The following is a 57,671-nucleotide window of genomic DNA, read 5'->3' as shown; positions in this document are numbered from 1 at the left end:
AAATCAAAGATTTATGTGTGCTTTTCGCGCGAATTACATTCAAATTAAACACAGATCATGTACATTTTAACAGAAGAACTCATATTTCCGCCTGTCACAGCAGCTTCTCCAGAAGGATTTTTGGCTATTGGTGGCGATTTGTCTCCTGAACGATTATTACTTGCGTATGAAAGTGGAATTTTCCCTTGGTTTAGTGACGATGAACCGATTGTTTGGTGGTCGCCAGATCCAAGAATGGTATTGTTTCCTGAAGATTTGAAAGTTTCTAAAAGCATGAAGCAACTCTTGCGAAAAAATGCATTTAAAGTCACGTACAATCAAGCATTTTCAGAAGTTATTGACGTATGCGCAAAAATTTACAGACCTGGACAAGAAGATACTTGGATTACCGAAGATATGAAAGCCGCATACATCAAACTACATGAATTGGGACATGCAATTTCAGTAGAAGTTTGGCAACACGAAGAACTCGTTGGCGGATTGTACGGAATTGATTTAGGACACATATTTTGTGGTGAAAGCATGTTTAGTAAAGTCAGTAATGCTAGTAAATACGGCTTTATTCACTTGGTTAGAAAATTACAAGAAAACGGTTGTCAACTTATCGATTGTCAGCTGTACACAGATCATTTGGCAAGTTTGGGAGCATATGAAATTCCACGTGAAGTGTTTTTGTCGTACTTAAGATTGAAAGATTAAAAGATTGAAGAATTCAAAAATCTAACAGCATTAGCGATCTTGCTTCTAAAAGTGAAACGATCTATTTTTTTATATTTTCAAAATCACAGAAGTCAACACAAACAAAATTTCACGAGTATCATTGTTATAATCTTCAAAACGATATTCCAAACCTGTTTGAAACTTTAAATTCTTTGTCCATTGCCAACCAATTTGTGTGGTAAATCGTTGATCAATTTGTGGTAGTTCTGCTTTTGCAACACTTAATAATGATTCAAAATTAGTGACTAAATACGGTTCGCCAACATCTAGTTTATCTCCTTGCAACGGGAAATCAATTGTAAATCTATAGCGAAAGCGATGTACTGTATTTTCGGTTGTAATGCGCTGTTCTGAACGAATCCGATGTCCAAAACGAATCACATTCGGTCGATATGCATAATTGTATTGTTGCGTCAACCGAAGTTCATTACTACTATCTTCAAAATTTTCGCGAAAGCGATACATAATTCCAGCGCTCAAGCTATGATTAGAATTCAAACTATAGGTGGAAAAATGTACAAATTGCAATTGACGCGTTGTAAACTCAAATTCCTCATCACGGTAGATGTAGTTTCTTGAAACCGTTGAAAAATTTATTTTATAAGAACCATTCACTTTATGATTTACAGCGAATGAAGGTTCAAAAAAAGTGATAAAATCGTTTTGTGCTGAAGCTGAATACGAGCAGAGAACTATCGCGAAAGCTATACAAAATCTAATATAAAATGTGATCATACGAGCTTCGAATTATAGTTCTTACTAGGTTAAATTCGCCATCTTTCGTAAATGTTATTTCAATAAAATAACGCTTTTTCCCTTCTCTGACTTCAGCAATAATTTCATAAGAAAAATCACTTTCGGTATCATTTGAAAAAGCATTTTTGAACACTTTTTGTGGACTGGTATTTGTAGGTGTATATTGTCGCTGAATTTTTTTGAAACGAAAAGAAGCATACCTATTGTACATGTGCTTTTTTATCAGTTCAAGCGTTTTTGGTTTGATGTTTTTTGCTTTGATAGTAACTTCAATATCTTCCAAAATACCTTTTTCACTAAATTCTATACTATACCGAGTTCCTTTGTGTTTTAGCTTGGTTTCGTAACTTATTTTGACACTATCTTGTTCTTTATAATATTTTACTTTTCTAACTTTTTTAGGCAGATATTGTTCTAACAATTCAATGGCATTTTTTGGAAAATTGACTTTCTTAATGCGGTCTTCCTTTTCCTGTTTAAACGAATTCTGCGCATTGCAAAATACCGAACAACTCAACAATAATAGTATAACTAGTGATCTCATAATTTCTGAACTTCTTTATAACGAAAACAACTAACCGTATGATCGTTTACCATTCCTGTGGCTTGCATATGCGCGTACATTACGGTAGAACCTACAAATTTAAATCCTCTTTTTTTCAAATCTTTACTCAATGCATCTGATAATTCCGTAGTTGCAGGAACATCTTGTCTTTTTGTAAATGCATTTTGAATTTGTTTTCCATCGGTAAACTTCCAGATATAGTCTGAAAACGAACCAAATTCCTCTTGTATTTTCATAAACGCTTGTGCGTTGGTAATGGTCGCTTTTATTTTTAGTTTATTTCGAATTATGCCAGCATCTTGCAATAAACTTTCATACTTTGCTGCTCCGTAATTGGCAATTTTTTTATAATCGAAATTATCAAACGCTTTTCTAAAGTTTTCGCGCTTTCGCAGAATGGTAATCCAACTCAAACCAGCTTGAAACGTCTCTAAAATTAGAAACTCAAACAAAGTATCATCATCACGAACGGGAACGCCCCATTCTTCATCGTGATACGCCACATACAAAGGATCATTTCCACACCAAGTACATCTTTTTTTATCTAAAAACTCCATTTAAAAGTGATTTCATGACAAACATCATCATTTGTCTTTGATTCGTTTTGTAAATTTACAATCCTAAAGACTAAGAACAAAACTATCAAAATTTACTTTCGTAAGTTTTTTAGAAAACTACGACTGAATTTGAGTAAAAACCATAGAAATGACAACAACAGATACACATATAAAAACGATCATTGACGAAAGCTTACAAAAAGCAATTTCATATTTTGAATATAGAGTTTTAGTAGAAAATTTAGTTGCCGAAGGAAAATCTACAGGCGCATTACAAACAGAAGCTTTAGCTAATTATTCTATGTTGAATAACAAACGGATGAAGCGTTTGGATAAAACAACAAAATTGACGCCAGAAGCTATTGCGCAGATTGAATCGTACACAGGAAATGTAACTTGGTTGGTGTTGACGGAAAGTTGGTGTGGCGATGCGGCACAAACGATGCCAGTCATCAATAAAGTTGCTGAGTTGAGTGATAATATTACACTAAAAGTTGTAATGCGCGATGAAAATGAAGCGTTGATGAACGAGTTTTTAACCAATGGCGGAAAATCAATTCCGAAATTAATTGCTATTGATAATGCTTCGGGAAATGTACTAGGCGATTGGGGACCAAGACCTTCAGAAGCCACAAAATTGGTAAACGATTACAAAGCTGCATATGGAAAATTGACGCCAGAATTTAAGCAAGATTTACAAGTTTGGTATAATAAAGATAAAGGACAAAATACCGTAGCCGATTTGTTGAAGCTGGTGTAGGTTTGATTAAAAAATTCAAAAATTGAAGGATGAAAGTATTGAAAGATATTTTGATCCTTTTTTTGTTTATACGGCATACTGAACTTGATTCAGCAGAAAAATGACTCAATTCTCAATACTAATAACTCAATACTATCGACTCACTCTCAAACTTTCGCCAAATACATCAGGTGTGATGGCATTTTTCACATCAAAATCGCCAATTTTGGTTCTTCGTAATGCTGAAAGATGCGCGCCAGAATTGAGGGCTTTTCCAAAATCGTGTGCCAATGAACGAATATAAGTTCCTTTGCTACACACGACTCTAAAATCAATTTCAGGAAGAGCAATTCTAGTAATTTCAAACTCGTTAATGGTAATTTTTCGTGATGGAACCTCTACTTTTTCGCCTTCGCGCGCCAATTTGTATAAACGTTTTCCATCTTTTTTTAATGCTGAAAATACAGGTGGAACTTGATCAATTTCGCCTAAAAACTGTTGAGTAGCTTCCTGAATCTGTTCATTTGTAATATGATCTGTTGGGAATGTTTCGTTAATGTCACTTTCCAAATCATAAGAAGCTGTAGTGCCACCAACCGTAATTGTTCCAGTGTATTCTTTAACTTGACCTTGATAACCAGCAATTTTTTTCGTGTCTTTTCCAACACAAATAACCAATAATCCTGTTGCGAGCGGATCTAATGTTCCAGCATGTCCAACTTTTAATTTTCGTAATTTAAAGTACGATTTTAGCGCCAGTTTTATCTTATTTACCGCTTGAAACGAAGACCATTTCAAAGGTTTGTCAATCAGTAAAGTTTGTCCAGCTTGGTATTCTTCGAGCGTTTTCATTAAAAATAAGTTTGATATCCTACATATCCAATTGCAATGAGTCCAACAATTAAGCAGTAGATGGAGAAGTAACTAAGTTTGCTTTTCTTTACCAAATTGATCATCCAAGTACAGGCAAACAATCCGGCAACAAATGCAGCTATAAATCCAGCAGAAAGTGGAATAATCTGAGAACTTTCTAGCGAAAGCTCTCCACTAAAAATATCTTTTCCAATTTTTCCAAAAATCAACGGAACAACCATTAAGAACGAAAAACGAGCTGCTTTTGTTTTGTCATTCCCAAGCAATACAGACGTTGAAATTGTAGCTCCTGAACGTGAAATTCCAGGAAGCATGGCTATTGCTTGCGCAATTCCAATAACGATTGCATTTTTATAACTAACGTCTTTTTTAGTGTTTTTCGCTTTATCGGCTAAATACAATAATATGGCAGTTACGATGAGCATACAACCTACTAATAGGATATTTCCTTTGAATAAGGCTTCCAGTTGATCTTCAAATAAAACACCAACCAAGGCAGCAGGAATCATAGAAATAATGATTTTCAAAGCAAATTTGAAATCATCATTCCATTGAAATTGGAATATTCCTTTGAGTAATTCTAAAATATCTTTTCTGAAAATTACAATCGTACTTAATGCAGTTGCAAAGTGTACAACGACTGTAAATAGTAAATCTTCTTTGAGTTCGACACCTAAAATGGCTTTTCCTAATTCGATATGTCCACTTGAAGAAACAGGTAAAAACTCTGTCAATCCTTGAATAATTCCAAGGATAATCGCATTAATTACATCCATGAATTAGGAATTCGGATTCAACAATATGGCATATACTTCAATGGCAAAGCCTGCAATGACTAGCATTGGAGCTACATGAATTCGTTGTGCATTGAAAACGGCTTCATTGAATACGTTTGGATCGTCGCTTCCGCCACCAGACATTAAGATAAAACCTAAAGCAATAACTGCCATACCAATCAGCATGAACAGGTAATTTTTCTTTCCAAAAACAAAAGTTGATTTTGGTTGCGGCGTATGTTGTGGCGTAGATTTTTTGCTACTTTCTGACTTCTTTTTTTTCATGTACGTTCTAATTTACAATTCCCATTTAAAACTACAGAAAGTGAAAAAGGTGTTTTTAAAACTCGCTGTAGACAATGGCAGTTCCTTTTTCCATTCGGGAAATATGTGGAACTATCCCATCAGGACTCACTAAAGTCCATCGGTTTGGGCAGTACAAAGTAACGGTTTTATTTAAAACTTTTGAACTTAATTGCGCTAAATTTAAGCCTTTCTCTAAACCACGGTTGATATAGTAATAATGACTATCGTTTTCTAATCGAATTTGGATATCGTTAGAAGTTCCTTCTGCAATAGAAACTATTTTTCCTGAGATCAATACGCAATCATCCGAATCTACCTCAGTTACTGGTTTAAAAGAATATGCTAAAAATACAACAAGTGCTATGCCTAAAAATATAAATGTGAGTCGTTTCATCGTTTATAGTTTTTAAAAAATTAAACTGGATTTTTTTATCACGTAAATATTTTCATCATAAATTTCGGGTTTGGATTTGTTGATATAAAGATAACTCAATAAGTTCCTAAATATTTTACAAGGAAAGGTTAAAAGCTGTTAATGTTTTGAATGGTAAAAAGTTATATATATGTTTCAGCTTAAGTAGTTTTTACTTATGATTGTCCAAAATAATGGCTAATACCACTCAAAATACTTTGTACCGCGTATGAAGCTAAAATTAAGCCCATTATTTTACTAATAACGGTAATTCCATAACTTCCGATTTTCTTTTGAACGGAATTTGCCACAAGTAATATTAGACACGTAATGCCAATAACAACCAACACTAAAACGGTGGTCACTGCTTGTTGTTGAATGCTATACGTATGATTATCCGTCATCAATACAACAGCCATAATGGCTCCAGGCGAAGCGATCGACGGAATTGCCACAGGAAAAATAGTCACATGTTTATAATCGGTAATTTGATTTTTCTCACGTTCAGGTTTTCCATCACCAAAAATCATGGTCAATGCGAAAAGAAATAAAATAACACCACCAGAAATTTGAAATGCATCCAGCGAAACTGACATGCCTTCTAAAATTAATTGTCCAATGAGGATAAAAAACAACAGAATTATAAAAGCAATTCCCGAAGCGCGGATGGCAATTTTTCGTTTGTGAATATCGTCAAACTCCTTTGTTGCTTCCAAATACACAGGAACTGAACCAATAGGATCAATTACAGCAATCAGAAAAAACAAGGTAGTAAGAATTGCAGTCATGTGTTGTTTTTAAAAAAAATTAAGAGTTCGTTCGTTGACTTCGAATTGTCAAAATCATGGCAAAAATTAGCAAAATACTCGATACGTTTCGAAACCAAAATCCACGATCATATACTTCAGAGATACTAATATTGACAATAATTAAAATAACACTGGCAACAATTAGTAGAATTGGGAGAATAGTTTTTTTCATCTTAATAATACAATTGATCTGTTCGTAAATTCAAGAAACGTTGTGTCGCAAAAAAGCTGCTAATCCATGTTATCAACACACCAATTATAAAGATTCCTGCAAACACAGAACCAATTAAAACCTTATCATTGGCAAGTTGCAATTGTGGCAAGGATTTATTTACATAATACAATACGCCAGCCATTCCTGCCAACGCTAAAATTGCTGCAATAATCCCCATTTTTACACTATTCCAAATAAAAGGTTTCCGAATAAAACTCTTCGTGGCACCAACCATTTGCATGGTTTTTATGGTAAAACGTTTTGCATATACAGACAAACGAATAGAACTATTAATCAACAACGCGGCAACAAGTGCAAAGAAAATACACGTGATCAAAATTCCGAGTCCGACTCTTTTAATATTTGCGTTCAACTTAGAAACCAACGGTTTGTCAAACGACACTTCTTCTACAAAATTTTTCTCAGCAATCTCAGCGGCAATCGTTTCTAACTGTTCAGCCGAAACAAACTTTGCATTCATATACACATCTAAGGAATTTAATAATGGATTTTCGCCCAAATACTTTACAAAATCTTCGCCGATATCTTCGGTCAAATTTGCAGCAGCCGTTTCTTTCGACACAAAATCAGCAGACTTTGTATATTCGGCCAACGCCAATGTTTTTTGCAATTGCTTAATTTCAACCTCTTTGGCGCTATCTTTCAAATACACAGTCAAAGCGATTTTTTCCTTATAATAATCGGCTACTTTTTTAGTATTTAATACCAACAAACCTAGTATTCCTAACAAAAAAAGTACAAGCGTTGTGCTCAATACCACGGAGAAATACGAAGAAATCAATCGGTTTTTTTGATACTTTTCAAAAGAAGAACTCATAAATAGTGCGTTAGAGATGTAAAACTATAAATTATTAATTATAAATGTTGAATTTTAGATGTAAAATCAGGTATTTGAGATCAGGTATTGGGTTTTAGGGAATAGGCATTCGTGTTTTACAAGTTAATTTGGAGTCTTTAAAACCCAAAATCTATTCACCTTTCTTTTTCTCTTTCTTCTTTTCCTCCAAATATTCTTCCATAGATTTCATATTGCCACTTACAATATCTTTGACATCTTTTTGAAGCTTTTTGTAATCGATGTCTTCTTTGTAAGTATATTGATAGAGCGTTCCGCTGAATTCGTCTTTGCCAGTTTCCATTCGTTTCGTCAATACATAATCAAATTTTTTGGTGTCACCATGAAACATTAGTACATGCAATCGGTACAATTGATCTTTATCCGAACCGTCAGGATTTGTACTATAAACATAATACACAACCTTTGTGAAACTTGAAGAAAAACGATTTTCAGGAAGCTCTGCAAACCATTCGTAACCCCAAACATTTTTGTCGCCAATTTTAAAGAAATCGAAATTAAAATATTCGTCCAAACCTTCTGGAAGCAAACTATCTTTTTTCGCTTTATACATTTTCGCTTTCCATTTTTTACCTTCTTCAAAATTACCCAAGCCAAAATGTGAAACAGTAATATTTTTCATCATAAAATATTCACGCTTGGCAAATTGTTCATCAAACATAAATCGCCCTTTGCGAATTGCTTCAAGTGCTTTTAAGCCGTATTTTAGGGAAATATCAAATTTTTCATTATTACGCGCATTCTGTTCAATATGACTAGCGGTCAAAGTATTATACCAAATAGCATGTTCATATAAAGTATCATTTTTAGGAACGCTTTCTTGAAGTTCTTTAAATTTTACATACGCCGAATCAATCTGATTATTCTGAGCAAAATATAACCCTTTTTCGTAAATTCTTATGCAGTCGCTTTGACTCATTCCGAAACTAGGAATCGAAAGTATAATGGTTAAAATGATTTTTTTCATAACAGAATAATTGGTGGATATGTTCAAAAATATGTCTTTTATGCTCGTAAAAAATTAACAATGAGTAAACGTAATTGTATAATGAGTTAACTTGCAGAAGCTATTAGTATTGTGTTCATTTTACTTCTTTGATAAAATTCAATATATTTTGCATGATGTAGGTATCTAATTTATAAGGATCATCAAAAATGATATATATGTTTTTGTACAATGCTTCATATTCCTCAGTTTTTTTGAATTCCTTGAACTGAGCAGCTTTAAATTGTTGAAATTCAAAATAATTCATTGTGTGTTTTTTAACTAAATGACCTTTAAAAATCTCTAAAAATTCAAAAATGTGATCCTCTTTTTCATCTTCAAAAGAACCTTTACGATCATCAATTCGTAACAAACCTGAAAACCAATCACACCTTTTAGAATGCGGAAAATTCTCTTTCAAAATAGACACGAAATCAAATGTTCCGCCACGACTGAACGCTTCTAAATTCTGAATATATAAAAAGTCGTCTTTAATGCTAAAAGTTGCTTTATAACCTCTGTGCAAAGCGGTAACTCCTGACGATTTATTCTTTATTGCTGTACTTTTGTCTATACGCGAATCAAGAATATACGTATTGATTCTATATTCTTGATCCTCAAAAATTAACGTATCACGTATTTGTCTTGTCATTATTTAAATTTAAACATGGAATTGATCTCTTAAGAACTAGCAACGAATTTACAAAAAAACAAAATCAGGGATTAGGTTTTAGGAATTAGATGTTAGTAGTTTCATATATCAATTCAAGCGCAGTCGAGAATACTTTGATAACAAATCCACAAAAAAACAAAAATTAAGTAACAAAGCGACTTTACACAGAAAACAGAAAAACAAATAACCAAATCCACAAAAAAACCACTAAATTTGCGCTTCTTTAAAAATGATCACGATGAAGTACAATTTCAACGAAATTGAAGCCAAATGGCAAAAATATTGGAAAGAAAACGGAACATTTCACGCAGAAAACGATTCCGAAAAACCAAAATATTATGTGTTAGATATGTTTCCTTATCCGTCAGGAGCAGGATTACACGTTGGACATCCATTAGGTTACATTGCTTCAGATATCTATGCGCGTTACAAACGCCATCAAGGTTTCAACGTATTGCATCCACAAGGATATGATAGTTTCGGATTGCCTGCGGAGCAATATGCCATTCAAACAGGTCAGCATCCCGCAATTACTACAAAAACGAACATTGCGCGCTATCGTGAGCAACTCGATAAAATTGGATTTTCATTCGATTGGAGTAGAGAAGTACGCACGTCTGATCCTGCATATTACAAATGGACACAATGGATTTTCATCGAACTATTCAATTCTTGGTACAATGTAGAAACAGACAAAGCAGCACATATTGATACGCTTGTCGCGAAATTTGAAACAGAAGGAAACGCCAATGTAAACGCAGTTTGTGATGATGACATTGCTATTTTCGCTGCCGCAGATTGGACGCAGTACGACGCGAAGACCAAACAAGAAATACTACTAAAATATAGATTGACATACCTTGCCGAAACGGAAGTAAACTGGTGTCCAGCATTAGGAACAGTTTTGGCAAATGACGAAATCGTAAACGGCGTTTCAGAACGTGGAGGACATCCTGTTGTGCGTAAAAAAATGACCCAATGGAGCATGCGAATCTCTGCGTATGCACAGCGTTTACTAGACGGTTTGAATACCATTGATTGGCCGCAACCATTAAAAGATTCACAAACCAACTGGATTGGTCGCTCGCAAGGTGCGATGGTGACATTTAAAGTTGATGGACATGACGCAAACATTGATGTGTTTACCACACGACCAGACACAATTTATGGTGTAAGTTTTATGACTTTGGCACCAGAACATGATTTGGTTCAAAAAATTACAACTGCTGATCAAAAAGAAGCTGTTGAAGCCTACAGAGATGCAACTTCCAAACGTAGCGAACGTGAACGTATGGCAGATGTAAAAACCATTTCTGGAGTATTTACAGGTGCATATGCATTGCATCCGTTTACAGGTGAAAAAGTGCAAATCTGGATTGGCGATTACGTACTCGCAAGCTACGGAACAGGTGCTGTGATGGCAGTTCCATGTGGCGATCAACGTGATTATGACTTTGCAAAACATTTCGGATTAGACATTCCAAACATTTTTGAAGGTGTTGACATTTCGGAAGAAGCCTACGGAGAAAAAGAAGGTGTAAAAATTGCAAACTCTGATTTTCTAAACGGTTTAACATACAAAAAAGCAATGAAAACCGTGATTTACGAATTAGAAAAACGCGGTTTTGGTAAAGGAAAAATAAACTATCGTTTGCGTGATGCCGTATTCTCGCGTCAGCGTTATTGGGGCGAACCATTTCCAGTATACTACGTAAATGGAATGCCACAAATGATTGATGTAAAGCATTTGCCAATTGCATTGCCAGAAGTTGAAAAATACTTACCAACAGAAACAGGCGAACCACCATTAGGAAATGCTGAGGTTTGGGCGTGGGACACCAATACAAATACAGTTGTTGACAACAAACACTGTCATTCCGAACTTGATGCGGAATCCACAGACAACGGAATCTACCCACTAGAACTCAACACCATGCCAGGTTGGGCAGGAAGTTCTTGGTATTTCTTCCGTTACATGGAAAAAGCCTTGCGCGATGAACACTTTGCAAGTCAAGAAGCCTTAGACTATTGGGAAAATGTAGATTTATACATTGGTGGAAGCGAACATGCCACAGGACACTTATTATATGCACGTTTTTGGACAAAATTCTTAAAAGACAGAGGTTTTGTCGGTGTAGAAGAACCGTTTAAAAAACTCATCAATCAAGGAATGATTTTGGGAACGAGTGCTTTTGTTTTCAGAATAGATGGAACTAATAAATTTATTTCAAAAAACATATTAGACACTATTAATGAAAAGGTAAATAATGGAGAAAACCTTTCTGAACAAGAACATAGTTTGTTTGAAAATTGGACTCCAATTTCAGGTAAATCGTTACCTGTTCAATCAATTCACGCTGATGTTGCTTTGGTAAGTTCAGCAGATACTTTAGATATTGAAGGTTTCAAAAATTGGCGATCTGATTTTAAAGACGCTGAATTTATCTGTGAAGAAGACGGCACATTTAAAGTTGCTCGCGAAGTCGAAAAAATGTCAAAGTCGAAATATAATGTTGTAAATCCTGATGAAATCTGTGAAGCGTATGGCGCCGATAGTTTACGTTTGTTTGAAATGTTCCTTGGGCCATTAGAACAAGCAAAACCGTGGAATACCGCAGGAATTACAGGTGTATTTAGCTTTTTAAAGAAATTATGGAAACTGTACATTGCAGATGAAGGTCCAAGAGTTACTGAAACTGAACCGACAAAAGACAACTTAAAAACATTACACAAAACCATCAAAAAAGTGCAGTATGACATTGAAAACTTCTCGTTCAATACGTCGGTAAGTACCTTTATGATTTGTGTAAACGAATTGAGCGTGCAAAAATGTACAAGCAGAGAAATATTAGAACCGTTAACGATCTTAATTTCGCCATATGCACCGCACATAGCAGAAGAATTATGGTTTCGTTTAGGAAATGAAGGTTCAATTGCAACCGCGAAGTTTCCAGTGTTTGAAGAAAGACATTTGGTAGAAAGTTCAAAAGAATATCCAGTATCTTTCAATGGAAAAATGCGCTTCAAAAAAGAATTGCCATTAGACTTGTCAAAAGAAGAAATTGAAAAAATTATCTTGGAAGATGAACGAACAGAAGCACAACTAAACGGTAAAACTCCGAAAAAAGTAATTGTAGTTCCAGGAAAAATTATTAATATCGTAGGATAAGAAGTTTCTAAGTTAGTATATTGAGCTTTATCGAGATACAATCAAAACATAGGAAACATAAAAACTAAAATTTGGTATGAAAATAGCTAATGAATAGCTAGTTTAATTTTATATCATCATAAAAAAGTAACAAATGAAAAAATTCCTCTTTATAATCGCAATGCTTTGTGTAAGTGTCGGAATGGCACAAAAAAAGCAAGTAAAAGAACGTGCAGGAAAAGTATCTGAAGACAAGGAATTTCCAACGCAATATTCATTTCCTAAAGAATATATAGGAACATATGCAGGAAATCTAAACATTGCTGATGCTTCTGGCGTATTGCAAAATGTACCGATGGAGTTGTCAATCAAACCAACGGAAGATCCAAAAAAGTTTGATTATACGTTATCCTATATTGTTGCAAAGAAAAAAGACGAACGAAAATATACGCTCATCGTAGTCGACCACGAAAAAGGAATCTTCGACTTGGATGAAAATAACGGCGTTGTATTACGTGCAAATTATATGCGACAAACCTTGTTTAGCACATTTGAAGTCAACAACAGAATCCTAAACAGTAGTGTAGAATTTAAAAATGACGGACGTATATTTTTTACCATTATCGTTACCGAAAAAGCAGATCCTAGAAAAACAGGAGGCGAAAAACTTTCTGTGACAAGTTACAATGTTGTTGTCATACAGAAAGCAGCGTTGCGCAAAGTAGAGCGCGATTAGAAACAACTGACAAAACTTCATATAATTATAAACCTCGCTCATTTGGCGAGGTTTTTGTATTTTAGGATACATAAAAAATAGAATATATATGTTTTCAAGTGGATATATGCTTTTAGTGGGCGCAATAATGTTAGCAAGTATGTTTGTGAGTAACAAACTCAAAAGCAAATTTGCGTACTATTCAAAACTTCAATTACGAAATGGAATGAGTGGTGCCGAAATAGCCGAAAAAATGCTGGCAGATCATGGAATTAGAGATGTAAAGGTAATTTCTACACCAGGAATGTTAACAGACCATTACAATCCTGTGAAAAAAACAGTAAATCTCAGTGAAGGTGTCTTTAACCAACGAAATGCCGCAGCTGCAGCTGTAGCGGCACACGAAGTTGGACATGCTGTACAACATGCAAAAGGCTATCAATGGTTGCAAATGCGATCAAAATTAGTGCCTTTGGTAAGTATTGCTTCTAAATTTTCGCAATGGGTAATTTTTGGTGGAATTGCACTCATGGCTAGTCAAGGAGCTGGTTTAGGACAAAATATCTTAATCGTAGGATTGATTATGTTTGCCACAGGAACCTTATTTAGTTTTGTGACACTTCCGGTGGAATACGACGCAAGTAACAGAGCATTGCGCTGGTTACAACAAAAAAATATAGTATCGAGAGAAGAATTTGCAGGCGCGCAAGATGCACTCAAATGGGCAGCGAGAACATACGTAGTTGCGGCACTCGGATCGTTAGCCACATTGCTATACTTTATGAGATATTTGAAAAAATGATAAATTACGAGTAAATAAAGTCTTAAAAAAGCACGACATTGATCGTGTTTTTTTAGGTCTTAAGTATTTTTAGAATTAATGATTAAAATAAAATAATTAATGTTTATCGTTAATTATTCAAAAAAATATATATTTGAAAAAAGATTTGATGAAGCATAAATTACCTTTCTTAATCAGTATTAGTTGTTTCCTGCTGTATAAATTGTTGCAGTATAGTACAGGAAATAGATACATAGCATTATTGGTATTTCTAATTCCAATAACGGTGCTACTAATCAATATGATTCTTAGAAAAAAATTACGCTATAAATCATGGTTTTTATCAAAACACAGCTTTTTTCTAGAAAAAAAAAGTTCAACATTTACTTCAGCGATCTCAAAAGAATTACTATTTCAAAAACTACAAGAGGTAACAAAATCATCTTCATTTCGGTTGGTAGATTCAAATTCTAAATCATCTGAATTGTTACTTACTACTGCTGCAAATTTCTGGACTTGGGGCGAAAATTTATACATAGAAATCAAAGAAGGCGAAAAAGAAACTTCTCTTGTAAACGTAACCGCAGTCACTATTTATGGAAGTTATTCATGGAATAGAAATCATAAAAATTACCAACATTTTTACGAATCGTTTCAACAATCATTAACCATATAAATATACGGAATGGCTATTGTTGTTAACTTAGATGTAATGCTTGCAAAGCGAAAAATGCAACTCAAAGAACTCTCTGAAACGGTTGGTATTTCTGTTGTAAATTTATCCATCCTCAAACAAAGTAAAGGGAAAGCAATTCGTTTTTCTACGCTAAATGCAATCTGCGTGGCGTTGCATTGTCAGCCAGGAGACCTTCTCGAATTTGTGCCAGATGAAACACAAAAACGATTATGAGTTGGGTATTTGGCACGATATTAATACTGGTTTTTATCTTTATATATACAAATTATACGAAGAAAAAAAGAAAAGAAAAGCTAACAAAACACTTGCTTGAAAATTGGGGAAAACCCAAAAAACAGGAAAGTTTTAATTTCAACTTGATTGAAAGGTTCTTTGTCAATAATACAGACCAAGAAGGTGTTTTTCATGTCATTTCTGAGAAAATACAAAGAGATTTAGACCTTGATGAACTCTTTACATATATTGACAGAACTTGCTCTAAAATTGGGCAACAATACTTGTATTACAAGCTTAGAACGATTTCATCAATAGCAAAATTGGTAAAGTTTAACTCGCTCGTTGAGGTGTTTAGAAAAGATGTAGCTCTGCGAATAAAAAGTCAACTATTGCTCAGTGAATTACGATTTCACAGCGCATACGATTTAGAAAACTTACTAAATGGTTTGCAAGTACAAAAATCAAGATTAGTTTGGCTTGCACATTGTTTAAATGTAGGAACGTTGTTATTTTTCGGTTTAGGATTTTACAATCCGATGTTCTTCTTATGCATTGCGCCCATTTATATAGTCAATATGTATTTGCATATAACCAATAAAAGATATGTAAACTATTATTTAAGTGGTGTAAAGCAACTCTCAAAGGCACTTCGAATCACAAAAAAGCTAGCTACATTCAAAGACATAAAAGAACAGTATAAAGAGTTTTCTTTCATTAAAAAGATTGATGCAATACAACTAAAAACAGAATTTTTAGGTTTTGAAACCAATTTATTATCGAATGAATATTTCTTTGCCATTTGGATGGTAATTGAATCGTTTAAAGTATTTTTAAATGTAGAATTTTTAGTATTCAATAGTTTTATAAGTGGCATCACGGAAGAAAAGAAAAGTATAAAAGCCATGTTTGTTCGTATTGGAGAAATTGATGCGGCATTGTCTACGGCTTCCCTAAAATCGGATGAATTACAAACGTGTACGCCTGAATTTGTAGCTACAAAAACGATGGAAGTGTCTGAAATAGTGCATCCATTGGTAAATGATTGTGTTGCAAATGAACTAGCTATACAGGATAAAAGTATCTTGATTACAGGTTCGAATATGTCAGGAAAAACAACTTTTATTCGCACGATTGCTATCAATAGTATATTGGCGCAAACACTATATTTATGCTTTGCAAAAACCTATAAAGCGCCATTTTTAAAAATATATTCTTCCATTCGTATTGCAGACAATGTTCTCGAAAACAAAAGTTACTACTTGGAAGAAGTTGAAACGATGAAAACATTACTCGATGCTTCCACTGATAAAGCACCATGCTTATTTATTTTAGATGAATTGTTTAAAGGTACAAACACTGTTGAACGAATTTCAGCAGGCAAAGGAATACTGTCATATTTAAACACTACTACGAATATTGTTTTTGTGTCTACGCACGATATTGAACTGACTGAAATGTTGCAAGCTGAAGGATATGAACTATTTCACTTCAGTGAAGCTATTGCAAATGAAACTTTAGTTTTTGATCATAAAATAAAATCGGGAAGACTTACAACGCAAAATGCGATTAAAATTTTGGACGTTTACAACTATCCAAAAACCATTATTACAGATGCAAAAAATGTGCAAGCGAAGTATTTTGGGAAGTAAATAAAATCAGTTTACACTTCAATCTGTCGATCAATTTGCTGGTTTAAAGAAATAAAGGTTTCCGTACGTGAAACACCTTTAATTGCTTGAATTTTATGGTTCAGAATATGCATGAGATGTTCATTATCTTTGCATAAAATTTTGATGAGAAGTGACCAATTTCCAGTCGTATAATGACTTTCCATAACTTCAGGAATTTGTTCCAATTCTTTTACTGCCGAAGGATTTCGCATGGCTTTATCTAAATATACGCCAATAAATGCCATCGTTTTATAGCCTAAAACTTTTGGATTAATGATAAATTTTGAACCGACAATCAACTTTGCATCTTCAAGCTTGCGCAAACGTTGATGAATGGCTGCTCCTGAGATTCCAATAGTGCGGGCAATACTTAAAATTGGTGTGCGCGCATCTTGCATCAACGCACGCAGAATTTCTTTATCAATACCATCAATTTCAATTTGTTCATTGACCACTTTCATAATAATCTATATTTACAGTATGAAAGTTAAAAGTAGTAATTTTTACTTACATATAACGTAAAAGATCTTTTTCTGATTGAATTTGATATTTTTCGGGCTAAATTCTTAAAATATTGAAATAGTTAACTCAAAATCATGCATCGTGAATACGAAATCAAAAATCATACATCAAAAATCAAAAATTCACATTACATATTTGCAGGATCGTAGCCGAAATACGGAACTTCTTCTTCCTTAAAAATAACACCGTATTCCTCTAATTCTTTTAAAATTGGCGTGTATACTTCTTTTGTAATTGGCAACTGTACACCTGGTGTTTTAATTTCTCCATTCAAAATTTTCAAAGCGGCAATCGCAACAGGTAAACCGACTGTTTTTGCCATGGCTGTATAGGTTTGATCTTCTCCTAAAATGACCATTTTTGAATCAATTTGATGCTTTTCGCCATCTTTTTCATAACCAAACTTGTGATACATCACAATCATATCCTTATCATCTGGTGCCAACGTCCAACTATCCATCAATATTTTTTGAAGAATTTGTGCAGGCGTAGCATTTTCTAAACCTACCATTTTATGTGGATTAAAAAGATCTAATTCTAACAACTTTTCCCAAAGCGTATCATCTTGATCAATCTTCAAATTGTGACGCATTTTCAATTCTACAGAATCCGTTGGACTGTAGGGTAAAAATGAATTTACAAAGTCGCGATAACTCATATCTGCCGAATTTTCAATAGTGTAACTATCATCGGTCATTCCTAAAATGACAAACATTTGCCATGCTCTAGAAAAACCAACACGTCTGATCGTTCCACGATATAACGTCAAAATATCATCCAATCCGTAAACGCTTCGGTACTTTAACGAATCACGATTGGCGTAGGCTTCAAACTTTCCGTACCCTTCAACATTTAAAAATTCGGTTCTACGGAATAATCGGTTGTACGGAATATATTTATACGTTCCTTCTTGGATAAACTTTGCTGCGCCACCTTGTCCAGCTAAGACCACATTTCTTGGATTCCATGTAAATTTATAATTCCACAAATTGGTGTCACTTTCCGGAGCTACCAATCCGCCAGTAAACGATTCAAACAAAATCATTTCTCCGCCATTGTCACGAATACGATCTATAACTTCCATGGCGCTCATATGATCAATTCCAGGATCAACTCCGATTTCGTTCATAAAAACGAGTCCTTTTTCCTTTACGGCTGCATCTAGCGCTTGCATTTCTTTGCTGATGTACGAAGCTGTGACCATATTTTTACCAAAATGAACACAATCTTTGGCAACTTCAATATGAAAACGCGCTGGCAACATTGAAATTACAATCGAAGCTTTTTCAATGGCAGCTTTTCTATTTTCTTCATTAAAAACATCTAAAAATATAGCAGAAGCATTCGGATGATCTCCGACAAGTTTCTGTGCATTTTCAATAGTAATATCTCCAACGGTAATGTGTAAATTTTCAGAATCACTTTTATCTAAAAAGTATTTAATAAGGTAAGAAGCAGATTTTCCTGCACCAATAATTAAAATGTTTCGCATAGTGGCTTTTGTTGCGTAATTTTGTAATTAGACAAATATAACACGAATGTAGCAAAATGTTACATTTATAAAAATAACTATTCATTTTTATGAGAAAAAAGATTTTAGTAACAGGTGCCATTTTAGCATGTTTGGCAGTAATATTAGGCGCATTTGGCGCGCATGCACTCAAAAAAATACTCACAGCAGATCAAATTGCCTCTTTTGAAACAGGAGTTCGGTATCAAATGTACCATGCAATAGTACTTTTATTCATAGGAATTGCACCTTTTATTTCTACAAAAACACAAAAACTACTGTTTGTTTTTATCTTATGGGGAATTATTTTATTCTCAGGTTCTATATACTTGTTAGCGACGAACAATGCTACATCTTTTGATTTTACAACTATAGGATTTATTACGCCGATAGGAGGAAGCTTATTAATAGTGGCTTGGGTTTTAATGATTGTTAGTTTTTTAAAGTTAAAAATGGATAAAATCGATTAAAAATCTGTTATATGTAAAAATATTTATACTTTTGCTCTTGACAAAAAACACAACAAGAGTTAAAAGTTATGACAAATAACACCTTCTCAACGAAAACGATTTCGTTAAATCAATACGGAATCAAAAACGCCAAGGCGCATTATCAACTTTCCTCAGATGAACTTCATGAAGAAACTATAAAAAAAGGACAAGGAGTAGAAACTTCTTTAGGAGCTATTGCTGTAAATACAGGAGAGTTCACTGGAAGATCGCCTCAAGATCGTTTTATAGTAAAAGACAGTATTACAGAAGATAAAATTTGGTGGGGAGACATCAACATTCCTTTTGAGCCTGCTGCTTTTGATACGTTATACGACAAAGTTGTCGATTACTTATCGGAAAAAGAAATTTACGTTCGTGATGCGTATGCATGTGCTGATGAAAATTACAAATTGAACATCCGAGTGATCAATGAATATCCTTGGAGTAATATGTTTGCACACAATATGTTTTTGCGTCCAACAGAAGTAGAATTAGAAGGTTTCAATGAAGAATGGTTAGTGGTAAACGCACCAGGTTTCATGGCAAATCCTGAGATCGATGGAACGCGTCAGCATAACTTTGCAATTTTGAACTTTGAAAAGAAAATAGCTTTAATTGGTGGAACTGGTTACACAGGAGAAATCAAAAAAGGAATATTTTCAGCGTTAAACTTTATTCTTCCTGTATTCAAAAATACATTGCCAATGCATTGTAGTGCCAATATTGGTAAAAATGGAGAAACGGCTATCTTCTTTGGATTATCAGGAACAGGAAAAACAACCTTGTCAGCCGATCCAGAACGTAAGTTAATTGGGGATGATGAACATGGTTGGACAAACGAAAATACAGTCTTTAACTTTGAAGGCGGTTGCTATGCAAAAGTGATCGATTTAAGCGAAGAAAAAGAACCAGATATTTATCGCGCTATCAAAAAAGGAGCAATTCTTGAAAATGTAGTGCTAGATGAAAACAAAAATGTAGATTTTGAAGATACTACAATCACGCAAAACACACGTGTAAGTTATCCAATATATCATATTGACAACATTCAAGTACCTTCAATTGGGAAAAACCCTAAAAATATATTTTTCTTAACTGCCGATGCTTTCGGAGTATTGCCTCCGATCTCAAAACTTACACCAAGTCAGGCAGCATATCACTTTATTTCAGGATATACCGCTAAAGTAGCAGGAACTGAAGCAGGAGTTACAGAGCCTGTACCAAGTTTTTCTGCATGTTTTGGAGCGCCGTTTATGCCACTGCATCCAACAGCATATGCTGAAATGTTGAGTGAAAAAATGAAAGAATCAGGTGTAAATGTTTGGCTTGTCAACACAGGATGGTCTGGTGGTCAATATGGCGTAGGAAAAAGAATGGCTTTAAAATATACCAGGGCAATGATTGCCGCTGTTTTAGATGGCGCTTTAGGCGATTATACATACGAAGATTATCACATACATTCAGTTTTTGGCGTAGCACAGCCAAGAAAATGTCCTGGTGTGCCAGATGCTATCTTGAGCCCAAGAACAACATGGAATGACGATCAAAAATATTATGAAACGGCATTTAAGCTATCAAATGCATTTAGAGAAAACTTCAAAAAATTTGAATCGTATGCTAACGAAGAAATAAGAAGAGGTGGACCACAACGTTATGGTTTCTAATCTTAATAAAATTATGACTGGTAAATCAACAAACTAGTCGAGTAATACTAAACCAACCCAAAATTAATTCAACCAAAAAAAGCCTGAATCATTTGATTCAGGCTTTTTTAATATGTATTGTTATATCGTAATTATTTCTTATTCACTTCGTCAATATATTTTGCCAAAGCCATCGTCATTGATGGAGTTTCTGGCGTTGGTGCTTTAATATCTACTCGCAATCCTGCTTCTGTAGTTGCTTTAATGGTAGAGTTACCAAAAACAGCAATACGTGTGTCATTTTGTTCAAAATCTGGAAAATTAGTCAATAATGATTGAATTCCAGAAGGACTAAAGAACACTAAAATGTCATAATACACATTGCGCAAGTCAGATAAATCGCTTACAACAGTTTTATAAAAAATTCCACGCTCCCAAGTAATATTGATAGAGTCTAATGTTTCTGGTATTGCAGGTTTTAACTTATCAGAAGAAGGCAATAAAAATGTCTCGTCTTTGTATTTCTTAATTAATGGAGACAATTCTTGAAATGTACGTTTACCAACATAAATTTTACGTTTTCTGTACACAACATACTTTTGCAAATAATAAGCTACAGCTTCTGACTGACAAAAATATTTCATTGTATCAGGAACTTTGAAACGCATTTCCTCTGCTACTCTAAAGAAATGATCCACTGCATTTCTACTTGTTAAAATGATCGCAGAAAACTTTGCTAAATCAATTTTTTGATGTCGAACATCACGAGCACTTACGCCTTCAACGTGTATAAACGGCCTGAAATCGATCTTCACCTTTTGCTTATCAATAAGCCTAGAATAAGGAGAATTCTCAATTTTTGGTTCCGGTTGAGAAACTAAAATAGTTTTTACTTTCATAAACCTGTTTTTTTATATTTTGCGTTATTTAATTAAAAATTTATAGATAACTAAATAAGGGGCGATTTCAAGTGCGCAAAGATACAAAATAAAATAAAACAACTTGCTGATTATCAATTTTTGATAATTCTTTAGTAGAAAAAATAATCCAATGAGATTATAGAGGAAAAATGTGACAATTATTGAGAAAAATACAATCTTATGACCATCAAGGTTATAAACCAAGAGTAAATTAATGGGAATCAATAGAATACCAAATAGATTTCGAGTCGTAAGTTTGTGAAAATTATATGTATTTACGTACGATTCTAAGTCTAAAATTACCGCAATAATCTTTTCGAAAATGTATTTTATAATGATAAAAAAGGTCGTAAAAGTGATGATTTTTACAAATAAAAAAGGTGCCGTACGCAATGAAGGATAGAAAAAAGTGACGGCAACATATATAAAAATAGAAAAAGAAGTGACTTGTACCAAAAATAACAAAGCACTAAACCAATTGACAAGATCATCTTGCTTGCTTACAAACTGATTTTCATACTTATTTGTAAATAAAAAAGAAAGGAATAACGAAAATTGCTTTCTAAATACAAAGCGCACCAACACTAGTATACAGAAACTCACTAAAAATAATAAAGTGATCCAATCCTTGGAAATAATCGTTCGTTCTATACTTCTAAACATTCGGTAAAATTAGGGAGTATGTTAAATAATACATAAAAAATTATCACAAATCCTGACATTTCTTCGTTAAAAGCATAATTTAATTACTTTTGTTTGCTATAATTTATAGAAATGTCAGACGCAATTGTTGTCATACCAACGTATAATGAAATCGAAAACATAGATGCAATTCTTGAAGCAGTGTTTGCACAAGAAAAAGCATTCCATGTGTTAATTGTAGATGACAATTCGCCAGATGGCACGCACAAACGTGTTGCAACATTACAAGAAAAATACCCAACACAACTTTTTTTAGAAAAAAGAAATGCCAAAACAGGTTTGGGAACAGCATATATTCACGGTTTTCGTTGGGCTTTGGAACGCGATTATGAATATATTTTTGAAATGGACGCCGATTTTTCACACAATCCAGCAGATTTAGTCCGATTATTAGAAGCCTGTAAAGAAGGTGCCGATGTAGCCATTGGTTCACGTTATGTAAAAGGTGTAAATGTGGTCAACTGGCCTATGAATCGCGTGTTGATGTCCTATTTTGCATCAAAATATGTACGTTTCATTACAGGAATTCCTATTCATGACACTACCGCAGGATTTATCTGTTACCGCAGAAAAGTGTTAGAAACCATCGGTTTACATAATATAAAATTTGTTGGCTATGCGTTTCAAATTGAATTAAAATTCAAAGCGTGGAAATTAGGCTTCAATATCAAAGAAGTATCCGTTATCTTTACAGACCGAACCAAAGGCGTTTCCAAAATGGACAGTTCCATCTTTTCAGAAGCCGTTTTTGGAATCATAAAAATGAAAATCAGAAGTCTATTTACAAAACATAAAAGAAATGCACAAAATACTCCTTAAAAACGCACAAATTGTCAGCGAATCTGAAATTAAAACAGCAGATATTTTAATTGAAGGCGAGCGAATTGCCAAAATTGGAATAAATCTTATCGATGCCAATGCTGAAGTAATTGACGCGACAGGAAAGCATGTTTTTCCAGGAGTTATAGACGATCAAGTGCATTTTAGAGAGCCAGGATTGACACATAAAGCGAACATTCAAACAGAATCGAGAGCTGCCATTGCTGGAGGAATTACTTCATTTATAGAAATGCCCAACACAAATCCGCAAACGACCACAGTGGAGAAAATGCAGGAGAAACTCAATATTGCAAGAGACACCGCTTTTGCAAACTATTCGTTTATGTTTGGTGGCACAAATGATAATTTGGACGAAATCTTAAAAGTTGATCCGACACAAGTAGCTGGACTCAAATTATTTTTAGGTTCCTCCACAGGAAATATGCTGGTAGATGATGAAGCAGTGCTGGAAAAAATATTTTTAAGTACCGATATGGTTATTTCTGTACATTGTGAAGACGAAGCTACCATTAGAAAAAACTTAGCCGAATACACGGAAAAATATGGAGATGACATTCCAATGGAGTTTCACCCAATTATCCGAAGTGAAGAAGCTTGCTACATTTCTTCTTCAAGAGCTATTGCATTGGCCAAAAAAACAGGCGCACGTTTGCACGTTTTTCATCTGTCTACAGGAAAAGAAACCGTATTGTTTGACAATTCTATTCCGTTGGAAGAAAAGAAAATTACCGCAGAAGTTTGTATTCATCATTTGTGGTTTTCGGACGAAGATTATGCAAAAAAAGGAACAAACATTAAGTGGAATCCGGCAGTGAAAAAAGCTTCCGATCGTGCACAATTGTGGGAAGCATTATTAGATGATAGAATTGACGTTATTGCAACCGATCACGCACCACATACGATTGAAGAAAAAAGCAATCCGTACACCAAAGCACCTTCTGGCGGACCGTTGGTACAACATGCGTTAAACGCGATGATACAAGCGCACAAAGCAGGAAAAATTTCGTTAGAAAAAATTGTGCAAAAAATGTGTCACAATCCAGCACGATTATTTCAGGTAAAAGACAGAGGTTTTATCAAAGAAGGTTTCTATGCTGATTTGGTATTGGTAGATTTAGGCAAATCATGGGAAGTTGCAAAAGACAATATTTTATACAAATGTGGTTGGTCGCCGTTTGAAGGTACAACGTTCGATTCCACAATTACACATACGTTTGTCAACGGAAATTTAGCATACGCTAACGGGAAAATCTCTGAAAAACGTCATGTAAAACAATTAGAATTCAACAGATAATGAAAAAATATATAGCCTGCATATTAATTGTACTATTCACGGTAATTTCTTGCAAAAGAGAAGTAGTGCCAAAACCTGATAATTTATTATCAAAAGAAAAGATGGCGGCTGTTTTATACGATATCTCACTAATCAATGCCATGAAAGGTGTTGATAAAAAAAGCGTAGAAGCTACTAATATACATTTTGATACGTATATATATAAAAAACACAATATTGATAGCATTCAGTTTTCGGAAAGTAACAACTATTACGCGACGAGTCCGTTAGAATATGATGCCATTTATGCGCTTGTAAATGAGCGATTTGCCAAAGAACGCAGTTTGGTAGAAGCTGAGATGAAAAAAGAGCAGAAGCGACGTGATTCACTTCAAAAAGCAAAAAAAGAAGCCTTAAAAAAGGCTGATACATTGCCAAAACCTAAATTTGATCAAATAAAGAAAGGACGCTAAAACTGTTTCTTTGTTGTACTAATTTTTCAGTATGCATTAGAAACTTGTGCTGGCGAATTTTAATACTTGAATCCAAAAGTGAAGCGGTCTAATATCTAACAATCTGATTAGTCTTTATACCTTTTACTCACACGTTCAATGGTTTCTTCCAAAGGTTTGAATTTGAAATTCAATGTAGTTTGAATCTTGCTACTATCAAAAAAAGATTTTGATTGAATTGATTGTGCAGTTTGTTTGGTTAATTTACGCTGCTTTCCTGTAAAAAACTGTCGCAACCAATCCATTCGCCAAGCAAATCCTAGTAAAAATGAACTCGCTTCTTTTTCTGGAGCTTTTACCTTCAAGGCTGTTGCCATTTTTGATGTAAATTTTTTCAACGTCCAATTTTCAGCAACCAATACAAAACGTTCATTTTTTATGTCACTTTTCATCAATTGAATCATCACAGAAACAACATCTTGTACATCTACATAACTTAAAATTCCGTCGGTGTAATATTTTAAGCCTTTGGCAACTTTTCTAAATAAAGAACCACTTCCTGATCGCCAAAATCCAGCACCTAAAATAATTGCAGGATTTACAATAACAATGTCTAAACCTTCTTGCGAACCGCGCCAAACCTCCATTTCCGAACCATATTTTGAAATGGCATACACACTATTGTCCAGTTCAGGATTCCAATGTGTTTCTTCCGTAATCGGAATGGTAACATCTTCATTTTCGCCAATTGCCGCTACCGAACTCACAAAACAGAGTTTTTTTATACCATGAGCAATACATAAATTAACAATATTCGCCGTTCCTTCAATATTCACTTTACGTAAGGTATCAAAGTCTTTTGGATCGAAAGAAATTAACGCTGCACAATGGTACACATGTGTAATTTCTGGAAAAACAACTTCTAGCGAAGGAATATCTATCACATCAGCTTGAAACCACTGAATTTGATCAAAAGCAGCGATTGGATCATCAAAATAATAGGAAAATACATTTTTGACGGCTTCTAACCTATCAACCGTTCTGTAAATTGCCTTAATTTGCTGTGCGTTTTTTACTAAATACGCCAATAAATGCGCGCCGACCAATCCTGTTCCTCCTGTTACTAATATCATGCTACTAAAATAACCTTTTTTCTTTTCACTTTTATATCTTTGCCATGCTTTAAAAAAGATGATACAATGAATAGCAATTTAGTAGAAGAATTACGTTGGAGAGGAATGATACACGATATCATGCCAGGAACTGAAGAACAACTGAATAAAGAAATGACGACTGCTTATATTGGATTTGATCCAACATCGGACTCGTTGCATATTGGAAGTTTAGTGCCTATTATTTTGTTGATGCATTTGTATAAGTCTGGACATAAGCCAATTGCCTTAGTTGGTGGCGCTACAGGAATGATTGGAGATCCATCAGGAAAATCAGATGAGCGTAATTTGCTAACGGAAGATATTTTGAATCATAATGTAGCAGGAATCAAACGTGTATTGTCTCGTTTTTTAGATTTTAATTCTGCCGAAGAAAATGCGCCAATTTTAGTAAATAACTACGATTGGATGAAAGATTTTTCGTTTATCGATTTTGCTCGTGATGTCGGAAAACGTATTACCGTTAACTACATGATGGCGAAAGATTCTGTGAAAAATCGTATTGGTGGAGAAGGCGCCGCTGGAATGTCGTTTACAGAGTTTACATACCAATTGATTCAAGGATACGATTTTTACCATTTGCACAAAGAACACAACTGTTTGTTACAAATGGGCGGATCGGATCAATGGGGAAATATTACGACGGGAACCGAATTGGTTCGTAGAATGAACACGGAAGAAGCAGCGAAAGCATATGCTATGACCTGTCCGTTAATCACAAAAGCCGATGGTTCTAAATTTGGAAAAACGGCTGGTGGAAATGTGTGGTTAGATGCAGCTAAAACTTCGGTGTACAAATTTTACCAATTTTGGTTAAATACTTCCGATGAAGATGCTGAAAAGTATATCAAAATCTTTACATTTTTACCTAAAGAAACAATTGATGCTTTAATTGCGGAACATACAGAAGCGCCACATATGCGTTTGTTACAGAAGAAATTGGCAGAAGAAGTAACAATTTTGGTCCATAGCAAAGAAGATTTAGACAATGCTCAAAAAGCAACGAATATTTTATTTGGGAAATCGACTGCGGACGATTTAAAACAGTTAGACGAACAAACCTTATTGGAAGTTTTTGAAGGTGTACCGCAAGCGGAAATCGTGCGTGCTGATATTGAAGAAGGTTTAGATATGATTGCTGCCTTATCGGCTAAAACTAACTTCCTAAGTTCTAATGGCGATGCGCGTAGAGCTTTGAAAGAAAACTCGGTTTCAGTGAATAAAACGAAAGTTAAAGAAGATTATAAAATTACGACGGACGATTTAATTAATGATAAGTTTGTAACCATTCAACGCGGAAAGAAAAAGAATTTCTTGTTGATTGTGAAGTAGACTGCTTCGCTTTTAGATCGCTGGCGCTGTTGGATGTTAGATCAGCTTCGCCTGTTAGATCGCTGGCTTTTAGGTTATTAGACTTTTTTTGGTATTGTTTCATTTTAAATAATCGTTACTTCAATTTCTATGACATAAGCAAGGAATTTTGAGGAAAATTTTAGCTGTTTGTGAGAAGCTGAATCGGGTTCAGCTTGACGAAATATACCTTTAATCATTTAATCTTTAAATTCATATAACATTGGTACATTTTCAAATTATCAAATTGATACATTAAAAAAACGTCGCTTCGAGTGATTTTTCGTACTAAAATAACAAGCCCCGAATATTTTGTAGTAGGTACAATATTCGGGGCTTTTACTGTATTAAATAACTAAACTAATGAAGATGTTACTCTTCTTAGGTTTTGTCGTATTTTTAAGGTAAACCTTTCTGTATGATTGTGTTAAAAAACCATTAAATTACAGCCTCTGATGTCAGAATGATCAAAACGGCCAATAATTTCAAAGGTTTCATCTGCATATACTTTTCCTAAATCTTGTGTGGCAATAAAAGAACAGGAGTTGATATTTGCCAAATCGATCACATTGATTCCGCCCGATTTTCCATTGGTTTGAATGGTTAGTGCATCTTCTGGATCGCGCGTTAGAATTTTCATCCATGGTGGCGTTTTAAAGATGCCATTTCCGTTAGAATATCCTTGTGAAAGCAATTCGGTCATTCCATATTCTGAGTGAATTTCGGCAACACCGAAACCATTACAAAGCAGTTGATGCAATTCTGTACGAATCATTTCTTTTCGACGACCTTTCATGCCGCCCGTTTCCATGATGATGGTATTTTTTAGCGAAAACTGAGTCGTTTCAATCAAATCTAACAACGCAAAAGAAACACCAATTAAAAGTACCTTTTTTCCTTCCTGATCTAGTTTGATGAGTTTCTGGGTTAATGCTGTTAAATTATCTAAATAAAAACCACTTTCCGCGTGGTTGCTACGTTGTATCAAATCGTTTGCCATGTAGACCAACGAAGAACCTTTTCGTTCTAAATAGTTTGGTAACAATGCTAAAACAACATAATTTTCAATGTTTCCATAGAAATATTCAAAACCTCTGCGATAGCTTTTTTCATAGACTGAAATGTCTGTCACATGATGTTTGCTTGGCGTACTTCCTGTAGTTCCAGAACTTGTAAATGTTTCCTGAATGGCATTGTTATTTGAAAGAATTTCGTGTGATTTGAAGAATTCTATCGGCAAAAACGGAATGTCTTCAATGCGTTTGATATCGCTTGGATGTTTGTATAATAAGTCACAAAAAGAACGATAGGTACGATTGTTTTCAAATTGATGTTTGAATATTTGAAATGTCATCGCTTCAAAATCGGCAGCATTGGATATATTGAAAATCGTATCGGTATTCATGTCTTTTGTTGAGGTAACAAAAGTACTTAAAATTAGCAGAAGATTTTAGGTGTACTTTCTTCTTTATTATCTGGTAAAAAAGCGTTTGCTTACCACATTTCCTTTGCGATCATAAAAAAGCCACCAACCGACTTTCTTTTTTAAATGAATAAAGTTTCCTTCCGCTTTTACGCTACCATCTTCATAGAAAAATTTTGTAGGTCCTTCCGTTTTATTGTTGCGATAAGCTCCTTGCGATTCTATGCGTCCGTCAGGATCAAAATTTATCCAAACACCATTTCCATAACCGTTTTTAAATTGTTGTGCAGATTCTAATTCTCCGTTGTCATAGCGTGCGCACAACCAACCTGTGTACGGTTCTGAACTTCCTTTTTTAAAGTATTGTTGTCCGTATTTGGTGCCATATTTTACATTGGCATCGTTCATAGAAACCATTTCTGACGCTGGTGGTAATTCCGTTTTATCGTTTTGAGCACAGCTTATAAAGCTTACGAAGTATACGAGTACTATTATTTTTTTCATAGAATTATTTTTCAATCATTAAATATTTTGTTTCCATGTAATACAGATTCGATATGTTATCTCCATAAGCATCTTTTACATCTCCACGATTGCTACTAAAATAGAAATATTTTCCATCAGGCGAGAAACTTGGAAAGCCTTCTGATTTTGATGAATTTACTACAGGACCTAAATTTTTGGGCGCTGACCATTTTCCTTCTTTTTTTACACTGTAGTAGATGTCCGAATCGCCATATCCATCAGATCGGTAATCTGACGAAAAGAAAAGGATGGTTCCATCTGGCGAAAGTTGCGGCGAAGTGTCGTAATTTTTTTGACTTGAAGGTGGAATTAATTCTTGCGGTTTGCCGTAATTGCCATTCTTTTTTAGTTCCGAATAATACAGATTTGTAGTTTTGCTTTCCGTTCCTTTTGTCCAATAGTAAAGATTTCCGTTCGCGTCTGTCATTGGACCTGCTTCATAGTTTGCAGGCCATGCGTTGCCTTTTTTCATTGACTTGTTGATTGTAGAAGTTAGTGGTTTTGGCGCAGACCATTGATCATTAATTCTATCAAGATACCAAATATTCATGTCCATTTTTTCCGTTGTACTTCCATCCGGTAACGGTTTGTAGGAGGCGAAATAGAGTTTACTTCCATCCATATTTATAAATACGGCTTCATCTTCATGTGTTGAGAATGTAGCAATAGTTGGCTCGCTCCAACCGTTTTCAGTTTTGGTGACTGTATAGATTCGTTTTTTACCAGCCGTATTTTTTCGTGTAAAGTACGCTGTTTTTCCGTCTGGCATAAAATTGATTCCCCATTCGTTGCTATCGTTTTTAGAGATAATTCCTTTTTGAAATATAGTTGGTTCATCAATACGCTGTATTCCATTTTCATATCGTTTTCGCGAAAGCACAACACCATTTATGTCATAGCTATATTCTACGCCATCTTTTTTGCCATTCATATACGTTGCTTCGGTTTTTAGTTGTCCATTTTCATAATAGTTTTTAAAAATTCCTTGTGCAATGTCGTTGATGTAAAAGCTCTCGGAACGCAATTGTCCGTTCGGATAAAAATATTCCCAGCGGCCATTTCCTAAGCTATTTTTCCAATACGCTCTGTATCTTAAAGTACCATTAGGATACCATTCTAGCCAAAGTCCTTCTGTTTTTCCATTGATGACGGTTTTCCAAAGTGATGGACTTCCATTAGCGTATTGTTCTGCTATAATGCCTGTGTACGTTTTTCGATCGATGATTTCGGCTTCTTTTGATACTTTCAGCGGTGTTTCAATTTGAGCAAAACTGATATGTATGGTGAGTAGTGTAATCAGCAGTATTAGCGTGATTTTGAGCATATTTTTCATTGTAAAAACGGTTTGATACCTTAAACATACGCAACAAAAAACAGTTTACAATGCTATAGTCGACGGATTTGAAAATAGCACGACGAAATTGTTATACTACCAATTTTTTGAGTTCAGGCAGATAGGTTTCACTTACTCTCAGCTGTTTTCCATTAGTTAAATATACGTAATGATATCGATCTACTTTTTTTAATTCTACAATCGTATTTATATTGACAAAATGCGAACGGTGCAAGCGTATAAAGGTATTTGGATTGAAGCTGTTTTTAAGTTGAGAAATTCCTTTGGTGGCTAGAAATTCTTCATTTTTGGTAAATACTTTGGTATAATCGCCAAAAGCTTCTGCATAATATAAATCCTTTACGGGGATCATGAGTTTTCTTGTTCCTTTGTGAAGAATCACTTTGGAAGGAAAATGGGCTTCTTTTTGAAGTAATTCTTCGGCTAATGGAATGACATTTTCTTGATTTTTAAGAATTCTGTGAAGTGCGCTTTCAAAGCGTTTTTTTCCATACGGTTTTAATAAATAATCAATGGCGTGTACTTCAAATGCTTTTATTGCATACTGATCATAAGCGGTAGAAAATATGACTTCGGGAATTTCTTTTAAGTGCGTAAGTACTTCAAATCCATTGAAACCTGGCATTTGGATGTCTAGAAATATGGTGTCAGGTTTTAATTTGTTTATCAACTCAACGGCTTCATAACCATTTGAGGCTTCTCCGATAATCAGAAGTTCTTTGTATGCAGAAATGTATTGGCGGAGTAAATTTCTAGCATCTTCTTCATCATCTATGATAAGTATTGTTTTCAAATTGTAAATGAGATTTTAGTTCCTGTAGGAATGTTGTCTTCTATTTTTAATTCGGCATTGTAAATTTTATCGAGTCTCATTTTTGTATTCGACAGTCCTAATCCTTTGTCAAAAATATTTTTTTTATCTGCAATACCAATGCCTGTATCTTCAATGGAAATGTTGAGACGTTCTTGTTGTTTTTCAATTTTGATGATTAATGTTGAAGGCTCAATTTTGGAAGCAATACCGTGATTTACTGCGTTTTCGACTAAAGGTTGTAGTAGCATCGGTACAATTTTATGATGATAGACTTCCTTTTGTACTTCAAAAGAGAAATTGAGACGTTCTTTGAGTCTTATTTGCATGAGCTCTAAATAGCTTTGTATAAATTCTATTTCTTCTTGAATGGTTACAAATTCGTTTTGAGATGCATAATTTTGATATCTAAAAAGATCCGATAATTGGATGATGAGTTCTCTGGTTCGTTCGTTTTCTTTTGGAATCGTTGCATTGATAGAGTTGAACAGGTTGTGTAAGAAATGTGGATTGAGTTGTGATTTTAATGCTGTGATTTCACTTTTTAATGTGATTTCTCGGAGTATCGCTTTTTCCTGTTCTTCTTTTTTGAATCGTTTGAAATAGCTATACGCGTGTATGAAGCCAAATTGTACAAAGTAAAAAAGCATAAACGTATAGAGTGTCCAAATGACTTTGTAGCCTCCCCAATACATTGCCCAACCAAAAATTTTTGTGACGCCAAGCAATGAAAAGTAGCATGTTGCTATGTATATTGGTAAAAATAGAAAGTGTGATAACAGTTGTATTTTCAGCTTGTATTTTCTTAAGACAACAGAAGTGATGTACCAAATAGGAATTGTAACCAATAAGCTAATTAAAAACTGAGCGCCACCAGAAGCAAAAAATTCTTCTATATCAAAATAGGATGGATGTCCTTTTTTGAATCCGCCCCACGAAATCCAACTTGCAGTATAATAGATTAAGGTAGAAACGACATAGAAACCTAGAAATAAGAGAATGTCTCGTTTGCTAGCATATTGGTTTATTTTTTTCCATAGTTTCATACAAGTGACAAGATAAAGAAATATATACTTGTATTGGTACTATTTTAGATGAGTCAGTATATGATGGGTTGAAATGGATTGTAAAAGCTTTTCAATATTGAGTTTTACTAAAAAAGCATCTTGAAATTTCAAGATGCTTTTTTGTATGTTATATGTGTTTGGTAAACTTACTTGATCACTAATTTCTTAGTAGCCGATTTACCATTTTCTGTAATTTGAACTACATATACTCCTGATTGTAAATCAGCAATATTTAATGTGTTTGTAATTGTAGTGTTGATTACTTGTTTTCCGATAATGCTGTAAACTTTCACTTCTTTTGTGCTGTTTGTAGCAGAAGCGATGGTTACAGTATTTCCGTTAGCTGGATTTGGATACATGCTAAAAGAAGCTCTTCCAAACTCTTCTGTGCTTAAAGCATCTTCAATGTCACTTGCGTATCTTGGTAATACTTGACGCGTTCCGTTGAATTCTCCACCTAAACCAGTAATGTTTACATGTGTATTAGGAATTGTAGCCATAACGATGTCTTCATCTCCAAAAGAAACTCTACATACAGTCATGTCTGCACCACCAACTACAGTAACGTCATAGTTTGTGTTATCTGCAAACATTCCACCAACATCAGCAGCATCAAAAGTTACATCTACCAATCTGATTAATCTACTTTCGTATGTTTCTCCGTTTGCTAATAATTCGGCAACAGTGACATCAATTGGAGTAATCGTGTTTCCAGTAGTTGATGCTCCAGGTACGTTAGCTGTTGGTACAAATTGTAATACACCACCAAATTGAGATAATTCACCTTGTAAACCAATAACTCCGTCTCCGATGTTTAAAGGAGCACTTAAAGTTCCAGCGGTATCATCTATTAAGATTCCTGCACCACTATCTTGAATGTATTTTTGATTTCTTGTTCCTTCTGTTACGATGTAAGAGATTAACGCTTCACCAGTTAGTTCATAAAAACCACCTAATGTTCCAGCACGTAAATCAGTGATATTATTTACTTGTGTAATGTTTGATACAGAAAATGCTACCATTTTAGTGTCAACTACAACATTGTTTTCTAACAATTCAACAGTTACACCATATATTCCTCCGTCTGTTGTAGGAATTGCATAAGGACTTGATACATCAGCATCAGTTGGGTTTGCATCAACAGTTACATTTACTTGGTTTCCAGCAACTGATAAATCGATGTTTTGTGTTGTAAATGTAATATCAACACTGCTTGTTCCTGGATCAAAAACAGCGTTATTAGCAGGAGTTACAATACTTACAGAAGCTGTAGTAGAGTTGTTCATAATTTCGTTCCAGCTTGTCGCTACACGAACACCATCCATAAGAAAAGTAGGGATGTTACTTGATTGACGAACAGCAATCGCACTAATTGTTCTTCCAGTAGCTCCAGTATTTGTAGCTTCAGGCGTTGCAGGTTCTGTAGGCGTTACTGCCGATAAAACGTGTAAGTTAGATACTCCTGTAGAAACCTCATAAGAGAATACTAAAAGGTATGTCGTATTTAAAGCGTATGATGTTGTTCCGTAGATTAAAGTAGAACTATCCGTTTCAATACCGAATTGTACACCACCACTTCCATCATCTCTTGCTCCAACTCTTGAAGTAAAACCACCAGCAATATTAAAGTGTAAAAAGTAGTTTCCAGTACCTACAGCACTTAAGTTTACTAGCGCACTTCCATATACTGTTCCAGATGAAATACCTGCAAAAGATCTGTTTACATCTTGAGAAGTTCCAGAAACTGATGCATGTCCTCCTATTCCTGATGAAGGATAGCCTGCCATTGTCAAACTTGGTGTTGCTACATACTGTACAGGATCAGCTGAACCTGAGTGTTGCGCCCATGCGCCTCCACTAGCTGTAGTCAAGTCTCCATTTGTCATTCCATAATCGAAATTTTCTTCTAATACTTGTGCAAAAGACACAGAAGAAATCAATAATGCAACTAATAAAAAGTAATTTTTAATCATACGTTGTGTTTTAACTATTTATAATAATGTGATACAAATATACAAAAGAAGTCGAATTAGCGAAGTAGACTTACGTATTTGTACGTTGTTTTAACCATTTGATAACAAAAGTCTTAGTGTGTAAAACAAAAAACACTTTCATATGAAAGTGTTTTTTTACAATATTTTTTTAAGTATTAGTTTCCTACTGTCCAACCAGCTCCCCAAGTAGCATAGTCAGTTCCTGTTCCGTTCCCGTCTCCTGAAATCCAATCAGCATCATTAAACATTACTCCTGTATCATTTTTTACTTTTAATGTAATGTCTGTAAATAAGATATCTGTAACTGTAGTTGCACCACTTGTTACACCAACACCTGTTGGGCTATCTGTATCGTTTCCATCTAAGTCAAAACCTTCTCCATATCCTTCTAATAGAACATTTGTGAATGTAGCTCTAGTACCAGCTCTTAAACGAATAGCTTCGCTACTTGTTGCAGATCCTAAACCAATAATTGTAAGGTTGTTTATTGTAGGATTAGAGAAGTAAATTGGGTTTGAGTTGTTTCCGATATCTGTGTTAAATCCGTCAGCTTCTATTCCTTTGTCATGATCTGCTCCGTGCTTTACGTATGCATCTGTAATTGTTCCTGTGTAACCTTCTGTCCAGTCAATTGAATCATCCTGAGCATTTACTACAGAAGCATAACTAACGTTTACTGTTCCACCAAAAAATTCGATTCCATCATCTTTTCCTTCAAATACTTGAACGTACTCAACAGTTGTTCCGTTTCCTACTCCGTAGAAAGAGATTCCATTGTTTTCTGATTGTCCGTCAGCCGATCCACCAGAATACTGAACACGCACATAACGTAAGCTTCCAGAGTTGTCAGTTGCGTCAGTTCCACCGTAAGGTAAACTTGCGATTTCAGAAGTTGCTGTAGCATTACCTGATACAGAGTTGATTGGCGCACTACCTAAGATAATTAATCCTCCCCAATCTCCAGCAGCTGGTGCAGAAGCATCAGAAGTAAATACGATTGGATTGTCAGCCGTACCAATAGCTTCTATTTTGGCTCCTTGTGAAATTGCAATATACACGTCAGATCCAGCAGCTAAAGCCTCAACTGTCATACCAGCAGGTACACGTAATGTACTTCCAGCAGCCATGATTAATGATCCGTTTACTTTGTAGTTGTTATTTGCGTCTAAGTCTAAATCTTCTGTATATGTTCCTGATAAGAAAATTGTATTTCCAGTAGTTGGAGTTCCTGGGTTTGTCGTATTGTTTACAACACTATTATCAGTAATGTTGATATCAGCAGTGTCGTCTGATGCACAAGAAGTCATAACTAATGCTCCTAAAAGTGCGAATCCAAATAGTATGCGATTTTTCATTGTTTTTTTGTTTAAGTTGTATTCTTTAATTGTGTTTGTTAAAATTTATATTTTAGTTGTAATCCAAAGTTTCTTCCTCTGTCGTATCCTGAAACTCCTTTTCCGTTAGTAGAAGTTACTAAAACGTCTCCACCTGTAGTTTCACGGATGTATTTTATGTCAGGATTTAGTAAGTTTCTGATGCTAAAGTTGATTTCGAAGTCTTCTGTTATTTCATTTCTCATGATGAAATCTAAGGTAGGAACCGATTTTTCAATGATGTTTCCTAACTGTCCAGATCCTAAAGCGTCAATTCGGTCAGCAAAGTATGAGAAAACTAGGTTTCCTGTTGGTTTGTAGTTACCAGAAAGTTCAGGCGAGTAGCTTATATCAGCATTCATAATAAATGGTGAAGCTCCTTGTAATTGTTCTGTGCTGTTTCTAAAGTTTACACTATATGTTCCTTGAATTACATCGTATAAATCTTGTTCTGTGTGCATAAATGTAGCATTCAATCCTGCCGAAAGTACCGTTTCTTCATCTGCATTTTCTAAAAGATTTTTTCTTACTTCAAGTTCAACACCAAAAACATCTGCTTTTTCTCCTGTACGGAAATAACGCTGTGTTCCTGTAGCATCAAACGCAACTACTCGGTTTAATGGATCTGAGATTTGTTTTGCGAAAGCGGATAGCGAGAAGATTTCTCCTTTTCCAAAAAACCACTCATATTTTAAGTCGAAGTTTAGCACGTTAGAATAGGCAACATCTGATACATTGATAAAGTTTGGATTGCTTGATCCTAATAAGTCAGGGTTACCACCAATTCTGTTGGTTACATCAATGTATACAAACGGTGCAGTTTCTTTAAATTCTGGTAGTGAAACTGTTCTACTTGCTGATAAACGTAAGTTTTGCTCTTCTGTCAGTGCGTAACGAATATTTAAACTTGGTAAGAAGAAGTTTTCGTAGGCACTAGCAGTTGCATTTCCGTTGTTTCCTAAGTTAATTACATCATATGCAATACTTTGGTCAAACGATTCTACGCGAAGTCCAGGAACAAATAACCACTTTTCGCCAACTTTAATTTCAGCATTTGCATATCCTGCAAATAAGTCTAGGTTTCCTGTGTATGTGTTTTCAGCACTTCCAGGTCGGTTAGTATTGCTCAATCCTGGGAAGGTGTTAATTACTTTGATTTCGTAAATTCCTCCACTAGTTAAGTTTAAGTTTGCAGGTGTAAATACTGCATCTAAATTATTTACATCTACTGGGAAATCAGAATCTATAATGTCGTACCCATAACGAATGTTTTCAAAGTTACGCTCTTTACTTCTTCCGTTGTAGCCAAAATAGAGTTTGAAGTTTTCATTTACATCGTACGTTAAGTTTAAACGTCCGTTGAATTCTGTATCGTCAATATCTTGAAAATAACGTTGGTTGTCATAATCTACGTTGCTAAAAAATGTAGGATTCGTCGTTGGATCACTATCCAAAGCAAATTGATAGTTTTCAACCGTAATACGTCTACGATCTGGTTGTTTTGCATATACTACATTATATCCTGCAGCCCAATCCAATTCAAATTTTCCTGATTTGTGGTTACCCATCAATTGATTTACATACACTTGGTTTTGGTCAAACTGTGCGTTCATTTGATAGAAACCTTCATCCGTATTCAAAATTGCGTCTCTATCTCTACCATTTCCATCAATTCCGAAGTATCCCACTTCATTTGTAGAACTGTTGATAAATAAAGAGGTGAATTTTAATTTATTAGCATCGTCAATTTTATAATTTAACGTTGCCATTGCAGTTGTTGTCGTACTATATTCGTACTCTTCAGCATCTTCAAATGTTTTCTTTTCCACAGTTGTAAAATCGGTTGCTTCTCCTCTTCTATATTCATATCCATTTTCAAAAGAAGCCGTTCCGAAGAAGCTTAAACGTGCACCATTTTCAAAATCCCACGATTTTCCACCAGAAATTCCAAAGTTTACATCAATTGGCGCGCTTACATCTTCTGGATCAACTCCGTGAGATAAAATAACAGCAAAAGGATTTTGGTTATGTCTTGCATAATCTCCGAAAAATCCTGAACCTTCACTCACTACGAAGTTTTTACCAATTGCATTTGTATTGATACTTGTTCCGCTAAAAGCTTCAATGTATCCTTTTCCTTTATATTCTTTTGAATTGATATTTACATTACCTGCGGCAAAATCTCCATATTGTTTTGAAGAATATGCTTTACTAATCGAAACATTTTCAATAACATCAGAAGCAAATAAACCCAACTCAATATTCTTTTTGTTGATATCGTTTGATGGTAACGGCAATCCATTAAATGTTGTATTTAAATATCGATCGCCCAATCCACGTACATATACATTGCTCGATCCTTCTTGTTTGGAAACACCAGATATCTTAGAAACAGCTCCTGCAGCATCACTCACACCTTTTTTGGCTAATTCCTCAGCACCAATGCTTTGTACAATATCAACTGCCTTTTTTTGTTCTAATAATAATGCCGCTTCAGACACTTTACGTGTAGTTGCGGTAATAACAACGGCGTCTAAGCTGGCAGCATTTGCACCCAAAATAATATCTACTGTTGTAATTTTTCCAGGATTCACAATTACATTCGGAACTTCTCTTGTTTCGTATCCCACAAAACTAAATACTAAAGTATAAGTTCCTGGCTCAACGTTTGTAATTTGGTATAAACCATCAAAATCAGAAGTTGTTCCTTTTGTTGTTCCTTTAATAGAAACATTGGCAAATGGTAAAGGATCATTATTAACTTCTTTATCTTGCACCTTTCCGGCAATAGAACCGTTTTGTGCAAATCCTACAAAGCAAGTAATTAATAGGAGAATCGTAACTGTAATTTTTTGTTTCATCTTGTGTTTTTGTTTCACAGTGCAAAGAAATGTGCAGCGTGTAAAGATGGTGTTACTTGCAGGTTAAAACTTTGTAATATGTATGTTAGCTTAATGTTATGATATTAAATGAGTGTTAACTGCTTTCAGTTTTTAATTTTATCTTTACTTTTGAAGTGCTGAAATAGTGCATAGCTATTGTTTAATAAAAACAAAATCAACTACTTAAATCGAAACAACACGCAAATGAAAAAAAAGGATATTAAAATATTATTGGTTGATGATGAGCCAGATATACTCGAAATTGTTGGATATAATTTATCTAGTGAAGGATATCAACTCTCAACAGCTGCAAATGGTGTGGAAGCTATTGCAAAAGCAAAAAAAGTAAAACCACACTTAATCATCATGGATGTGATGATGCCAGAAATGGATGGAATTGAAGCGTGTGAAACAATCCGAAAAGATAAAAACCTTGCCAATACTATCATTACATTTTTAACGGCACGTGGAGAAGATTACTCACAAGTTGCTGGGTTTGATGCTGGTGCAGACGATTACATTACAAAGCCCATAAAGCCAAAAGTATTGGTAAGTAAAGTAAAAGCATTGTTGCGCAGACTAAAGCGAGAAGAAGAAAGTTCTCAGATTTTTACGGTTGGTAATATTGTAATCAATAGAGAAGAATATAAAATTGTAAAAGACGGTAACGAAATCATTCTACCAAGAAAAGAATTCGAACTACTTTCATTATTAGCATCTCGTCCAGGTAAAGTATTCAAAAGAGAAGAAATTTTAGATAAAGTTTGGGGAAATGAAGTCATTGTAGGTGGACGAACCATAGATGTTCATATTAGAAAACTACGCGAAAAAATTGGCGAAAACCACTTTAAAACTGTAAAAGGTGTAGGCTATAAGTACGTACAATAATAGATGACTAGAAAGCTAAAAAGATCATATAAATTCGCGTTGCGATCCACGTTGTATATTACACTATTTACAACGTTTTCACTAAGCATATTGCTGTACTTTTTTGGAATAGAAAACTATTTTATTCCTATAATTTTTATGGTGGTATGTTTTACCTTCTGTTTTTTTATCATACAATTCAGAGTAGAACGTTTTATTTACAAGCGCGTAAAACGTATTTATGATGATGTTACCTTATTAGATGTGAGTGATTTTCAAAATCATCCAATTACCACAGATATGGCAACACTTACGAAAGAAATTGAAAAGTTTGCCACAAACAAAAAATTAGAGATTGAAACGTTAAAAATTAGAGAAAACTACAGAAAAGAATTCATCGGAAACGTTTCTCACGAATTAAAAACACCATTATTTACCGTGCAAGGTTATATCTTAACGTTGCTTGATGGTGCTATGGATGATAAAAACATTCGTAAAAAATATCTAAATCGCGCAGAAAAAGGTGTAGAACGTCTTATTTATATCGTAAAAGATTTAGACATGATTACCAAGTTAGAAACGGGAGATTTAAACTTGGATATAGAAGTGTTTGACATTATTGAGTTGGTGCAAAGTGTATTCGATTTGCTCGAAATGAAAGCGGCCAAAAAGAAAATTACACTGGCTTTCGACATGACGTACGCCAATCCAATTATGGTTTCTGCCGATAAAGAACGTATTCAGCAAGTATTGACAAATTTGATTGTAAACTCCATCAAATACGGACGCGAAAACGGAACTACAGAAATAAGTATTGAAAACTTAATTCGAAATAAAGTTATTGTCCGTGTTACAGATAATGGAGAAGGAATTGATCAGGAAAACATTCCACGACTATTTGAACGTTTTTACCGTGTTGACAAAAGTAGAGCCCGAAAAGAAGGCGGTTCAGGACTTGGACTTTCCATTGTAAAACACATCATTGAAGCGCACAATGAAAAAATATATGTAGAAAGTGAAGCTGATGTAGGTTCAGAATTTTCATTTACTTTGGAAAAGATTGAATAAGCTTTTATAATCTTCCTCATGCGTAAAACTACTCAGTCCTTTAAAATTGGCAACGCTGCTCAATTGGTCAATAGAAAATTCATCTTGTGTCGCCATTGGAACAATTTGTTGTTTCTGCAAACGCTTTGCTAAATATTCTTGTTCAAACTGTCCTGGTGTTGGAATAAAAAAGGCTTTCTTTTCCAGCTTTGCCAAATCCATTACGGTTGTATAGCCTGATCTGCTCAATACCAAAGTACTTTCATTAAATGCTTTTTCGAGCTGTTCGCTTTGCATAAAATTATACACATCACAATTCAAAAACTGAAACTGTTCTTGTTTGGCTTCTACCTTTCCACGAATAAAAACTACCTTTCCATCAAAATGCTTTACCTCTTCAAATAATTTTTCTTCAAGCATGGTACGTTGTGGTTCAGGACCCGATAAAATAACCATTAAATCGTATACCTTTGGCAATTCTTGCGGAAGCAAACGACTCAACGGACCTATATATTTTAGTGGAAGCGAATTGTGTTTTAGATGCCCTAATTTCCCTGAAAGATTTGGTTTTCCAGCAACATCGGGAACCCAACATTCTGTAAATTTTTTTATAATTAGTTGATGAAGCTTACTGCTCAACCAAGTAGTTTTTCCACTCAATACATTCAGTTGATGCGTGATAAAAACGGAAGGCACTTTTTTACTGTACACACCCAAACGATTGTCTGAAATGATGCCGCAGAAATCACGTTCTTTCACTAATTTCTTGATAATTTTCCGTTCTTTAGAAATCGCTTTGAGCATTTTTGGAGAATCTTTGAGCATTTTCAGCTTAAAATGCTTCCCTTTTTTGGCATATTCAATTTGATAATCAGGCAGTGTTATGGTTTCCAATTTTGGAAATTCTTTCTGCAAGAGTTGCAAGGCAATTCCATCAGAAGCAAGAATCGGCGTAAAATTATGCGCGAGTAAGGCACGTATAATCGGGATGCAACGCGTCGCATGACCCAAACCCCAATTTAATGGCGCTACAAGAATAGTTTTAGAATTCTTCATAAAATCAAAGATAAGAATATAAAAAGGTCTGCAAGATTTCCTTAGTTTTGTCAAAATATTAAGAAAACATTGTGGGAAGTAAAAACAAACTCAAACGCTTTAGAGAAAACGATACATTTTCGAATGTAATTCAGCCGACGCGTGAAGAAATTGTAGGGAACGCGTTTCCATTGAAAGGAAAATGGAATACGGACTTTTTTAAAAATGACGCACCAATTGTACTCGAATTAGGTTGTGGAAAAGGTGAATATACGGTGGCTTTGGCAAAAAAGTTTCCAGAAAAAAACTTTATAGGAATTGATATCAAAGGAGCTCGATTTTGGCGTGGTGCAAAAACGGCGGTAGAAGATGAAATGAATAATGTAGCGTTTATTAGAACACAAATTGAACTAATAGAAGGCTTATTTGAAGAAAATGAAGTGTCTGAAATTTGGATTACTTTTCCTGATCCGCAAATAAAATATAAACGTACCAAGCATAGAATGACAAATGAAGCCTTTTTGGCACGGTATAAAAAAGTCCTTAATGAAGAAGGAACAGTACACTTAAAAACGGATAGCGAATTTATGCACGGATACACGCTTGGACTCTTGCATGGCGCGGGACACGAAGTGTTGTACGCAAACCACAATGTATATGTAAACGAAGGAAGTCCAGCGGAAGTTACAGAAATTCAAACATTTTATGAGTCACAATATTTGGAAGTAAACAAAGCGATTACTTATATTCACTTCAAAATTAAGTAATTAATGACTGATTTCATTATTCTCTTTTTTATCACTTTTTCGGCTGCACTTTTGGGTGTTGTACCGCCAGGGTTAATTAATATTACTGCTGCAAAAATAAGTACACAAAAAGGGAAAATGAACGGAGTTATCTTTTCTGTAGGTGCATCGTTAATTGTTGTAATTCAAGCTATTATTGCGGTATTGATTTCTAAATATCTCTACAAAAACAGAGAAGTTATTGATACGTTGCTCAAAGTTGCTTTGATTATTTTTGTGCTATTGGGTGTTTACTTTTTTGTCATAGCAAAGAAGAAAAAAGGGAAAACCATCCGAAGAGTAAAAGCGAGTAAAAAGGGAAGCTTTTTTAAAGGTGTTTTTCTTGCTACATTAAATGTATTGCCAATTCCGTACTTTGCTGGGTTAAACGCTTTGTGGAATGTTTCTGGTTTAATGGAATTTACCATTCCATACATTGTAGTATTTGTATTGGCAGCAGGTTTAGGAACCTTTGCCATGTTGTATATGTATGTGTTTTATTTTGACAAATCGCAATCAAATTCGGGGAAGTTTTCTAAATATTCTGATTATATTTTGAGTCTTTTAATGCTCGTTTTAGTGATTATTACGCTCATTCGTATCTTTTTTAAATCATAAAAATATATGAAACCTGAAAATCAAAACTTTTTTGAACGTGTGTACGAAGTCGCTCGTTTAATTCCGTATGGAAGAGTTACCAGTTATGGCGCTATTGCCAAATACTTAGGTGCGGCAAGAAGTGCGCGTATGGTAGGTTGGGCAATGAATAGTTCGGGAAAACATGAAGATATACAAGCGCACCGAGTTGTTAATAGAAAAGGATTACTAACGGGAAAACACCATTTTCAAGGGACAAACTTAATGCAACAATTGCTCGAAAGTGAAGGTGTTGAGGTTGTAGACAATCAAATTCAAAACCTTGAAAAATACTTTTGGGATCCTGCTAAGGAGTTATAAAAGAGGAAATCCCTCAAAAACTCACCTAAAAAGCTTTCAAGGGATTCTCCAAATTTAAAGAAATAACAATTACTATCTTTATTACATTGGTGCCAATTCACATTCGGTTAATACCATACTACACGCTTGTGTTTGTGGCAATGGAGCCGATTGTAAAGATCCGTCATCGTTTCCGCCGTAGGTAATTCCGGTAGAGTCACAATCAATGAGAGGATCCATAGAATATTGAATTTGACAAGTATTTGTATCAGGAGCGCCTTGCCCAGAATTACCTCCATGAATTGCATTTAGGTTCTTCAATGATACTATACTAATTTTGTTTAAGTTTAACTTTTTCATTTTTTTCATAATAATCAGTTTTAATGTTAAGGGGAATTATGCTCTCATGAGGAATTTTTACGAGATGTACGTTCACTATTATATAGGTGCCAATTCGCATTCTGTTAATACCTTACTAACGTCTTGCGTTGTTTGCGTTTGCTGAGTTGACCACGCATCTAAAGTTCCGCCATCATTTCCTCCGTAGGTAAGTCCTGTAGAAGGACAGGTGCCAGGACCAATTGTAGGTTCAGCTGTGCAAAGTAAACTACCAGTAGGATCAGTAGGACCCGTTGGGTTGCATACAGTTGAGCCTCCATGAATTGATTGTAAGTTTTTCAATGATACAATACGCACTTTGTTTAGGTTTAATTTTTTCATTTTTTTCATAATAATTTGTTTTATGTTAGAGGAATTATTCTTGGGCAAACATATTGAGTTTACAGGGTTTGCGCAAGAAAAGGCAATCGATATTCATGAATTTACGCCGCATTTTGGGCTTTTTCATTTAGTTTTTTAATGAAGTAAGAAGGGTAGATGCCATTGATCTTTTTAAACGCTTTTGAAAAGGCTTCCGACGATTTATAACCAACATCTTTAGCAATTGATTTTATGGTATACGAACGGAATTTGCTATCTTCTTTTAAGCGTTCTGTAGCATAATCAATTCGTAATTCGGAAAGATATTCTGGGAACTTTTTTTGTCGATAATCGTTGATAATAATAGAAGCATACGAAGCATTGGTTCCTAATTTTTTAGCCAACCAAGCAATGGTACAATTTTGATCTAAAAATACCTTTTGGCGCTCTAATTTTTCAAGTTTAGCCAACAATTCTGCTGCTTTTTCTTCTGGGATTAATTTCTTACGATCAATCTTTTCTGTTTTTGTAATAGGTGTTAATTTTTTGACACTGGTAGATTTGTTGAGTAAAGCTTCAAATCGTTTTTGATTTTGACGTGCTTTGTATTGAAAATACGCAAATAGAAATATGATAAGAACAATTAAAATAATAATAATCAATTTTGTAGCACTTAAAGATTTCTCCTTTTTCTCAGCATCTTCTGATAAGTCTTCAATTTGCGCTTCCAAAAAGTCAATATCATACAATTCATATATGGTGCTCACGATATCCAATTTCAGATTGTCATTTTTAGCATCTAAAGCAATATATTTTTCATAGTTTTCTTTCGATTTTTTATAATCGCCCAAAGCATCATAACATTTTGCTAATGTTGGATAACAAGCTTGAAGTTCTGAAGGCGGATATTTTGAATTCTTTATGATAGAATCTACTTTAGTGAGCTCTTGTATTGCTTGTGTATATTTTTTTAAACCAAAAAAGTTATTTCCTTTGTGCAAATAAATAAAAGGTTTTAAATCTGCGATATTCAGAGAATCTGTTAATTGCTCAGCAGTGTCTAAATAAGGAATTGCTTCGGTATATTTTTTTTGTAATGTGAGCACATTTCCTATTCCTGCTTTTAGTAATGTACTTTGTTTAGGAAATTCTTCTTTTGAAAGTTCAAATGCATCTTGATAGGTTTTTAAAGCTTTATCTAATTGTCCAAATGCAGTGTAATTTTTTCCTAATGCCATCATAGTGCCTATTCGCTCTTGTACAGCCTTTGGATAATTTTCCTTTTCTAAAGAGTCTATAATTTTTAAGCTCAGCTGTAAAACTCTATAGGAATCTTTTTTGTCTCCAGTGTTTAATTTTAGTAATGCTATATTTCGTAGAAGCGTGAGTTCTCGATCAAATTCTTTTAATTTCTTGGCAATTTTTAATTCTTTCACATAATTTTTAAGAGCAGCTTCAAAATTCCCTATACGGAAATTCATGAGTCCAATTTTTCTATACAAAAATATTAAAGACTTGTCGCCAAAGTTGTTTTTTTCTGCAATGTCCAATGCTTTTTGCATATAATTCAGCGCAGATTTGTAATCTCCTTGAGATTCCTTTACATAGCAATAATAATAATTTGCCCTCATTATATTTTGTGCATTATTTTCACGTATTGCTCTTTCTAAAATTGCATTGGTGTACAAAATGAAGTCATCTTGAATTTGTATATCATCTTTGCCAAGTTGCGCTCTGATGTAGCCAATTAATTCATCATTAGATTTTGTTTTTAAAGAATCAGGAATGGTAGAAAAGTCTTCTAAAGCTACTTGTCCAAAAGAAATGGTAGAAATGAGTAAAAATAAAAGTACTAGGGGAAATTGTAAAGGGTTTTTCATATGCAATAAATAACGAATGGAAATATACTATATTTTAACATTTTTTGAAATCAAATACGAGCCAAAATATTAGTTGTGTTTACTTTCCATCAAAACATATGCCTTACCATTGCGTTTTATTTAGAATTTTAACATTCAATTTTTTCCAATTCAATTTTTACTAATAAAAAACACCTTACGCATTGGGATTAAATTCCAAACGCGTAAGGTGTTACATAAAACTGTTTTTTTTTACAGTAAAGAGTTTACATTTTAATCATTTTCTTTACTAGAGTAGCATTAGAAACTGTTTTTATATTTATGAAATACGTTCCTGTTGTAAATTTTGCAGTAGTAATTTCGATGGTATTTTGTGTTGCTGTATATGCAGTTTGTCGTATCAATCTGCCCGAAATGTCATAGATTTTTATTGTTTCAATCGCTTCTTTTGTTTTAATAATCAACATATCTTTTACTGGATTTGGATACATTTCAAAATCGTCTAACTCAAAATTTGGGGTGTTTAAAGTATCTTCAACAAGTGTAATTGCTTTGTTGGTTTCTATTGGGAAATTATAATCAAAGAAAATTTCTGCTTCGTTTTCAAACGTATCGTTAATGGCTAAAGTTGGAAGTGTTTTTATTTTAAACGTTACAAAACCATCATTAGAAGCATCGTCAAAAGGTAAATTGATATTTTCAAAAATAAATTCAACAGTATTCGCATTCGTAAATCGAGTAGTAACTGCATGAATTGCATTGGTGACAATTAATGTACTCGGATCAAACATAGTTGTGTTTATGACATCTTTTACTACCACATTAATGGCGTTGGCAGTTCCTGTATTTTCAAATCGAATCATATAATCGACATATTCGCCAACAAGATCAGTTGTTATTTCAGTTCCTTGCAAACATGTTTTGTCATTAGGATCAAAAGAGTTTACAACCGTTTGCGAAAGCGTGTTTGTATTATCGTCCATTGTTTCATCGGCAACAATTGGAGTAATAGTAGCTTCAAAATCAAGCACATCATCTGAATTTAGCGGGAAAGAAGCATCTGTTGGCGTGTTTAAATTCATTGTAAAGAAAATTTCACGTGTTTCAAATGGCAATAGGTTTGCATAATTCCACAGAAGTGAATTTACAGCTTGTGTAGTCACAGTTGGATTTGACATGACTAAATCCATCACATCATCTTCAAAAGTTAGCTGAATTGCGCCAGTTATTGTTGTATTTCCTTTGTTTTTGTAGACTATTTTGTAATTACTGTCAAATCCAGGTCTGGCTTGATTTAAAGGAATCAACGTAATATCAACATCATTGGCAACTACATTTGGTGTGATGCAGAAATTTTGTGTAAACGGACTTGCATCAGTTGGGAAATTGACTGTAATACTTGCTGGAGAAACCGTAAAATATAATGGGTTTTCCAAAATTGGCGTTAACGTGTATACACCATCATCGGAAAAATGAAAACTGTATGAACCATCATTTTGAGTAGCAATCGTTGTAGTCTCGTTTGTACTGTTTGTCAAGTTTAGATTTAAGTATTCATACGGATTGTCATTTATATCACAACCATTTGCGTTGGCATCAAAACGAACCGTTCCTTCAATAGTATTGTAGCTTCCACCAGGTACAAAAGAGCAATAGGTATTTACAGCGACACTTAAATTAGAAGGCATATAATTTAAAATTTCTTCAATTTCAAACTCGTCTGCACAAATATATTCTAGTGGGTTTCCTGAATATCTAAAATGATAGCTAGCATAATAATCTGTAACGGTTGTCTCAAAATTATTTCCATTTTTTACAAATAACTGTGTAATTTGGTTGTTTTGACAAGTCAAATATTGAAGTATTGGATTTTGAGAAATGTCGAGTGTTGTTAGCTGATTATCAGCACAATTTACACTATACAAATCTGGAAACAGACTCAAATCGAGTATGGTGAGTCCAACATTGGCACAACCTAAAGTTTTCAATCCTGTATTTTGCGAAATATCAAAACTGTTTAGTGGGTTGTTACTACAGTCAAAATAAAGTAAGTTGCTATTTTGCGAAACATCAATAGAAGTTAAAAGGTTATTGCTGCAATTAAGATTTTCTAAGTTTACATTTTGAGAAACATTAAGTGCTGCAAGTTGATTAGGTTCACTATTTGGAATATAACTACTTGTACCATCATTTGTAAAACAATGCAAGGTTTTTAAATTTGGAAGTTGTGAAATATCAAGCGAAGTAAGCCCATTGTTTATGCAGTAAATTGTTTCTAAATTTGTATTACTGCCAAAAACAATTCCTTCCATGGTAGCATACGAACAGTTTACAGATTCTAGTAACGTATTAGTACTCAAATCTAATATCTTAAACGTATTTCTGTTTACCTCAGAATATGCGCCAGGAGGAATAATTGGGTTTGCTGTAAAATTTCCACAAGATAAATATGTTAAATTTGGGTTGTTCGTTAGTAGTAAAGAATTTAGTAAGTTTCCTCTACAATCTAAACGTTCTAAATTTGTATTTTGACTTACATCTAACGTGGCAATTCGATTCCTAGAAGCGTATAAGTTTTTCAAATTAACCAACGGACTTACATCTAAATATAACACAAAAACTGTATTATAAGGATTGGCAAAAATTGAAGAACCATTACAATTTAGCGTTTCAATATTAATAAAATCATCCAAGCCTTTAATAATTGGACTTATTACGGTTAAACTTGTCACGCTTTCGGCTTCTGTAATTTGTATTTCTCCATCACCATTCGTATCAACATTTGTTTGTGCAAGGATATCATTTTTTAATCGTGTAGAAAGTGAAGTTACAATTGGAGCGCCGTTTGGCGTTACGCAAAAATCTTGAATAACCGTAGTTCCATCTGCTGGAAAATTTACTGTAATACTTGCAGGAGAAATGCTGTAATAATTTGTATTTGGAATGCTTGGCGTTATGGTATAGGTTCCTGCTTTTCCAACAAACTCATAATTACCAAATTTGTCTGTATAAATAATTACATCATCTGTGCCATTAGAAATTGTATATTCAACTGTTGGTAAAAAATCATCTCCAGCGTCACAACCGTTTAAGTTACTATCTAAGGTGTTTTTTCCTTGAATGGTATAATATGGAGTACTTGGCGTCGGCGCACAATTAGTTTCAAAAGTAACACCTGTATATCCTGCATTTGTAAAACTGTTTTGAATATCAGTTAATTCACTCGCATCACAACAAACGTTTTGTATGTTCGTTGCTTCTAATGAATAACTTTGAATTGTTATTGCATTCCCATCTTTTATATTCAAGGAAGTAATTGGGTTATAGGCAAAACTTAATGATCCTGTAATGTTATTATTGCTAAGATCTAATGAGGTTAACTGATTTTGAGTACAAGAAAACACCGTTAGATTTGACATGTTTGATAAATCGAGTGAAGTAAGTTGATTATTAGCGCAGCTTAGCCATTCTAAATTCGTCAAATTTCCAATTTCTAAAAATGACAAGCTATTGCTACTTATTTCGAGTTTTTTTAAATTAGTTAACTGATTAAAATATGGATTTGTAAATCCTCCACCAGAAGCTGGTGCATACGAAAATTCTTCTAAGCTAGCGAGTCCTGTTAAATTAAATTTAGAAATATTACCAAATGTAGCTACACCTGCATTTAATATTTTTAAGTTATTCAAATCAGAAACATTCACTTCTCCATTGATACCCGAAGAACAATTCAGAACTTCAAGGTTTGTTAATTTTCTGAGATCAAGATTAGTATATTCATCAAAAGGATACGATGAAGATCCGATTGTCAAGTTTGTAAGATTTGTAAATTGATCAATACCTTCAAAAGTTCTCGTTTGATTGCCGCTTATATTTAAGTTAGTAACTGCTAGTGCTTCAGTGACTTGAATTTCTCCGTCACCATTGGTGTCAACACCATCGGCAATTAATTCGGTTTTGAGATTTGGATCGCCAATAGTTGCAATTTGAGCTTGAATTGCTTGTACACAAAAGAGTAAAAGCAACGAAAAAGAAAGTTGTTTCATGAGTAGGTTGTATGTGTTTTGACGGGGAAATGTGCATTACAAATAAAAAGAAAAATAAATTCAAAAAATATATAAATTGCTTTTTTTCGATAAAAAGAAGTCTAAAAATCTATCATAGTAAGATCATATTGCACAATCAATCATTTCAATGTAACGGCTTCTAATTCTAAACATTTCGCTGTATCTTTGCAATTTAGAATCAATTTATATTATTGATAAAAAAACAATTCTCGTGAAAATAGAAAAGAAAGACATACAAGCAGCACTAAGTACCATTACCGTTCCAGGAGAAGGTGCAAATATGGTTGCCAGTGGAGCCGTTAGAAACATCATGACATTTGCAGATGAAATTGTATTAGACATTATCATCACAAATCCAGCGATGCAAGCACGTAAAAAAGTAGAATCGGAAATCGTTTCCGTATTGCGCGAAAAAGTATATGCGGAAGCGAAAGTAAAAGTAAATATCAAGGTGGAAGCACCTGAAAAGCCACAAATAAAAGGAAAACAATTGCCAAATATCAAAAATATTGTTGCCGTTGCTTCTGGAAAAGGTGGTGTTGGAAAATCTACCGTGACGGCAAATATTGCAGTTACTTTAGCAAAAATGGGCTTCAAAGTTGGTGTATTAGATGCAGATATTTATGGACCTTCCATGCCAATTATGTTTGATGTAGAAGGCGAAAAGCCATTAGCCGTAAAAGTTGACAATGTTTCTAAAATGAAACCTGTGGAAAGTTATGGTGTAAAAATTCTTTCTATCGGATTCTTTACAAAACCAAATCAGGCAGTTGTTTGGCGTGGACCAATGGCGAGTAAAGCTTTAAATCAAATGATTTTTGATGCCGCTTGGGGCGAATTAGATTTCCTATTGCTCGATCTTCCTCCAGGAACAGGAGATATTCACTTAAGCATCATGCAATCGCTACCACTTACAGGCGCAGTTGTCGTAAGTACACCACAAAATGTTGCCTTAGCTGATGCAAAAAAAGGGGTGGCAATGTTTCAACAAGAAAGTATAAACGTTCCTGTATTGGGAATTATAGAAAATATGGCGTACTTTACTCCTGAAGAATTACCAGACAACAAATATTACATTTTCGGAAAAGAAGGAGCTAAAAACCTTGCAGAAGACATTGATGTACCATTTTTAGGAGAAATTCCATTAGTACAAAGTATTCGTGAAGCTGGTGATGTTGGACGACCTGCAGCAATGCAAACCGCAACGCTTATTGAAGCTGCTTTTGAAAAACTAACACAAAACGTTGTTCAAGAAGTAGTTAACAGAAACGAAAGTTTACCAGCTACAGAAGCCATAAAAATAACAACAATGGCTGGTTGTTCAGCAGTAAAAAAATAATCACGTAAACAAAATTAAAGATGACAAGTGAAGAAATAAAAGACAGCGTTGAAAAGGCATTAGACGAAATTCGTCCTTTTCTTCAAAGCGATGGCGGCGATATAAGACTCGTTGAAATCGAAAATGACACGTTGGTAAAAGTTCAGTTAGAAGGAGCTTGCGTCGGATGTAGTGTAAACCAAATGACACTGAAATCAGGTGTTGAAATGACGATCAAAAAGCATGTGCCACAAATTGAAAAGGTAATCAGTGTGGAATAATTGACGAATGTCATAAAAATACACAAACGTGCCACTTATTTTTGTATCAGAATATATTTAAAGAAAAATGATTAAAACCGATATTCTCATTATTGGAGCTGGTCCTACAGGACTATTTACTGTTTTTGAAGCAGGATTGTTAAAATTAAAATGTCACTTGATAGATGCTTTGCCACAACCTGGTGGACAATGCTCAGAAATTTATCCCAAAAAACCTATCTATGATATTCCAGGATATCCTGAAGTATTAGCGGGCGATTTGGTAGACAATTTAATGAAACAAATTGAGCCGTTCGAACCTACATTTACCTTAGGAGAACGCGCCGAAACGATTGAAAAATTAGACGATGGAAGTTTCATCGTTACTACAAATAAAGGAACAAAACATCATGCGCCAATAGTTGCCATTGCTGGCGGATTGGGAAGTTTTGAGCCAAGAAAACCACCTATTCAAAACCTAGCAAACTACGAAGACAAAGGTGTAGAATACATCATTCGTGATCCAGAAATCTATCGTAACAAAAAAGTGGTCATTGCTGGTGGAGGCGATTCTGCGTTGGATTGGAGTATCTTTCTAACAGATGTTGCTTCGGAAGTAACGTTGGTACACAGACGAACGGAATTTCGTGGCGCTTTGGATTCAGTTGAAAAAGTACAAGAACTGAAAAATCTTGGAAAAATCAACCTTATTACACCTGCGGAAATTACAGGAATTCATGGCGAAGACCACGTAACTGGTGTTGAAATTACCAAAAAAGGAGAAGATTCATTTACGTTGGAAACCGATCATTTCATTCCATTATTCGGATTGGCACCAAAATTAGGGCCAATTGGCGATTGGGGATTGGAAATTGAGAAAAACGCCATCAAAGTTGACAATACATTAGACTATCAAACAAACATTCCAGGAATCTATGCCATTGGTGATGTAAATACCTATCCAGGGAAATTGAAGTTGATTCTTTGTGGATTTCACGAAGCTACCTTAATGTGTCAAAGTGCGTATCAGCGAATCTTTCCTGACAAAAAATATGTCATGAAATACACAACCGTAAGCGGAATTGATGGTTTTGACGGAACTCGTAAAGAAGCACCAAAAGCGGTTGTAAAAGCGATAAATTAAAGAAAATAGTTTGTCGGTAGTTCATTCTTTTTCTGAAGTATAGAAAAGGTTTTGCGTTAAGAATTTTTGAAGCCTTGGAGGAAATTTAGCAAAACATTTTTGGTTTTAGTTTTCCAGCGAGAAAACTAAAAATACCTGCCAGAAAAAGTGCCTTTTCTTTTGTTTCGTTTTCTTTGGGCAAGCAAAGAAAATGAAAATTAATAGTCATAAATTTACAATAAAGTAAAATATCATGTCACAAGACATCAATATAAAAATAACAGATCGGGAAGGCGTTACACACAAAATCGTAGCGCCAACTGATATGGCAATGAATTTAATGGAAGTTGTACGTTCGTATGAGCTTGCGCCCGAAGGAACCATTGGAATTTGTGGCGGCATGGCAATGTGTGCTTCTTGTCAATGTTATGTACATTCCGATCATGAGTTGCCAGAAATGAGCGTTGATGAAGACATGATGCTTGCGGAAGCATTCTACGTAGAAGAAAACAGTCGCTTAGGTTGTCAAATTCAAATGACACCTGAACTGGATGGTTTGGAAGTGGAGTTGGCGCCTGAGAGTTAGAGTTTATGATTTATCGGTTTTTAAATCTTCTCTCATCTCTTTAACTACTACTTTAATCAGTTCATCAAAAGAATTATTTTTTTTCAACTTGTTTCCAGCTTCAAAAAATTTTGAAGTTATTTCAGTTCGCATTTCTTTAGAAATTCCTCTGTTATCTGATATAGAGAAATACATACTTGAGTTATCAAAGACAAATTGAAACTCTGCTCGTATTTTTTTTAATTTATCGAGCATGTTTTCAGATAGAAAGGGTTGATTTTTTAAGTAGTAATTTATAAAAGTTTCAATCTCTTTAAGAAACTCATCTTTTTGATCTTCATTTGAAGAAATATGATAGCGACCAACTAACGTCATTATTCGGTAAGATTTATCTAAAATTTCACGATAAACTTCAATCTTTTCTTTAAAAATACCACTATAAGCTATTTTGTATTCTTCAATAGAACGATCAATGCGTTTTTTTATAAATAAATAAAATAAGATATTTAAAATTACGGTTAATATCGCTTGTAGGATAATTTCAATCATTATTGTTTTCTTTTAAATTCTTCAAAAGCTCACTCAATTCAACTTCAAGTCCATCAGCAATTTTTAGTAAAGTCATTAAACGCGGATTCGTTTTGCCATTTTCAATCATATACAATTGCGTTCGGCTGATTCCATGTTTTTCTGCAAATGAATTTTGGTCAACTCCTCTCGCAATTCTTAACTTTTGAATTCGATCTCCTAATTTTTTGAGGTATTTTTCTTCTTTTATGTTCACTATTGCGAATTTCGATAATTTTTTTCATATCTTGTGTTCGTTATAGCGAACATATTTTATTATGGAAAAAACAAGAAAACTTAAAATACATTCTAAATTCAGAGAAAGAGAATACGATAGAATCCTAATTCCAACAATACGATTAGAAGGAAAATGGTTAGAAAATCTAGGTTTTACAACAGGAAATGAAGTTGTTATTCATCAACAAAAAAATAAATTAGTCATTGCATTAGATAAAAGTGAAGTATAGTTTCGTCATGCTGAACTCGATTCAGCATCGCATAAAAAGCGCGTGAGACACTGAATCAAGTTCAGTGTGACGTAAGTGTGAAACAATTGGAAGTCTAAAATAAATTTCAAATATAAAACGCTAAATTTTAAATGTAAAAGTGTTTCTTTCAAACAACAAACAACAAACAACAAACAACAAACAACAAACAACAAACAACAAACAACAAACAACAAACAACAAACCACAAACAACAAACCTAAAACCTAGCCTGATAGTCACTCAACTTTCGCGGTCCTTCCAACACTTCGCGTTCAATCTTTAATATGCCATCGTCAGTTGTTGCTGTATACCATTTAATCAACGAAATGGCGTCGTTTTCAATTTCAATTCCTGTAATACTTCGCGGATGCACACAACTTCCATCATTAAAAAAAGAAATTTCATCAGGATTGGGAAATCGTGGACGATGCGTATGACCTGTAATCGTAATGATATTGTCATTATCAATAATCCACTTCTTAATTCTTCGTTCAACCTTAATTAAATTTTTGTAATTCTTTGCAGGACTTGTAGGATCGTGAATTCCCATAATTTGCAAAGGTGCCCACAATGCACGAACCATAAATCGGCTCCATTTCCAAAAAATATAATTCCACCAATCGGCTTGATGTCCGTGTGTTAAAAATAGTTCTTGTCCCGTTTCGGAATGTTTCAGCACAATTCCTTCATGATATTTCAAATCGGTAAACAGCGGCTTATCGGTTCCCGTTTTTGGATCAAAATAGGTAGACAAATGTTTTTGCACATACTTTTCGTTACGATAAACCATGTCATGATTTCCCCAAATGAGATGCAATCGGTTATCTTCATGAAAATCTTTTAAAATCATGTACACATTTTTGTGCGTTTTAAAAATAGATTCAAAACTCAAATTTTCCCAAAGTTCGTCTCCATCGCCAAGTTCGCAATACGTAAATCCTTTTTTATAATACTGCTTTAACGCATGAAAGTAGATGTTTCGGTTATTGGCAAAATCGTCCGCAAAACTATTATCACCACGATGACAATCGCTAAATAACACAAGTTTAGCAGTGTGATCAAACGGAATTTTGAGTGCTTCTAGATAAGCTCTTGTCAAGCGGGTTTTTGATGACATACATATATTTTAACAAGTTAAATATCGTGAAAAAACTTTTTTCTAATACAAGAATAACTCAATAACATAATAAAAACTCAAATGATGTAACATAAAACTACTATAAACGTCTATATACTAGGATCTTATTTTGAAGTTTACGATTTCTCTGTATGTAGTGGTTTCTCCGCTTCAATACCTTTAAAACTGAGGATTTTGTATCTTTGTAAATTAAATGAATATGTTATGGGGCAAAAAAATAAAAGTCAGAGCTTAAACTTACCGTTACAATTGGTTATCAGTTTTGATCAAGTTATATCTTTCTATAGTAGATATGTGGAGGATGAAAGTCATCCATATCATAAATCTGCCATTGAAATAACAGAATATTTAGACAACTATCCTGAATTACGTGAAGGATTTACTGATTTCTCCAAATTAGCTAAATATGAAGAACAAATTGATTTAGTTTTGGAAGGATTATTTCCAGAAATACTAACCGATAACGAAATCAAAGTGGCAACTATTCCATTTTCGTTTCAATCGTTTAAATATTCCAATCGACTCAAAAATATTCTAAAAAATGCAGGAGGCGAGTACGATTTTACAGCTCGAAATTTAGATGAAAAAGAATTGTATTTGCATGCCTGCGTATTAATCTTAAATGTGTGTTACGGCTATACAATCGATTTAAAACGACCTTTTTATTTTGACATTCCAGATAAAAATTTAGGGATTACCAAACATTACAGAGTTGCTTTTAATGGCGATTTTTGCCAAGTAATACCTACCGAAAATGCGCCGAAAATTACCAAAGAAGATGTTCACTTATTGTTAGATAATTACGATAATATTGAAGTTTGGAAACAAAAATTTCCACTAGATAGTTACATATTCAAAGGATTTGGAATTATGAATCTATTTGATGTTACTTTTGATGAAACGCTGTCGTCTATTCGAGAAAACTTGTTGAGAAGTGATGACAACTTGGTAGCTTCTTTGCGTAAAAACCTAAGTGAATTTTTTAACATAAGAGATTTAAAACTAGGATTTTCCGTATTTGGAAACTTAGATAAAAATACATTTAGAAGTCATATAAAACGTTCTGAAAGTTTACTGTTTAAAAATGAACATGAAGTTTCTTGTAGTGAATTTTTCTGCAAAGGAATTACGGAACATATCTTCAAAAAGAACGAAGAAATTGCAATTTCCGATATTGAAAGATATGGTGAACTCTCAGGTAAAAACGGATTTTACAAACGTCTGAAAGAACAAGGAGTACAAAGTATCATACTAATTCCGATATTGGCTTCCAAAGGAAGAGATTTGGCGGTGTTAGAAATTGCTTCGCCAAGAGCTTATGAACTCAATTCTGTAAATCAACAAAAATTACGAGACATTATTCCTGTATTTGAAGCGGCTGTTTCACGTGCTTCAGAAGATTTTCAAAATACCTTAGAAGCAACGATTCAAGAACAATATACGTCCATTCATCCTTCGGTAAAGTGGCGTTTTTATGATGCCGCTGAAAATTACCAACATCAGTTGACAGAAAACAAAGAAAATCCTCAAATTGAAGATATTGTATTCGAAGATATATATCCACTATTTGGACAAAGCGATATAAAAGGTTCTTCGTTGGCACGCAATGAAGCCATCAAAGACGACTTAACAAAACAATTGCAATTGGCAATTAGAGTATTGGAAGCAGCCTTAAAGCGACACAAACTTCCAATTTATGAAGAGTTAATCTTTAGAGTATCAACATATTTAAGTGATACGCAAGAAGGCTTAAAAGCGGGCGATGAATTAGGAATTTTACAATTTTTAAAGAAAGATATTTATCCTGTATTCAATCACTTAAAAGCAACAGATTCAAAACTAGCTTTGCTTATTGCAGAATACATCAATAGCTTGGATGAAAATCTAAAAGTTGTGTACGAAAAGCGAAAAGCATACGAAGATAGTGTTGCAATTATAAACACAAAGTTGTCAGCTTATATTGATAAAAAACAAGAAGAAGCACAACTCATGTTTCCACATTATTTTGAGCGTTACAAAACGGATGGTGTTGAGTACAACATGTACATTGGACAATCGTTGGTAAAAGACAAAACATTTCACAAACTCTATTTGTACAACTTGCGTTTGTGGCAATTGCAAAAC

General features: G+C 34.2%; 57 protein-coding genes (1 of these 57 only partly in view). 25 read left to right on the top strand and 32 right to left on the bottom strand.

Annotated features, from left to right (window positions below; all coding sequences use genetic code 11):
- The first annotated feature begins 57 nt into the window (after positions 1–57).
- Positions 58–699, top strand: coding sequence for a leucyl/phenylalanyl-tRNA--protein transferase (aat, locus tag AA089_RS07670; RefSeq protein ID WP_046756349.1), 642 nt, complete (start codon positions 58–60; stop codon positions 697–699).
- A 69-nt stretch (positions 700–768) separates the two neighbouring features.
- Here aat and AA089_RS07665 read toward each other — a convergent pair whose 3' ends face one another.
- Genes AA089_RS07665 through AA089_RS07655 form a run of 3 tightly spaced genes read right to left on the bottom strand, consistent with a single transcriptional unit; the run spans position 769 to position 2,598 of the window.
- Positions 769–1,455, bottom strand: a complete 687-nt coding sequence (locus AA089_RS07665) for a DUF2490 domain-containing protein (RefSeq protein ID WP_046756348.1) — start codon at positions 1,453–1,455, stop codon at positions 769–771.
- Entirely contained in the window at positions 1,436–2,020 is a 585-nt protein-coding gene (locus tag AA089_RS07660; RefSeq protein WP_046756347.1) for a hypothetical protein, read from the bottom strand. The genes AA089_RS07665 and AA089_RS07660 overlap by 20 nt, the downstream gene beginning before the upstream one ends.
- On the bottom strand, positions 2,017–2,598 hold the full coding sequence (locus AA089_RS07655; RefSeq protein ID WP_046756346.1) for a DNA-3-methyladenine glycosylase I: 582 nt from the start codon (positions 2,596–2,598) through the stop codon (positions 2,017–2,019). Before AA089_RS07655 ends, AA089_RS07660 begins: the two co-directional genes overlap by 4 nt.
- A 148-nt stretch (positions 2,599–2,746) precedes the next feature.
- On the opposite strand from AA089_RS07655, the gene AA089_RS07650 reads away from it, so the two are divergent.
- Positions 2,747–3,358, top strand: coding sequence for a thioredoxin family protein (locus tag AA089_RS07650; protein WP_046756345.1), 612 nt, complete (start codon positions 2,747–2,749; stop codon positions 3,356–3,358).
- Positions 3,359–3,490: 132 nt separating this feature from the next.
- Here the strand turns inward: AA089_RS07650 and truB are convergent, their stop codons facing one another.
- The 8 genes from truB to AA089_RS07610 all read right to left on the bottom strand — a co-directional run bounded on the left by truB (position 3,491) and on the right by AA089_RS07610 (position 9,241).
- Entirely contained in the window at positions 3,491–4,189 is a 699-nt protein-coding gene (gene truB, locus AA089_RS07645) for a tRNA pseudouridine(55) synthase TruB (protein ID WP_046756344.1), read from the bottom strand.
- Positions 4,189–4,986, bottom strand: a complete 798-nt coding sequence (gene uppP / locus AA089_RS07640; RefSeq protein ID WP_046756343.1) for an undecaprenyl-diphosphatase UppP — start codon at positions 4,984–4,986, stop codon at positions 4,189–4,191. The genes truB and uppP overlap by 1 nt, the downstream gene beginning before the upstream one ends.
- 3 nt (positions 4,987–4,989) lie before the next feature.
- A complete protein-coding gene (locus tag AA089_RS07635) occupies positions 4,990–5,271 on the bottom strand; it encodes a DUF3098 domain-containing protein (RefSeq protein WP_046756342.1) in 282 nt (93 codons plus the stop codon).
- Between the two features lie 55 nt (positions 5,272–5,326).
- Positions 5,327–5,686, bottom strand: a complete 360-nt coding sequence (locus tag AA089_RS07630; RefSeq protein WP_046756341.1) for a hypothetical protein — start codon at positions 5,684–5,686, stop codon at positions 5,327–5,329.
- 194 nt (positions 5,687–5,880) lie between these two features.
- Complete coding sequence (locus tag AA089_RS07625) at positions 5,881–6,492, bottom strand: MarC family protein (protein WP_046756340.1); 612 nt, start codon at positions 6,490–6,492, stop codon at positions 5,881–5,883.
- A 194-nt stretch (positions 6,493–6,686) separates the two neighbouring features.
- Positions 6,687–7,565: a cell division protein FtsX gene (locus AA089_RS07620; RefSeq protein ID WP_046756339.1), complete on the bottom strand. Its 879-nt coding sequence runs from the start codon at positions 7,563–7,565 to the stop codon at positions 6,687–6,689.
- A 151-nt stretch (positions 7,566–7,716) separates the two neighbouring features.
- A complete protein-coding gene (locus AA089_RS07615; protein ID WP_046756338.1) occupies positions 7,717–8,571 on the bottom strand; it encodes a hypothetical protein in 855 nt (284 codons plus the stop codon).
- A 115-nt stretch (positions 8,572–8,686) separates the two neighbouring features.
- Positions 8,687–9,241, bottom strand: coding sequence for a hypothetical protein (locus AA089_RS07610; protein WP_046756337.1), 555 nt, complete (start codon positions 9,239–9,241; stop codon positions 8,687–8,689).
- 259 nt (positions 9,242–9,500) lie between these two features.
- On the opposite strand from AA089_RS07610, the gene AA089_RS07605 reads away from it, so the two are divergent.
- The 6 genes from AA089_RS07605 to AA089_RS07580 all read left to right on the top strand — a co-directional run bounded on the left by AA089_RS07605 (position 9,501) and on the right by AA089_RS07580 (position 16,468).
- Positions 9,501–12,431 (top strand): leucine--tRNA ligase, encoded by a 2,931-nt coding sequence (locus AA089_RS07605; RefSeq protein ID WP_046756336.1) that lies wholly within the window; start codon positions 9,501–9,503, stop codon positions 12,429–12,431.
- A gap of 133 nt (positions 12,432–12,564) precedes the next feature.
- A complete protein-coding gene (locus AA089_RS07600) occupies positions 12,565–13,146 on the top strand; it encodes a hypothetical protein (protein ID WP_046756335.1) in 582 nt (193 codons plus the stop codon).
- A gap of 88 nt (positions 13,147–13,234) precedes the next feature.
- Positions 13,235–13,927 carry a zinc metallopeptidase gene (locus AA089_RS07595; protein WP_046756334.1) on the top strand — a complete coding sequence of 231 codons (693 nt, stop codon included), beginning with the start codon at positions 13,235–13,237 and terminating at the stop codon, positions 13,925–13,927.
- Between the two features lie 148 nt (positions 13,928–14,075).
- Positions 14,076–14,582: a hypothetical protein gene (locus AA089_RS07590; protein ID WP_046756333.1), complete on the top strand. Its 507-nt coding sequence runs from the start codon at positions 14,076–14,078 to the stop codon at positions 14,580–14,582.
- Between the two features lie 9 nt (positions 14,583–14,591).
- Positions 14,592–14,816 carry a helix-turn-helix domain-containing protein gene (locus tag AA089_RS07585; RefSeq protein WP_046756332.1) on the top strand — a complete coding sequence of 75 codons (225 nt, stop codon included), beginning with the start codon at positions 14,592–14,594 and terminating at the stop codon, positions 14,814–14,816.
- A complete protein-coding gene (locus AA089_RS07580) occupies positions 14,813–16,468 on the top strand; it encodes a MutS-related protein (protein WP_046756331.1) in 1,656 nt (551 codons plus the stop codon). Before AA089_RS07585 ends, AA089_RS07580 begins: the two co-directional genes overlap by 4 nt.
- A gap of 11 nt (positions 16,469–16,479) precedes the next feature.
- Here AA089_RS07580 and AA089_RS07575 read toward each other — a convergent pair whose 3' ends face one another.
- Entirely contained in the window at positions 16,480–16,950 is a 471-nt protein-coding gene (locus AA089_RS07575) for an Lrp/AsnC ligand binding domain-containing protein (RefSeq protein WP_046756330.1), read from the bottom strand.
- A gap of 188 nt (positions 16,951–17,138) precedes the next feature.
- On the bottom strand, positions 17,139–18,503 hold the full coding sequence (locus tag AA089_RS07570) for a saccharopine dehydrogenase family protein (RefSeq protein WP_046756329.1): 1,365 nt from the start codon (positions 18,501–18,503) through the stop codon (positions 17,139–17,141).
- Positions 18,504–18,592: 89 nt separating this feature from the next.
- Between AA089_RS07570 and AA089_RS07565 the strand changes: the two genes are divergently transcribed.
- Positions 18,593–18,991 (top strand): DUF423 domain-containing protein, encoded by a 399-nt coding sequence (locus AA089_RS07565; RefSeq protein ID WP_046756328.1) that lies wholly within the window; start codon positions 18,593–18,595, stop codon positions 18,989–18,991.
- 68 nt (positions 18,992–19,059) lie between these two features.
- Positions 19,060–20,676 (top strand): phosphoenolpyruvate carboxykinase (ATP), encoded by a 1,617-nt coding sequence (pckA, locus tag AA089_RS07560; protein WP_046756327.1) that lies wholly within the window; start codon positions 19,060–19,062, stop codon positions 20,674–20,676.
- Positions 20,677–20,807: 131 nt separating this feature from the next.
- Here pckA and AA089_RS07555 read toward each other — a convergent pair whose 3' ends face one another.
- Together AA089_RS07555 and AA089_RS25795 are read right to left on the bottom strand one after the other, a co-directional pair.
- Complete coding sequence (locus tag AA089_RS07555; RefSeq protein WP_046756326.1) at positions 20,808–21,554, bottom strand: uroporphyrinogen-III synthase; 747 nt, start codon at positions 21,552–21,554, stop codon at positions 20,808–20,810.
- A 24-nt stretch (positions 21,555–21,578) separates the two neighbouring features.
- Entirely contained in the window at positions 21,579–22,238 is a 660-nt protein-coding gene (locus tag AA089_RS25795; protein WP_046756325.1) for a DUF4271 domain-containing protein, read from the bottom strand.
- Between the two features lie 111 nt (positions 22,239–22,349).
- On the opposite strand from AA089_RS25795, the gene AA089_RS07545 reads away from it, so the two are divergent.
- Genes AA089_RS07545 through AA089_RS07535 form a run of 3 tightly spaced genes read left to right on the top strand, consistent with a single transcriptional unit; the run spans position 22,350 to position 24,863 of the window.
- Positions 22,350–23,096, top strand: coding sequence for a polyprenol monophosphomannose synthase (locus AA089_RS07545; RefSeq protein ID WP_046756324.1), 747 nt, complete (start codon positions 22,350–22,352; stop codon positions 23,094–23,096).
- Positions 23,077–24,411, top strand: coding sequence for a dihydroorotase (locus AA089_RS07540; protein WP_046756323.1), 1,335 nt, complete (start codon positions 23,077–23,079; stop codon positions 24,409–24,411). The genes AA089_RS07545 and AA089_RS07540 overlap by 20 nt, the downstream gene beginning before the upstream one ends.
- Positions 24,411–24,863, top strand: coding sequence for a DUF4296 domain-containing protein (locus AA089_RS07535; RefSeq protein ID WP_046756322.1), 453 nt, complete (start codon positions 24,411–24,413; stop codon positions 24,861–24,863). Before AA089_RS07540 ends, AA089_RS07535 begins: the two co-directional genes overlap by 1 nt.
- 107 nt (positions 24,864–24,970) lie before the next feature.
- On the opposite strand, the gene AA089_RS07530 is transcribed toward AA089_RS07535, so the two are convergent.
- Complete coding sequence (locus AA089_RS07530) at positions 24,971–25,975, bottom strand: NAD-dependent epimerase/dehydratase family protein (RefSeq protein WP_046756321.1); 1,005 nt, start codon at positions 25,973–25,975, stop codon at positions 24,971–24,973.
- Between the two features lie 66 nt (positions 25,976–26,041).
- Between AA089_RS07530 and tyrS the strand changes: the two genes are divergently transcribed.
- Positions 26,042–27,346, top strand: a complete 1,305-nt coding sequence (tyrS, locus tag AA089_RS07525) for a tyrosine--tRNA ligase (protein WP_046756320.1) — start codon at positions 26,042–26,044, stop codon at positions 27,344–27,346.
- Positions 27,347–27,791: 445 nt separating this feature from the next.
- Here tyrS and AA089_RS07520 read toward each other — a convergent pair whose 3' ends face one another.
- From AA089_RS07520 to AA089_RS07485, 8 genes are all read right to left on the bottom strand, one after another.
- Positions 27,792–28,718, bottom strand: coding sequence for a LuxE/PaaK family acyltransferase (locus AA089_RS07520; RefSeq protein WP_449545619.1), 927 nt, complete (start codon positions 28,716–28,718; stop codon positions 27,792–27,794).
- 117 nt (positions 28,719–28,835) lie between these two features.
- On the bottom strand, positions 28,836–29,291 hold the full coding sequence (locus tag AA089_RS07515) for a toxin-antitoxin system YwqK family antitoxin (protein WP_046756318.1): 456 nt from the start codon (positions 29,289–29,291) through the stop codon (positions 28,836–28,838).
- A 4-nt stretch (positions 29,292–29,295) separates the two neighbouring features.
- Positions 29,296–30,645 carry a PD40 domain-containing protein gene (locus AA089_RS07510; RefSeq protein ID WP_046756317.1) on the bottom strand — a complete coding sequence of 450 codons (1,350 nt, stop codon included), beginning with the start codon at positions 30,643–30,645 and terminating at the stop codon, positions 29,296–29,298.
- Positions 30,646–30,736: 91 nt separating this feature from the next.
- A complete protein-coding gene (locus AA089_RS07505) occupies positions 30,737–31,459 on the bottom strand; it encodes a LytR/AlgR family response regulator transcription factor (RefSeq protein WP_046756316.1) in 723 nt (240 codons plus the stop codon).
- Positions 31,456–32,523: a sensor histidine kinase gene (locus AA089_RS07500; protein WP_046756315.1), complete on the bottom strand. Its 1,068-nt coding sequence runs from the start codon at positions 32,521–32,523 to the stop codon at positions 31,456–31,458. Before AA089_RS07500 ends, AA089_RS07505 begins: the two co-directional genes overlap by 4 nt.
- A 167-nt stretch (positions 32,524–32,690) precedes the next feature.
- On the bottom strand, positions 32,691–34,517 hold the full coding sequence (locus AA089_RS23610) for a T9SS type A sorting domain-containing protein (protein ID WP_053002268.1): 1,827 nt from the start codon (positions 34,515–34,517) through the stop codon (positions 32,691–32,693).
- A gap of 176 nt (positions 34,518–34,693) precedes the next feature.
- Positions 34,694–35,893 (bottom strand): hypothetical protein, encoded by a 1,200-nt coding sequence (locus AA089_RS07490; protein ID WP_046756314.1) that lies wholly within the window; start codon positions 35,891–35,893, stop codon positions 34,694–34,696.
- Between the two features lie 38 nt (positions 35,894–35,931).
- The gene (locus AA089_RS07485; protein WP_046756313.1) at positions 35,932–38,772 is read right to left on the bottom strand and encodes a TonB-dependent receptor; all 2,841 of its coding nucleotides are present in this window, start codon (positions 38,770–38,772) and stop codon (positions 35,932–35,934) included.
- 225 nt (positions 38,773–38,997) lie between these two features.
- On the opposite strand from AA089_RS07485, the gene AA089_RS07480 reads away from it, so the two are divergent.
- Entirely contained in the window at positions 38,998–39,681 is a 684-nt protein-coding gene (locus tag AA089_RS07480) for a response regulator transcription factor (RefSeq protein WP_046756312.1), read from the top strand.
- A gap of 3 nt (positions 39,682–39,684) precedes the next feature.
- A complete protein-coding gene (locus tag AA089_RS07475; protein ID WP_046756311.1) occupies positions 39,685–40,728 on the top strand; it encodes an ATP-binding protein in 1,044 nt (347 codons plus the stop codon).
- Here the strand turns inward: AA089_RS07475 and AA089_RS07470 are convergent.
- Positions 40,702–41,763 (bottom strand): glycosyltransferase, encoded by a 1,062-nt coding sequence (locus tag AA089_RS07470; RefSeq protein WP_046756310.1) that lies wholly within the window; start codon positions 41,761–41,763, stop codon positions 40,702–40,704. The genes AA089_RS07475 and AA089_RS07470 overlap by 27 nt on opposite strands.
- Positions 41,764–41,834: 71 nt before the next feature.
- On the opposite strand from AA089_RS07470, the gene trmB reads away from it, so the two are divergent.
- From trmB to AA089_RS07455, 3 genes are read left to right on the top strand one after another with little or no spacing between them, the layout of a single operon-like run.
- Positions 41,835–42,509, top strand: coding sequence for a tRNA (guanosine(46)-N7)-methyltransferase TrmB (gene trmB / locus AA089_RS07465; RefSeq protein ID WP_046756309.1), 675 nt, complete (start codon positions 41,835–41,837; stop codon positions 42,507–42,509).
- 3 nt (positions 42,510–42,512) lie between these two features.
- The gene (locus tag AA089_RS07460; protein WP_046756308.1) at positions 42,513–43,145 is read left to right on the top strand and encodes a lysine transporter LysE; all 633 of its coding nucleotides are present in this window, start codon (positions 42,513–42,515) and stop codon (positions 43,143–43,145) included.
- 6 nt (positions 43,146–43,151) lie between these two features.
- Entirely contained in the window at positions 43,152–43,484 is a 333-nt protein-coding gene (locus AA089_RS07455; protein WP_046756307.1) for an MGMT family protein, read from the top strand.
- A gap of 81 nt (positions 43,485–43,565) precedes the next feature.
- Here the strand turns inward: AA089_RS07455 and AA089_RS07450 are convergent, their stop codons facing one another.
- From AA089_RS07450 to AA089_RS23605, 4 genes are all read right to left on the bottom strand, one after another.
- Positions 43,566–43,832 carry a hypothetical protein gene (locus tag AA089_RS07450; protein ID WP_046756306.1) on the bottom strand — a complete coding sequence of 89 codons (267 nt, stop codon included), beginning with the start codon at positions 43,830–43,832 and terminating at the stop codon, positions 43,566–43,568.
- A gap of 69 nt (positions 43,833–43,901) precedes the next feature.
- Positions 43,902–44,192, bottom strand: a complete 291-nt coding sequence (locus AA089_RS07445; RefSeq protein WP_046756305.1) for a hypothetical protein — start codon at positions 44,190–44,192, stop codon at positions 43,902–43,904.
- Positions 44,193–44,284: 92 nt separating this feature from the next.
- On the bottom strand, positions 44,285–46,042 hold the full coding sequence (locus AA089_RS07440; protein WP_046756304.1) for a tetratricopeptide repeat protein: 1,758 nt from the start codon (positions 46,040–46,042) through the stop codon (positions 44,285–44,287).
- Positions 46,043–46,287: 245 nt separating this feature from the next.
- Positions 46,288–50,067 carry a T9SS type A sorting domain-containing protein gene (locus tag AA089_RS23605; protein ID WP_053002267.1) on the bottom strand — a complete coding sequence of 1,260 codons (3,780 nt, stop codon included), beginning with the start codon at positions 50,065–50,067 and terminating at the stop codon, positions 46,288–46,290.
- Positions 50,068–50,299: 232 nt separating this feature from the next.
- On the opposite strand from AA089_RS23605, the gene AA089_RS07430 reads away from it, so the two are divergent.
- The 4 genes from AA089_RS07430 to AA089_RS07415 all read left to right on the top strand — a co-directional run bounded on the left by AA089_RS07430 (position 50,300) and on the right by AA089_RS07415 (position 53,375).
- On the top strand, positions 50,300–51,427 hold the full coding sequence (locus tag AA089_RS07430) for an Mrp/NBP35 family ATP-binding protein (protein ID WP_046756303.1): 1,128 nt from the start codon (positions 50,300–50,302) through the stop codon (positions 51,425–51,427).
- Positions 51,428–51,447: 20 nt separating this feature from the next.
- On the top strand, positions 51,448–51,687 hold the full coding sequence (locus tag AA089_RS07425; RefSeq protein WP_046756302.1) for a NifU family protein: 240 nt from the start codon (positions 51,448–51,450) through the stop codon (positions 51,685–51,687).
- A gap of 67 nt (positions 51,688–51,754) precedes the next feature.
- Positions 51,755–52,810, top strand: a complete 1,056-nt coding sequence (locus AA089_RS07420) for an NAD(P)/FAD-dependent oxidoreductase (protein ID WP_046756301.1) — start codon at positions 51,755–51,757, stop codon at positions 52,808–52,810.
- 232 nt (positions 52,811–53,042) lie between these two features.
- Positions 53,043–53,375 (top strand): 2Fe-2S iron-sulfur cluster-binding family protein, encoded by a 333-nt coding sequence (locus tag AA089_RS07415; protein ID WP_046756300.1) that lies wholly within the window; start codon positions 53,043–53,045, stop codon positions 53,373–53,375.
- Positions 53,376–53,378: 3 nt separating this feature from the next.
- Here AA089_RS07415 and AA089_RS07410 read toward each other — a convergent pair whose 3' ends face one another.
- Both AA089_RS07410 and AA089_RS07405 read right to left on the bottom strand, forming a co-directional pair.
- The gene (locus AA089_RS07410; protein WP_046756299.1) at positions 53,379–53,903 is read right to left on the bottom strand and encodes a hypothetical protein; all 525 of its coding nucleotides are present in this window, start codon (positions 53,901–53,903) and stop codon (positions 53,379–53,381) included.
- A complete protein-coding gene (locus AA089_RS07405) occupies positions 53,896–54,138 on the bottom strand; it encodes a helix-turn-helix domain-containing protein (protein WP_046756298.1) in 243 nt (80 codons plus the stop codon). The genes AA089_RS07410 and AA089_RS07405 overlap by 8 nt, the downstream gene beginning before the upstream one ends.
- A 61-nt stretch (positions 54,139–54,199) precedes the next feature.
- On the opposite strand from AA089_RS07405, the gene AA089_RS07400 reads away from it, so the two are divergent.
- Positions 54,200–54,388 carry a SymE family type I addiction module toxin gene (locus AA089_RS07400; protein WP_046756297.1) on the top strand — a complete coding sequence of 63 codons (189 nt, stop codon included), beginning with the start codon at positions 54,200–54,202 and terminating at the stop codon, positions 54,386–54,388.
- 238 nt (positions 54,389–54,626) lie between these two features.
- On the opposite strand, the gene AA089_RS07395 is transcribed toward AA089_RS07400, so the two are convergent.
- The gene (locus AA089_RS07395; protein WP_046756296.1) at positions 54,627–55,526 is read right to left on the bottom strand and encodes a metallophosphoesterase family protein; all 900 of its coding nucleotides are present in this window, start codon (positions 55,524–55,526) and stop codon (positions 54,627–54,629) included.
- 225 nt (positions 55,527–55,751) lie between these two features.
- Here AA089_RS07395 and AA089_RS07390 point away from each other — a divergent pair, with 225 nt between their 5' ends.
- On the top strand, positions 55,752–57,671 hold the 5' portion of the coding sequence (locus AA089_RS07390; protein WP_046756295.1) for a GAF domain-containing protein. It continues 453 nt past the right edge of the window; only the first 1,920 of its 2,373 coding nucleotides appear in the window; the start codon lies at positions 55,752–55,754; the stop codon falls past the right edge of the window.

Source organism: Kordia jejudonensis (assembly GCF_001005315.1).
In the GTDB taxonomy this organism is placed as follows: domain Bacteria; phylum Bacteroidota; class Bacteroidia; order Flavobacteriales; family Flavobacteriaceae; genus Kordia; species Kordia jejudonensis.
Note: the sequence above shows the minus strand (reverse complement) of the source record. Positions and strands in the feature narration are given on the sequence as shown.

Excerpts from the sequence above, each read along its gene's own strand:
- truB (WP_046756344.1), bottom strand. The coding sequence starts at position 4,189 with ATGAAAACGCTCGAAGAATACCAAGCTGGACAAACTTTACTGATTGAC.
- AA089_RS07475 (WP_046756311.1), top strand. The coding sequence starts at position 39,685 with ATGACTAGAAAGCTAAAAAGATCATATAAATTCGCGTTGCGATCCACG.
- tyrS (WP_046756320.1), top strand. The coding sequence starts at position 26,042 with ATGAATAGCAATTTAGTAGAAGAATTACGTTGGAGAGGAATGATACAC.
- AA089_RS07600 (WP_046756335.1), top strand. The coding sequence starts at position 12,565 with ATGAAAAAATTCCTCTTTATAATCGCAATGCTTTGTGTAAGTGTCGGA.
- AA089_RS07485 (WP_046756313.1), bottom strand. The coding sequence starts at position 38,772 with ATGAAACAAAAAATTACAGTTACGATTCTCCTATTAATTACTTGCTTT.
- AA089_RS07455 (WP_046756307.1), top strand. The coding sequence starts at position 43,152 with ATGAAACCTGAAAATCAAAACTTTTTTGAACGTGTGTACGAAGTCGCT.
- AA089_RS07535 (WP_046756322.1), top strand. The coding sequence starts at position 24,411 with ATGAAAAAATATATAGCCTGCATATTAATTGTACTATTCACGGTAATT.
- AA089_RS07635 (WP_046756342.1), bottom strand. The coding sequence starts at position 5,271 with ATGAAAAAAAAGAAGTCAGAAAGTAGCAAAAAATCTACGCCACAACAT.
- AA089_RS07450 (WP_046756306.1), bottom strand. The coding sequence starts at position 43,832 with ATGAAAAAAATGAAAAAGTTAAACTTAAACAAAATTAGTATAGTATCA.
- AA089_RS07545 (WP_046756324.1), top strand. The coding sequence starts at position 22,350 with ATGTCAGACGCAATTGTTGTCATACCAACGTATAATGAAATCGAAAAC.
- AA089_RS07540 (WP_046756323.1), top strand. The coding sequence starts at position 23,077 with ATGCACAAAATACTCCTTAAAAACGCACAAATTGTCAGCGAATCTGAA.
- AA089_RS07395 (WP_046756296.1), bottom strand. The coding sequence starts at position 55,526 with ATGTCATCAAAAACCCGCTTGACAAGAGCTTATCTAGAAGCACTCAAA.
- AA089_RS23605 (WP_053002267.1), bottom strand. The coding sequence starts at position 50,067 with ATGAAACAACTTTCTTTTTCGTTGCTTTTACTCTTTTGTGTACAAGCA.
- AA089_RS07580 (WP_046756331.1), top strand. The coding sequence starts at position 14,813 with ATGAGTTGGGTATTTGGCACGATATTAATACTGGTTTTTATCTTTATA.
- AA089_RS07425 (WP_046756302.1), top strand. The coding sequence starts at position 51,448 with ATGACAAGTGAAGAAATAAAAGACAGCGTTGAAAAGGCATTAGACGAA.
- AA089_RS07480 (WP_046756312.1), top strand. The coding sequence starts at position 38,998 with ATGAAAAAAAAGGATATTAAAATATTATTGGTTGATGATGAGCCAGAT.
- AA089_RS07490 (WP_046756314.1), bottom strand. The coding sequence starts at position 35,893 with ATGAAAAATCGCATACTATTTGGATTCGCACTTTTAGGAGCATTAGTT.
- AA089_RS07660 (WP_046756347.1), bottom strand. The coding sequence starts at position 2,020 with ATGAGATCACTAGTTATACTATTATTGTTGAGTTGTTCGGTATTTTGC.
- AA089_RS07650 (WP_046756345.1), top strand. The coding sequence starts at position 2,747 with ATGACAACAACAGATACACATATAAAAACGATCATTGACGAAAGCTTA.
- AA089_RS07510 (WP_046756317.1), bottom strand. The coding sequence starts at position 30,645 with ATGAAAAATATGCTCAAAATCACGCTAATACTGCTGATTACACTACTC.
- AA089_RS07410 (WP_046756299.1), bottom strand. The coding sequence starts at position 53,903 with ATGATTGAAATTATCCTACAAGCGATATTAACCGTAATTTTAAATATC.
- AA089_RS07470 (WP_046756310.1), bottom strand. The coding sequence starts at position 41,763 with ATGAAGAATTCTAAAACTATTCTTGTAGCGCCATTAAATTGGGGTTTG.
- AA089_RS07445 (WP_046756305.1), bottom strand. The coding sequence starts at position 44,192 with ATGAAAAAAATGAAAAAATTAAACCTAAACAAAGTGCGTATTGTATCA.
- AA089_RS07440 (WP_046756304.1), bottom strand. The coding sequence starts at position 46,042 with ATGAAAAACCCTTTACAATTTCCCCTAGTACTTTTATTTTTACTCATT.
- pckA (WP_046756327.1), top strand. The coding sequence starts at position 19,060 with ATGACAAATAACACCTTCTCAACGAAAACGATTTCGTTAAATCAATAC.
- AA089_RS07625 (WP_046756340.1), bottom strand. The coding sequence starts at position 6,492 with ATGACTGCAATTCTTACTACCTTGTTTTTTCTGATTGCTGTAATTGAT.
- AA089_RS07615 (WP_046756338.1), bottom strand. The coding sequence starts at position 8,571 with ATGAAAAAAATCATTTTAACCATTATACTTTCGATTCCTAGTTTCGGA.
- AA089_RS23610 (WP_053002268.1), bottom strand. The coding sequence starts at position 34,517 with ATGATTAAAAATTACTTTTTATTAGTTGCATTATTGATTTCTTCTGTG.
- AA089_RS07620 (WP_046756339.1), bottom strand. The coding sequence starts at position 7,565 with ATGAGTTCTTCTTTTGAAAAGTATCAAAAAAACCGATTGATTTCTTCG.
- AA089_RS07530 (WP_046756321.1), bottom strand. The coding sequence starts at position 25,975 with ATGATATTAGTAACAGGAGGAACAGGATTGGTCGGCGCGCATTTATTG.
- AA089_RS07585 (WP_046756332.1), top strand. The coding sequence starts at position 14,592 with ATGGCTATTGTTGTTAACTTAGATGTAATGCTTGCAAAGCGAAAAATG.
- AA089_RS25795 (WP_046756325.1), bottom strand. The coding sequence starts at position 22,238 with ATGTTTAGAAGTATAGAACGAACGATTATTTCCAAGGATTGGATCACT.
- AA089_RS07565 (WP_046756328.1), top strand. The coding sequence starts at position 18,593 with ATGAGAAAAAAGATTTTAGTAACAGGTGCCATTTTAGCATGTTTGGCA.
- AA089_RS07665 (WP_046756348.1), bottom strand. The coding sequence starts at position 1,455 with ATGATCACATTTTATATTAGATTTTGTATAGCTTTCGCGATAGTTCTC.
- AA089_RS07400 (WP_046756297.1), top strand. The coding sequence starts at position 54,200 with ATGGAAAAAACAAGAAAACTTAAAATACATTCTAAATTCAGAGAAAGA.
- AA089_RS07630 (WP_046756341.1), bottom strand. The coding sequence starts at position 5,686 with ATGAAACGACTCACATTTATATTTTTAGGCATAGCACTTGTTGTATTT.
- AA089_RS07415 (WP_046756300.1), top strand. The coding sequence starts at position 53,043 with ATGTCACAAGACATCAATATAAAAATAACAGATCGGGAAGGCGTTACA.
- AA089_RS07610 (WP_046756337.1), bottom strand. The coding sequence starts at position 9,241 with ATGACAAGACAAATACGTGATACGTTAATTTTTGAGGATCAAGAATAT.
- AA089_RS07590 (WP_046756333.1), top strand. The coding sequence starts at position 14,076 with ATGAAGCATAAATTACCTTTCTTAATCAGTATTAGTTGTTTCCTGCTG.
- AA089_RS07460 (WP_046756308.1), top strand. The coding sequence starts at position 42,513 with ATGACTGATTTCATTATTCTCTTTTTTATCACTTTTTCGGCTGCACTT.
- AA089_RS07520 (WP_449545619.1), bottom strand. The coding sequence starts at position 28,718 with ATGACATTTCAAATATTCAAACATCAATTTGAAAACAATCGTACCTAT.
- AA089_RS07595 (WP_046756334.1), top strand. The coding sequence starts at position 13,235 with ATGTTTTCAAGTGGATATATGCTTTTAGTGGGCGCAATAATGTTAGCA.
- AA089_RS07570 (WP_046756329.1), bottom strand. The coding sequence starts at position 18,503 with ATGCGAAACATTTTAATTATTGGTGCAGGAAAATCTGCTTCTTACCTT.
- AA089_RS07420 (WP_046756301.1), top strand. The coding sequence starts at position 51,755 with ATGATTAAAACCGATATTCTCATTATTGGAGCTGGTCCTACAGGACTA.
- aat (WP_046756349.1), top strand. The coding sequence starts at position 58 with ATGTACATTTTAACAGAAGAACTCATATTTCCGCCTGTCACAGCAGCT.
- AA089_RS07655 (WP_046756346.1), bottom strand. The coding sequence starts at position 2,598 with ATGGAGTTTTTAGATAAAAAAAGATGTACTTGGTGTGGAAATGATCCT.
- AA089_RS07605 (WP_046756336.1), top strand. The coding sequence starts at position 9,501 with ATGAAGTACAATTTCAACGAAATTGAAGCCAAATGGCAAAAATATTGG.
- AA089_RS07515 (WP_046756318.1), bottom strand. The coding sequence starts at position 29,291 with ATGAAAAAAATAATAGTACTCGTATACTTCGTAAGCTTTATAAGCTGT.
- AA089_RS07500 (WP_046756315.1), bottom strand. The coding sequence starts at position 32,523 with ATGAAACTATGGAAAAAAATAAACCAATATGCTAGCAAACGAGACATT.
- AA089_RS07575 (WP_046756330.1), bottom strand. The coding sequence starts at position 16,950 with ATGAAAGTGGTCAATGAACAAATTGAAATTGATGGTATTGATAAAGAA.
- AA089_RS07555 (WP_046756326.1), bottom strand. The coding sequence starts at position 21,554 with ATGAAAGTAAAAACTATTTTAGTTTCTCAACCGGAACCAAAAATTGAG.
- uppP (WP_046756343.1), bottom strand. The coding sequence starts at position 4,986 with ATGGATGTAATTAATGCGATTATCCTTGGAATTATTCAAGGATTGACA.